Here is a 57,671-nt window from a genome sequence, read left to right as displayed (position 1 = left end):
CTGATCCACGAGAAATTGTTTGGACTTCCGGCGCGACAGAAGCTAATAACTTGGCTTTAAAAGGAATTGCGGAAAGCCACGGCAAAGGCCATATTGTTACTTCAGCAATTGAGCATAAAGCGGTACTTGATACTTGTGAGTATCTGGCCTCAATAGGGTTTGACATAACCTATGTAGCACCAAACAAGCAAGGTGAAGTAGAGGTCGCTGCTATTGAAGCTGCAATTAAGTCCAATACCATTCTAATATCGATTATGCATGTAAATAATGAAACGGGAGCAGTTCAAAATATTGTTAAAATCGGCGAGTTGGCTCACTCCAAACATATACCTTTTCATGTCGATGCGGCGCAAAGCATTGGCAAGCTTAACATTGATGTAACCGAAATGCCCATAGACATGATTTCAATGTGCGCGCATAAAGTTTATGGCCCTAAAGGCGTTGGCGCTTTATATGTAAAGCGCAACCTGCAGCCCAATATTAAAGCGCAAATTCATGGAGGCGGGCATGAGCGCGGACTTAGGTCCGGAACCCTAGCAACTCATCAACTGGTTGGAATGGGACGCGCGTTTGAGCTAGCGCTGCAACTCCAAGCACAAGAGAGCGCGAGAGTTTTAATGTTAAAACAGCGCTTTTGGCAAGGGGTAAAGCCGTTACAGGGCGTGCACATCAATGGCGACTTAGAAGCGAGCGTCGCCGGAATATTAAATTTACGCTTTGACTATGTTGATAGTGAAACTTTGCTCATGGCCTTTAAAGATATTGCGGTATCATCTGGCTCTGCTTGCACTAGCGCAAGTGTGGAGCCTTCGTATGTGTTAAAAGCCATGGGACTCAGTGATGAGCAAGCACATGCGTCATTGCGCTTTTCATTTGGACGCTATACCACTACAGAGGATATAGACAATGCGATTGAAGTTGTCGCAACTGGACTTGCCAAACTAAGGGCTCTTTCTCCAGAATGGCTAGCGCGCAGCTAAAGTTTATACTTTATTGCAGAGACAGCATTTGCAAGAGGCAAGAGGCAAGGTACAAGAAACACTCAATTATTATTCACTAATAATATTCGCAAACAAGAAAACAATCGTCTAAACTTTCTGTTAGCTATTTAATAGGGTAGTAGAGTGGTGTAAGAGCGCTATTTATTGCGGATATCTTTTGCCTATATCACACTGAAAATTTTAAATTTATAAATGTGAAAGGTTAAATTTAGCTTTATTTTAAAAAAGTACTTGTAATTTTTTTTCAAACCTTCATAATGCGCACCGCATCGGGTCGTTAGCTCAGCCGGTAGAGCAGTTGACTTTTAATCAATTGGTCGGGCGTTCGAATCGCCCACGACCCACCATATTGCAAAAAGGCGTATCTAAATGATACGCCTTTTTTGTTTGGGTGCTGCTTTTACCAGAAATCACCTCCTAATCTTACCAACTCAATCTTTATACATCGCTTTTATCGCTCCGCCGCAACCAGTGAGCGCAAGCTAAAGTATTGTCAGTGCAGTTATTTCAAGCATCATGAACTCTAGGAATTATGCTAATATCACTTAGTATTTAATTTTACTACTTAAAAGCGTATAAGGTTTTGCTATGTCAGTGTTGCAAATTAACTCATCCCCCAAAATTTGGCTGGTGGCTATTATAGGCATCGCAATTTTAATGTTGCATAGTCATACCTATTCTGGTGCTTATATTAGTATGGATAGTTTGTATTACTTTCATGGAGCCTATAACTGGGCTGCAGGGCATGGGGTTAGCATAACTGACTTTAATTCTGTTGATATTGCTAATAAAGCACTTACAGTGTGGCCGCCATTGTATTCTGGAATACTAGCGAGCTCGTGTTGGCTGAGTGAGTGCGTTAATTTGAACTTTGATGAGACCAGTTTAAAGATTAACTTAATCATGTTAGTCATAACTATTTATTTATTCTTTAGCATTTTAAAGAAAATTTTACCGGTTAATATTGCATTAATAACTTGTTTCTTGTTTGTCATTTTACCTAGCACTCAAATACTCTACACCTACGCTTGGTCAGAAGTTATATTTCTTGCGCTTATTTTATTATCTTTTCAAAATTTAACTGGGTTTTTAAATTCAAGAAAAACCTCGCATTTAATTGCTTCTATCGTTTTTATTGCGATAGCTACCTACACACGCTATGTGGGGGTGGCTTTTGCGTTAGCGCATGTCTTTTGTCTTTTTTGTCAGCCCAAGTACGCAATCATTCGAAATTTAAAAAGCGCACTAGGTGCAGGCACTCTATATGTGCTGCTTATTCTACCGTTGCTACTTTACAATTGGAGCATTACGGGGAGTTTGTCCGGTGGAAACCGGGGCATACCTGATATGCGTTTAGGATCAGATACCGTTTTATTGTTTGATTTATATAGCCGCGAGTGGTTTTCAGGCTTCTGGCTGTTGGCCTTGCTTAGTATCTTCGCGTTATTAACTATCGTAGTAATGTTAATTCGCTCAAAATCTAATTTAACCTTAGCCAGTATCTTTGAACGGCAAGGTACCTTAGCGATAATCTGGTTTGGTTTTTATTTAGTTTTTTTGGTGATATCAAGAAGCTTTCAAGTTGTAGATTTAGACGCAAGGATGTTGTCGATTAGCTGGCCATTTTTAATGCTTTTTTTAGTATCATTATTATGGGCAGCCTATCAAAAGCTAAATAGACCAATGGTTATAAGTGTTGCGGCATTCTTTGTAATGATGCTAGCTTTTTCTGGAATGAGAGTACATTCAGAAATAGTCGACAATAAATTGTCTATGCGCGGTGTAGGTAACATTAACGGGATTAGTTATCCTAACTTATTAAATTCTGGTTTTGATGTTTATCGACATATTGCGGATAAATATCAAGCCAATGAACGAGAGTTTGTGATAACTGATTTGAATCGACCTATATTACTAAAATATTTTTTTAGTCGAGCCAATGTTCAGTCTATCGCACCCTATTTATCATTAAGTGCCACAGATAGAAATAACCTTTTTGCAACACGTTCGGGCATACTGGTGCTAACTAGTCGCCAGGTACTACAACAAATTGTTCAGGCGTCGCCCTTTCAAATAAGTTATAAAGCTTATAGAGTAAGTAAAAACGCCGCGCCGGTTATTGTTATAGAATTGCCACTTAAATCTAAAGAGTCTTTTACAAAGGTCGAATAATGTTATCAATAATATGCCCTTGTTTTAATGAGTCATCTGCAATAGAAAGTTTTCACAGCAATTTAAGTTTGGCGTTATCGTCGCTGAGTATTACTTACGAGATTGTATTTATTGATGATGGCAGCGAAGATGATACGTTTGACAAAATGCTCGAACTAAAAGAGCAGCATAACGAGATTAGAATTTTAAAATTGTCGCGCAACTTTGGTAAAGAAGCGGCATTAACTGCTGGGCTAGAACATGCCAAAGGTGATGCAGTTATACCCATAGATGTTGATTTACAAGATCCGCCTGAGTTAATAGTTGATATGGTGGAGCTTTGGCAACAGGGGTTCGATGTGGTTTTAGCGAAGCGCCGTTTACGTAAAGAAGACAGCCTTAGAAAACGCAAAACAGCCGAGTGGTTTTATCGTATTCATAACAAAATAGCTGATCATCAGTTGCCCGAAAATGTCGGTGATTTTCGTCTTATGGATAAGCGTGTTGTCGATGTTGTAAAAAGAATGCCAGAAAGACAACGTTTTATGAAAGGGATATTGTCATGGGCAGGCTTTAAGACGACCACCTTAGATTATTCTCGCTCTAAGCGCACGCAAGGTACTACTAAGTTTGGCTGGTGGAAGCTTTGGAATCTCGCGTTAGATGGAATAACAAGTTTTAGCAATGCTCCGCTAAAAGTCTGGTGGTATTTAGGTGGAATTATTTCTTTTATTTCGTTTTTATATGGTGCCTTTATTATTTTTAAAACGCTTATTTTAGGCGTTGATGTGCCTGGTTATGCATCACTTCTTACCGTGGTACTATTTTTGGGTGGCATTCAGTTACTTGGTTTAGGAATTATTGCTGAGTATGTAGGGCGAATTTATATAGAAACCAAGCAGCGGCCTATTTATATTATTGATAAAGAGGTTTAATTAATGTCCAATCGGCTTAGCACACTGCAACAACTGTTTCGGTTTGCTTATTGCGGCGTAATTTCAACTTTAATTCACTTCTTAGTCGCTTTGAGCATTATTGAATTATTTATTGAGTCAGCCACTGTCGCTAATATTGGCGGCTTTAGTATTGCGCTTTTTGTTTCTTATGGGCTTAATTTTAAAGTGGTGTTTAGAACTAATAGTACAGCAACAACCTTTAAGCGTTTTTTAGTGGTGAACACTAGTCTATTTTTGTTAACAATTTTATTTTCTTTTTGGGCCGATCTAAATAACATAAAGCCGCTTTACACGCTGCTAGTAACAATTTCAATTATCCCCATTTTCAACTTTTTATTGCACAAAGTTTGGACATTTAGGTAGGTCAGACTCACTATTTTTCAAAATTTAGCTCATTTTATTAAAAAGGCTTGTAATTTTCTTAAAAATCTGGATAATTCGCGCTCCTGTTTGGGTCGTTAGCTCAGCCGGTAGAGCAGTTGACTTTTAATCAATTGGTCGGGCGTTCGAATCGCCCACGACCCACCAAACATTAAAAAGGCCATCATTTATGATGGCCTTTTTTTTTTTTATGCTTAGAGATTTATTCTGTTTAGCGCCCATTGACGCGAGGCTTTAATTTTGGTTCATCGCAACGAGTGTTTGTACAAGCTCTGTTTGGTTAGCAACCCCAATTAATTCACCATTTTCGTCTGTAATAGGTATATGTCGAATTTTACCGCCTTGAGCGATAATTACGGCTTCTAAAACATCAAGGTCGAAGCTTGCGGCAATCACGGGATAAGTCATTACGTGGCTAACGCTGAGCTCTTTCCAACAGACTCCTTCAAAGCTTTCGGCAAATAAAACAAGTGCATCACTTTCGGTAATGATACCCATAGGTTTATTATCTTCAACCACCATTACGCAAGAAACTTTTTGTTCACTCATTTGTTTAATTGCATCGCTAAGTAAGCAGTCAGGTGAAACGGCAAGGTAATGAGAAGAAATAATGTCGGCAATTAATGGGGTTTCCATAGGGTATCCGATTAGCGTAGTTCGATTAATTTAACAGAATAAATTAAGTTTAGTCGACAATTTCTGAGAAAACTGCTTTATTTTAGTCGAAGTTTAAATCGCTATTTACTTTGTTGACTATGTACCTTGATGAGCGTCATTTAATTGCTAACCTAAATGGGCATTAAAGTTAAAAAAGCTTGAATTTTATGGGCGCTTTTAGTTGCTCAATATAGAATCTTTTACGCTGCACTGTTAGCATAGTGAAACCTTTTAAACTCGACTGCTATTTTATGCCAAGCGCAAATCCTGTTTCTGTTCAGCTAGTTGTAGACTCTGCCTTTGGCCGGCTGGGCTTTCATTTAAGTGCCACCAAGGTCGTGCGTGTCGACTTAAATTCTGTTGATAAGCTGAATTTGCCTAATCATCCGCTAACAAACCTTATTGTGACTCAACTCGAGGCCTACCAACTTAACTCAAATAAAAAGTTTAATTTGCCGTTTGATTTTAATGGGTCGGACTTTCAATGTCGGGTTTGGCAGGCATTAACTCGAATTCCTCTTGGCAAGGTAAAGTCTTATGGAGAGTTAGCCAAAGAGTTGGATTCTAGTCCTCGAGCAGTAGGTAATGCCTGCCGAAGAAACCCTCTGCCGCTTTTAGTACCATGTCATCGGGTAGTCGCTAAAAATGGTTTAGGCGGTTTTGCGGGTGCTACCGACGGCAAATTGATGACAATAAAAGAAACGCTTCTCAGGCACGAAGGGGCATTAGAGTGACGACTAAATTAGGTAGGCCCCACAAAACCAACCAAATACCGATCGCTGAACAAGACGCCAACCAAATTGGCTTGTTTTTAGATAACCTCTGGATGCATGACGGTTTGAGCCAGCATACTTTAAACAGTTATAAAACGGATCTTTGTCAATACGCACGATACTTGACCCAGCAAGCAGCTGACTTGCTATCGGCAAATAACGTGACCTTGCAAAATTATTTAGCAAATCGAGCACAAAAAAAGCTTTCTGCTCGCTCAACCGCTCGTTTATTGTCCTGTTTGCGCCGCTTTTACGCCTATGCCATAGAAGTCGGTTTAATCGCTGACGATCCCACTGCTGGTATCGCATCGCCTAAGTTAGGTCGAGCTTTACCGCATACATTAACCGAAAGTGAAGTTGAGCTTTTGTTGCATGCACCCGATAGCGAAAGCGAACTTGGAATTAGAGACTTGGCCATGCTAGAGCTAATGTACGCTAGTGGCTTGAGGGTTTCTGAACTTATTTCGTTGGAGTTTTCTCAAGTTGATTTAAACCAAGGCGTACTGCGAGTTTTAGGCAAAGGGAGTAAAGAGCGCCTGGTTCCTTTTGGAGATAGTGCAAGTGACTGTTTACAAAGTTATTTGGTTAAAGCAAGGCCAGTACTTTTAGGCTCTAAAAAGTGCGATTTTTTATTTTTATCGCAGCGTGGGCAACAAATGAGTCGGCAAACATTTTGGTATCGAATAAAGCACTGGGCTAAAGTCGCTGGCATTAAGAAACATTTGTCTCCGCATACACTTCGGCACGCATTTGCCACCCATTTGTTGACCCATGGCGCAGATTTAAGAACACTGCAATTACTACTTGGGCATTCGGATCTCTCAACCACTCAAATTTATACTCACATTGCCAAAGAACGTTTAAAATCTGTCCATGCGCAACATCACCCACGCGGATAATTACAGCAGCTAGGGTAAAAATATTGCCATTTATCCCATAAACTTGTTACTTGATAGCAGAAATGATAAATAAATCAGCCATTAGGCTTTGAAATACTTTATTATGGCCGATAGTATTATTCACATATCATTAATTTTATTTAGAAGAATCTAACTATGTCACTTGTACAGAAACTCCTTTTCGTTTTTATTTTGGCTGTAGCGGTTGGTGCGCTATTTTTAGGCGTTCATTCGCAGCAGCTGTTAGCGACGTCGCAAGGCAATCAAAGCAATGTAACGCAAGTAAGCTCAGCGCAAAAGCCTATTGGCCAAGACTTAGGTCAACAAGCTTTAATTGCTAAATTAGAAGCCAAGTTACCCGGTTTAGAAATTGCAGATATGACTCAAAGTCCTGTCGAGGGATTTTACCAAGCTTACTATGCTGGCCAATTGCTGTACGTTTCTGCAGACGGTCAGTTTATTTTTACTGGGATATTAATGGAGTTAGCAGAAGACGCGCCAATTAATCACGGCCAAATTGCAATTGCTCAGTTTGAAGCGCGTAAAGCACCTATGCGTGCCGCTGAAATAAAAGCATTAAACGAACAAGATATGGTGGTATTTAAAGCAGAAAATGAGCAACACGTCATTACTGTGTTTACCGACGTAGACTGTGGATATTGCAGAAAATTTCATCGAGATATGCAAGCGCTTAATAGTCAAGGTGTGACAGTACGTTACTTAGCTTACCCAAGAGCAGGTATTGGTTCTTCTGCCTATGATAAGTTAGTGTCTGTGTGGTGTGCTGACGATAAAACGAGCGCCATGGACAATGCCAAATTAAGACGAGAGTTTACTGATAAAACCTGTACTAATCCTGTTGCATCACATTATGCGCTAACCCAAAAGCTAGCATTGTCTGGTACTCCGATGATAATTCTGGACGACGGTGAGCTAATTGGTGGCTATATGCCTGCAAATGATTTAGTCAAACATTTAAATCAAAAGCTGCAAAATAACCGCCAAGCCAATGGTACTGCTAGATAGTTAGCTAAGTTTTTAGGCGGTTAGGCTAATCCAAATCTTTGGCCCCTGGGTGCGAACTTAGCAAGTTATGTGCTCAGGAGATTCTGTCCTCAAGAAGCTCTGTCCTCAAGAAACACTGTCCTCAAGAAATTCAGCACTTAGCTAGCAAAAATAGCTAACATTTCTATATCTAGTCACTTTTATAAAACACACCACCGGTTTAGGCCTGCTGTTGCGCGTTATAGCTAAACAAAAAGTAGCGCACAGACCTTTCTTTTTTCGTGGGCGAGTACTTGAAACGTATGACATGCCGGGCGGGTGGCCATAGTTTCTATCGCAATGCGTCGCTGATAGAACTGCTCGGTTTGTTGAGGTGACAAAAAGCCGTGTGTAGCGCCAGTACCAATAATGACTACCTCGGTATCTTTAGCTAAGCTGGTTATAAATTTCTCACAATCTAGCTCACTAAAATTAGCGCATTGATTAAACAATGAAACTTGGGTAGGGGTTAGCTGCACTGGATTGGTAAAATTTTGCCCAGAAATCGATAGTTTGCCAGGTACATAAGACTTTATAACTACCGGCGTATCACTATTCTCTTTTTGAATTAACATTCTTTTTACCTAGTCATGGGTGAACCGTAAAAGCTACATTGGTTTAACTCTAAAGGTTTACATTTGCGTTTGTCTAGGGCATTCTTTTTAAAAACGTTAAATCACTTTATTTTTATCTTTGCTAAGTAGCTTCAAGGTATTATTAAAGTATCGTTAAACTCAATAATAAAAAATAATCGTAATTCTGGGTTTCATGTTTTATTTCAACAGCTTAATATCAATAATTAACTAGAAGTGCCTGCTTAGTTGGTTGATTATTGATGGCGACCAGTAAGCCGGTTTTAATAACTCTAATATTAACTGGTTTAATCAGGTTGTTTGTTGAAAAAATCGCTGCGAAATAATAACCGAACACACCCGCGCAATCGATTAGTTGACTAAGGAAATAGTATGACACACTTGTATTCAGTTAATCCGCAAAACGCCAAATCAGCGCATGCTAATGAGCAAACCTATCAGGCAATGTACGCTGAATCTATCAATGATCCCGAAACGTTTTGGCGACAACAAGGCCAGTGTCTCGACTGGATCAAACCTTTCACCGAAGTTAAAGATGTGTCATTTGCTAAGCAAGATTTACATATTCGCTGGTATGCCGACGGTACGCTAAATGTGGCAGCTAATTGTATTGATAGGCACTTACCAGAAAAAGCCGATCAAACGGCGATTATTTGGGAAGGCGATGATCCAAGCCAATCTATGCACATAAGCTACCAAACCTTACATGAAAAAGTGAGTAAATTTGGGAACGTGCTTAAGTCACTCAATGTAGCTAAAGGCGATAGAGTTACTATTTATATGCCGATGATCCCTGAAGCGGTGTATGCCATGTTAGCTTGTGCTCGCATTGGCGCCGTACATTCGGTTGTTTTTGGTGGGTTTTCCGCTGAAGCACTGGCTGGTCGAATTATTGATTGCCAGTCTAAGGTTGTAATTACCGCCGATTTTAGTAACCGTGGTGGTAAAGCGATTCCACTTAAAAAAAATGTAGATGATGCGGCTCAGCTAGACGGTGTGAGCGACTATTTAGAGTCGGTGTTAGTGATTAAAAATTCGCAACAAAATATCGATTACAAGCCGGGTTTAGATCATTCTTACGAAGCTTTGATAGAGCAAGTTTCAGCCGATTGTCCTGCAGAAGAAATGAATGCTGAAGATCCCTTATTTATTTTGTATACATCAGGCTCTACCGGAAAGCCTAAAGGGGTATTGCATACTACAGGAGGGTACTTAGTTTACGCTTCTATGACTCATAAATATGTTTTTGATTATCACCCAGGTGACATTTATTGGTGTACCGCAGATGTTGGCTGGATCACCGGACATAGCTATATTGTATACGGTCCGTTAGCCAATGGCGCTACCACTCTCATGTTTGAAGGCGTACCTAACTATCCTGACTCAAGCCGTTTTTGGCAAATTTGTGATAAACACCAAGTCAATATTTGCTACACAGCTCCAACTGCGATTCGTGCGTTAATGCGAGAAGGTGACGCCCCGGTAAAAAGTACTTCACGCCAGTCACTAAAGTTATTAGGCAGTGTAGGAGAGCCAATTAACCCAGAAGCTTGGGAATGGTATTACCATGTAGTAGGAGATGCCCGCTGTCCAATTGTGGATACTTGGTGGCAAACAGAGACAGGCGGAATCATGATAACGCCTTTACCTGGTGCTACTCCATTAAAGCCTGGCTCGGCGACCAGACCCTTTTTTGGCGTGCAGCCCGCCTTAGTCGATGCAGACAGCAATATACTAGAAGGTGCAGTGGAAGGTAATTTAGTTATTTGTGATAGCTGGCCTGGGCAAATGCGCACAGTTTATGGCGACCATCAGCGTTTTATTGAAACCTACTTTAGTACTTTTGAAAACTATTACTTTTCCGGAGACGGTGCAAAAAGAGATGAAGATGGTTATTTCTGGATAACCGGACGGGTTGATGATGTATTAAATATTTCTGGCCACCGAATGGGAACGGCAGAAATTGAAAGTGCGTTAGTGGCGCACCCTCAAGTTGCAGAAGCCGCTGTTGTGGGGTATCCGCATGAGATTAAGGGACAAGGAATATATGCGTTTGTAACGCTAAGTTTAGGAGCTGACTCCAATGAGGCATTAGAAAAAGAGTTAGTGCAATGGGTCCGTAAAGAAATAGGTCCAATTGCTTCGCCTGATTTTATTCAGTTTTCTCCCGGCTTACCAAAGACACGTTCGGGGAAAATTATGCGTCGAATTTTGCGCAAGATAGCAGAAAATGATTTCTCGAATTTAGGAGATACTTCAACTTTAGCTGAACCGGCAGTGGTCGATGATCTTATAACTAATAGAAAAAATAGCTAAGGTTGGATGCAACTGAACAACATGGCGTGTTTTGAGCAACAGTTTAACGAGGGAATTGCAATGCAAAAACAACAACGACATCAAGCTTATTGGCGAGCGAACTTACGCCTAGTTTGCCTTTGTTTAGTAGTTTGGTTCATGGTGTCTTTTGGTTTTGGTATTTTGTTAGTTGATGAGTTAAACCAGTTTCGTTTAGGTGGATTTAAACTCGGCTTTTGGTTTGCTCAACAAGGCGCTATTTATGCTTTCTTACTGATTATTTGTTTTTATATATTAAAAATGAATCAGTTAGACAAACAGTTTAACGTAAAGGACTAGTCGGGCTGTGGAACTTCAAACTTTAACTTTTCTTTTTGTTGGCCTTTCATTTGCGCTTTATATCGGCATTGCTATTTGGGCGAAAGCCGCGACTACTGGGGAGTTTTACATTGCCGGCGGTGGCGTAAACCCTGTACTTAACGGTATGGCCACAGCGGCAGACTGGATGTCTGCGGCATCTTTTATTTCTATGGCTGGTTTAATTGCTTTTTTAGGCTACGATGCTTCAGTGTACCTAATGGGCTGGACCGGTGGGTATGTGCTTTTGGCAATGTTATTAGCACCTTATTTAAGGAAGTATGGAAAGTTTACCGTACCCGAATTTATTGGAGAAAGATACTATTCTAAAACCGCGCGTATAGTTGCAGTGTTATGTCTTATCTTTATTTCGTTTACTTATATTGCCGGACAAATGCGTGGTGTAGGGATCGTTTTTTCACGTTTTTTAGAAGTTGATATAATTACTGGCTTGCTGATTGGTATGCTGGTGGTATTTGTTTACGCGGTCCTCGGTGGAATGAAAGGCATTACTTATACACAAGTGGCGCAATACTGTGTTCTCATATTTGCGTATACAGTGCCAGCGGTTTTTATTTCACTGCAGCTTACCGGCAGTCCAATTCCACAAATTGGTTTTGGTAGTAGTTTAGCGTCAGACCCAAGTGTTGCTATGCTCGATAAGCTCGATCGCGTTGTGATGGATTTAGGGTTTAGCGCTTATACTGAAGCAGCGACCAGTCAAGTGAATTTATTTTTTCTTACTTTAGCTTTAATGGCTGGAACTGCTGGCTTGCCTCATGTGATAGTGCGCTTTTTTACAGTACCTAAAGTGTCTGATGCGCGCCGCTCGGCAGGATACGCATTATTATTTATTGCCTTGCTTTATACATTAGCTCCAGCCGTTGGCTCAATGTCTCGTTTAAACTTAATTGAAACAATTAACGGACCTGATGCAACGGGTACGCAATATAAAGATATACCAAACTGGTTTAAAACGTGGGAAAAGTCAGGTCTACTCGCTTGGTACGATCATAATCTAGATGGCAAAATTCAATATGCAAAGGGTAATAGTATTGCCGGCAAATCACCAATTTTTGCGCAGCAAGCCGGACCTCACGGGCAAAGGTTAGTTACTAATCCGAGTGAAGGTTTAATTGCCAATGGGGCGCCATTTGCCAATGAGGTTTATGTTGATAGAGACATAATGGTATTAGCGAATCCTGAAATAGCGGGGCTGCCTGCCTGGGTGATCGCGCTAATCGCTGCGGGCGGTATTGCGGCTGCATTATCAACTGCAGCAGGGTTGTTGTTGGTTATCTCTAGTTCAATTTCGCATGACTTGCTGAAAAGTACTTTTGCTCCCCAATTAACCGAAAAACAAGAACTTTTTTATGGTCGAGTTGCTATCACTGTCGCCATTATTATTGCTGGTTATTTAGGGGCCAACCCGCCAGGTTGGGTTGCTGAAACTGTGGCTATGGCTTTTGGTTTGGCTGCTGCTTCATTATTTCCGGCAATTTTATTGGGTATTTTTAGTACTCGCATTAATAAGCCCGGTGCAATCGCCGGAATGTTAGCGGGGTTAATATTTACCTTTTGCTATATTATTTATTTTAAAGGGGTGTTTATTGAGCCCTTCGCAGCCAATGTTGAAGAAAACTGGCTGTTTGGAATTACTCCACAAGCAATTGGTGGTTTGGGTATGCTGATTAATTTTGGCGTAGCCTTTATTGTCAGCTACGCGACTACTGCACCGCCGCAGCCTATTCAAGATTTGGTATTAAGATTAAGAGTGCCTAACGATGCAAGTTAACTGTCTTTAAAATGAAACGTAGAAAGTTTTTAAAGGCTGGCTTTGCTTCCGGTGCGGCTGTCGCTGTTTCAGCTTATGCAGGATGGCATTATTATTTTGACGGTGAAATTAGTAACCCGTGTTTACTCGATGAGCTTCCAAAAAATTTACAAAATCATAAGTTAATGCAGCAAGCCTTTATGGGGCTTGATCCCAAGAAAATTTGGGATTGCCATTTTCACTTAGTGGGTAACGGTATTAGTCCAAGCATTGATCAGCAGCCCAGTGAAATTTATTTGAACCCTAAAATGTCTCAATGGGTTAGCCCATTACAAAGAATTCAGTATGGGTTTTACTTAAATGCCTCTTGTATTGGCCAAGCAGAGTTTGCCGATCGACTGTTTTTAGAAAGTGTCGCTAAAATAGCCGCTAGCTCACCGGCAGGTGTTAAGTTTATGCTGTTGGCATTTGACTATCAGCATGACGAACAAGGGCGTCAAGTTAAACAAGCTTCCACTTTTTATGTGCCTAATCAATACGCAGCACGAACTGCCAAACTACTTCCTTATTGTGAGTGGATTGGCTCAGTTCACCCTTATAAAGAAAATGCATTAGAAGAGTTACAGTGGTGTAAAGATCATGGAGCGAAAGCGATTAAGTGGCTACCTCCGGCAATGAACATTGATCCTTCTTCAAACCAATGTGAGTTATTTTATAAAAAACTTATTGAGCTCGATTTACCACTGCTAACACATGCCGGAGAAGAGAAGGCGGTGCATAGTGAAACTTTGCAACAGCTTGCTAACCCTTTGTTGCTAAGGCTGCCGCTTGAACTTGGTGTTAAAGTCATTGTCGCGCACTGTGCATCCTTAGGAAGTAGCCTCGATATTGAGGCGCAAACACCGCGAATGGTGGCAAACTTTGACTTATTTTCGCGACTAATGGATGAAGCTAAGTATCGCAAGCACTTATATGCAGATATTTCGGCGATTAACTTAATCAACAGGCAGGTTACAGATATTAAAAAGTTATTAAAAAATCAAAGCTGGCATTCACGTTTGTTGTATGCGTCAGACTACCCGTTGCCAGGCGTTATGCCAATTATATCGACAAAGCAAATGTTTAAGAACGCTTTATTAAATGAAGAGCAGGCTCTATTTTTAAGCTCTGTTAAAAAGCACAATGTTTGGTTATTTGATTTTTTACAAAAACGCTTCATGAGCTATGAGAATAACCGATTTTCAAACTCCGTATTTCAAACCAAAGATTTTTTTGTACCGAGTAATAGCTGATGCGCGAACTTATTTTATTCCTACCTGAACTTCCTTATGAGACCGCTGTTAGCCTTCTCGAAGATCACAGGCAGCAAGTGAACATTGACTTAGTTAAGTTAGAGCAAGACTGGCAAGCAACATTTTGTCAGTTTATTGGTGCGGAAAGTAAAAATTTACCTTGGACTAGGCTGCGAATAGAGCAATTTGAACTTGCAAATAATATTAAGACGGCTTGTTGTTGTGACCCTGTATTATTGCAGGTGACACATCGCGGTGCTTACATGCTGGGGCAAAATGGATTAATGCTTTCGCAAAATGATGCGATTCGCATAGTCGCACAAATTAATGAAAAGTTGATGCGAGACGGAGAGCACCTCTATTTAATTGATAAGCAAGCTTGGCTTTTTACCAGTGAAAAAGAATTATCTTTGGCTTCTATTGCGCACAATGACCTTGTTGGAAAGGATATGTTTAATTATCCGTACTTAGGTGATGATGCGCAATACTGGCAAAGATTAACCACTGAAATTCAAATGCTTATTAAGCAAATGATCGACTATCAAGATCTGCTTGCTGTGGAAGCAAGTGAAATGTTAAATGTTCATTTTTATGACTGTATTTCGCTGGACTCGATGCCAGATTTGCCCTTTATAAAAAATAGTAATTTAACCGTATTGAGTGATAATGAACTCATGATTAGCTACTGCGAAAAAAGCTTGTTAGCTCGTAAGCCACTTAGTTCACTTAGCCAAAATAAATCTAGAAGCTGTGCAGTTGTGGTGTTTGATAATGAGCGAGAGAATTATGAGCAAGTATTGTTTAGCGTTAAGTCAGCACATTACAACAAAGAATTTAGCAATGTACGCATTATTTGCCAAGATGCTGAAATTCGTTTTAAGCATAAAACACTGTGGAAAAAAATAAATTTTGCTGCCAACCAATTACTCAAAAAATCAAAGATATATTTTGACTTTAAAATTTAAAGATTTGGTTTTTAGCTTTTATCATGATTAAACTTTAATGTCTGAGAGAATCCTTTGAACACTAAAAAAATCATTCATCGTAAAGTCGATGATAAGTCGAGCCAACTTAAACAGCTACCATTAAAATTACAAGGGATCCTTGCGGCTCGAGGCGTAACATCACCAATTGATTTAGATTTTTCGTTAGCAAATCTTATTCCGCCAGATCAACTATTAAATAATATGCAGGCCGCGAGTCATCTTTTTAAGGCGGTAAAAGCAAATCAGTCAATATTAATTATCGGCGATTTTGATGCGGATGGTGCTACCAGCAGCAGTATTATGGTTAAGGGATTGAAAATGCTCGGTGCTAAGCGAGTTAATTTTTTAGTACCGGATAGGTTTAAATTTGGTTATGGCTTGTCGGTTGAGTTAGTGGATTTTGCCGCCACTTTAAAGCCCGATCTAATTATTACCGTAGATAATGGAATTTCAAATATAGACGGTGTTGCTAAAGCAAATCAATTAAACATTCCTGTCATTATCACTGATCATCACCTAGCTGCTGAACAACTTCCCGATGCATTATGTATAGTTAACCCAAACCAGCCCAACGATAAGTTTGCTAGTAAAAATTTAGCGGGAGTCGGCGTGGCTTTTTATTTGTTACTTGCCCTACGTGGCTGTATGCGCAATGAAAACTGGTTTGCTTCACAAAATATTGAAGAGCCCAATTTAGCTTGTTTGCTTGATATCGTTGCTTTAGGCACAGTAGCCGATGTCGTTATTTTAGATAAAAACAATCGCATACTTGTTGAGCAAGGGCTTAAACGTATTCGTAGTGGCTTAGCTTGTCCAGGGATTATGGCACTATTACAAATTGCCAATAGAGACTACCGTAGCTGTCAAGCTAGCGACTTGGGCTTTGCTATTGGTCCCAGGCTCAATGCCGCCGGTAGATTAGATGATATGAGTATTGGGATAAATTGTTTGTTGGCCAATAGTTTGCAAGAAGCACTTCCCATTGCGACGAGATTAGATACGCTGAATAGAAATCGTCAATCTATAGAAGGTGAGATGTTAGAGCAAGCCGAGGCTGACTTAGCAAGCTACTTTAAACATAATCAAACGACATTTGAGCAACAACGCGGGCAAGCTGCCAGTGAGCAACTTACCGAGCCTGTCAGTCCAACGGCAATGTGTTTGTTTGATCCTAATTGGCACCAGGGAGTGATTGGTATTTTAGCTTCAAGAGTAAAGGATAAGCTTAATCGACCAGTGATTGTTTTTGCAAAAGATGATGACTCAAATGAGCCTTCTATTAAGGGATCGGCTCGCTCGGTTAAAGGCGTGCATATTAGAGATGTTTTAGCCTTAATCGATGGGCAAAACCCAACGCTTATTGAAAAGTTTGGCGGGCATGCGATGGCTGCCGGATTATCAATTAAAGAAAAGGATTACTCGCTATTTAGTGAGAAATTTCATGATGGGGTGCTTGCGCATTTAAATGGAGATGATATTAAGGATGAATTAGTCACTGACGCTAGTTTGTCTGCGCAAGATTTAAGTTTAGACTTCGCTCAGCAACTGCGTGGTGTAGGTCCTTGGGGGCAGGGTTTTCCTGAGCCTTTATTTGATGATCAATTTACCGTTGTTTCTAGTCGTTTAGTGGGAGAAAAACACTTAAAACTGCAATTAGAAAAAGATAACCAAACGGTTGATGGCATTTATTTTCGTTGCCCAGAAGACCAGCGAGCCGAGACAGGCGATAAAATTCATGCTGTTTATAAGCTCGACATCAATGAATTTAGAGGTAATGTTTCATTGCAGTTAATGCTAGAGCAATTGGAAATTATTTAAAATTGCTACGAGACTATCATGCCTTAAAAATTCAACTATACTTGATACTGTTTTGATTTATATCAGCGTTTTAAGTTAAGTTGAATTATTTATAATAATTTGAAGGGTTTTAAATAGTGTTTAAAGGCAGTTGTTTGGTTAATCATGGTGCTGGCGTGAAAATATTACTCTCTGCATTTTTAGTGATAGGCGTTGGCATGCTCTCACTACAACCTTTAGCTGCCTCACAAAAACTCGATTTAGCCGCTTATAAAGCTCAGTTGTCGATTTCACCGCAAACGTTAATTGATGAGTTATCGCCTCTCTTACAAACAGAAAAAGAGCTCCAAAATGGTGAATATTGGTTAGAAGTTCACTATTTAATTGCTAATGCTCATTATTTTTTATCGCAGCCCAATAATGTGGCCGAAGTTTCTCAAGCGGGCTTTGAACTTGCAAGTAGTTTAAATAATGACGCTTATCAAGCAAGATTTCTCGCAATGCTAACAGTGGCATACACCTCACAGCAAAAGCAAACCTTGGCAAAGCAAAGTGCCGAACAAAGTTTAGCACTAGCTCGTAATATCGATCGTAATGGATTACTGATGGCCGAAGTTTTAATGCTCGTCGGCGGTGCCTTTTATGAAATGGGCGGAATGGAAAAGGCACTTAAATATTTAGTCCAAGCCAGTGAAATTTTTAGGCAGCGCGGAAGTGTTAAAGACCGCTCAGAGGCAATGGCCACCATTGCATTAATTTATGATGAATTAGGTCAGCCAGAACAGGCGATTGAGTATCATTTAAAGTCATTAAGTTTAATTGACTTAGAAGAAAACCTGATTGAAGCGTCAATTACTTACTATAACGTCGCTTTGGTATATCGCAATATGGGAGAAATAGAGAAAGCTAAGCCTTATGCTGAACTCTCGCTAAACTATGCCCAAAAAGCAGGAGACTTAATTGGGGTCGCTTACGCCACCTATGAGCTTGCTGCGTACCAAGAAGAAGTTGGCGAGTATGAAGCGGTGTTACAAAAGCTTGAGCAAATTATTCCTGTTTTTGAAAAGTCAGAAACTACTGGGCTGCTTATCTATTCGAGGCTATTAAGCGCAAGGGTTAAAGTGGCAATTGGAATGTCTGGTTGGCAACAAGATTTAGCTCAAGCGGAAAAATTAGTCACAAGTGACGCGGCTCTTAAGCGAAAGATTGCACTAGTGAGCACTCAAGCCAAAGTTTATGATATGGCTGGTTATAATCAAAGAGCGTTAAATGCCTATAGCCGTTGGGTCGAATTAAATAAAGCGCAGCTAGTAGCGGCGCAAAAACAGACAACTCGTCAGTATCAAGCAATGTACGAACTGAATGAAGCGGAAGCGGAAAATAAACTTTTGCAGGCACAAAAAAAGTTAGCAGAAGCTGAACTTCAGTCAAAAAAGGATAAAGAGAAAATTTGGCTTTTTGGCGGAGTACTTTTAATTATTTTTGTGGTTTCATTAGTTTATTTTTTGATTTTTCAAATTAAGAATAAAAAACGTTTTAAAGATCTGGCAATGATGGATGAGCTGACCAAAACGCGAAATCGGCGATCAATTAATGCCTTTTTAAATAAATCGATCGCTCAATCTCATGCTGATTGTTCAAGCCTATGTATAGGAATGCTAGATATTGATCACTTTAAGTCAATTAATGATACCTATGGACATGACGTAGGTGACATGGTTTTAAAAGAAGTGGCACAGGCAATGAGTCGCGTATTACGTTCTTGTGATGCTTTGGGTCGCTGGGGAGGCGAAGAGTGGTTGCTGGTATTGCCGGGTAATTCGTTAAAGCATGTTCATCGTGTTTTTGAAAGAATTCAAACAGAATTGAAGACCATTAATGTTTCCCAACTTAATCAAAGAACAGTCACTTTAAGTATGGGGGCAGCAGCGCTGCAACAAGAGGACAGTGTTGAGTCTTTGATAAAACGAGCTGATGAAGCACTCTATCGCGCTAAACAAAACGGCAGAGATCAGCTCGCATTATAAGTTTTTGGTCGCTTGGTTAAGCAAGCATTGCTTTAATATTGCGACTCTTCATCTTCCGGCAGTATTACGGGCTGGCCTGGTATAGCATGGCTTTCATTAGCCCATTCACCTAAATCAATCAATTGACAACGTTTTGAGCAAAATGGGCGGTGTTCTTCGCAATCTTGCCATCTAAGGCTTTTGCGGCAAGTGGGGCAAGCAATTATAAAATCTTTGTTCATGACAGTCTCAGGTAATTCGGTTAGATGGCTCGCTTAAGCCAAATAAAGTCTCAAAATGAGATATGCGCTATTCTTGCTAATAATAACTAGCGTAAAGCGCTATTTTATCATGAATAAATTGATTAATTACTTCTAAATTAATTTTCTCATCGTTATAATCTTACCCAAATTAAAACTAGCGTTTAAAAGTATTGGAGATATATCATGGCAACAGCAACCGCGAGACACATTTTGGTGTCATCTGAAGAAAAGTGTAATGACCTAAAAGCTCAAATTAATGAAGGTGCCGATTTTGCCGAATTAGCAAAGAAGCATTCAAGCTGTCCTTCTTCTAAAAGCGGTGGTGATTTAGGAGCCTTTGGACCAGGAATGATGGTGCCAGAATTTGATAAGGTTTGCTTTAATGAACCAGTAGGCGAAGTTCATGGGCCAGTAAAAACTCAGTTTGGTTATCACTTAGTTGAAGTGACAAGCCGTAGCTAAAACAAATTAAGCAAACAGCCATTTGGCTTTTTGTGTTGTTAACTGCGATTAATTAAAGGCTGACTTAATAAGTTGGCCTTTTTTATTGTTAGTCGCTAACTAAAAAGAGCACATAAAAAAAGCCTCTGTAGTAGAGGCTTTTTTTGTCGTTTCGATAAACCGCTAGTTTAAAGTTTTGGGCCTGCTTCAACTAGTGCTTTGCCTTCTTTAGTGTCAGTAAACTTAACAAAGTTTTCCACAAATAGAGTCGCAAGATCTTTTGCTTTTGCGTCCCACTCTGTTGGGTTAGCATAAGTTTTTCGTGGGTCTAAAATATCTTCAGATACCCCTTTAACTTGTGTTGGTACCGATAGACCGAAATAAGGTAGTTCGACAAACTCAGCGTTATCGATTGAGCCATCGAGTATTTCGTCAATAATAGCGCGAGTCGCTTTAATTGAGATGCGCTTGCCGGTGCCGTTCCAGCCTGTATTTACTAGGTAAGCTTCAGCACCAACGGCTTGCATTCGCTTTACTAAAACTTCTGCATAGGTTGTTGGATGAAGGCTTAAAAATGCAGCTCCAAAACAGCTAGAGAAAGTTGGGGTTGGTTCGGTAATGCCACGCTCTGTGCCTGCTAGTTTGGCAGTAAAGCCTGATAAGAAGTAGTACTCAGTTTGTTCTGGAGTTAATTTAGAAACCGGAGGTAAAACCCCAAAAGCGTCAGCAGTTAAAAAGATAACCTTTTTGGCGTGGCCAGCCATAGAAGCAGGCTTAACAATATTTTCAATGTGATAAATAGGGTAAGAAACACGCGTATTTTCAGTTTTAGAGCCATTGTCAAAATCAATTGTACCATTTTCGTCAACAGCGACATTCTCAAGTAGTGCGTCGCGACGTATCGCATTATAAATATCAGGCTCTTGTTCTTTACTTAAATTAATGGTTTTGGCGTAACAGCCACCTTCAAAGTTAAATACACCATTTTCGTCCCAGCCATGTTCATCATCTCCAATGAGCTGACGCTTTGGATCGGTCGATAAAGTTGTTTTACCAGTGCCTGAAAGACCAAAGAAAATCGCTACATCACCTTTTTCGCCAACGTTAGCGGAGCAATGCATTGACGCAATACCTTTTAATGGGAGCAGGTAGTTCATCATTGAGAACATACCTTTTTTCATTTCACCACCATACCAAGTACCGCCAATTAACTGGATTTTTTCAGTTAGATTAAATGCGACAAAGTTTTCTGAATTTAAGCCTTGCTCTTTCCAGTTAGGGTTGGTGGTTTTCGCACCGTTCATTACGATAAAGTCTGGTTCGAAGCCTTCTAGTTCGGCATCGGTTGGTCGAATAAACATATTTTTTACAAAATGAGCTTGCCAAGCGACTTCAGTAACAAAGCGGACTTTTAAGCGAGTTTTTTCATCTGCACCACAAAAGGTATCAACTACAAACAAGCGTTTGTCTGATAATTGATTAGTCACCAAAGACTTTAAACTGTTCCAAGTTTCTTGGTTCATTGGCTTATTATCGTTTTTGCCTTGATCAGACCACCAAACTGTATCACGCGTGGTATCGTCACGGACAATATACTTATCTTTAGGAGAGCGACCGGTAAATATACCGGTATCTACAGTTACTGCACCTAAGTTGGTCACTGTACCTTTGTCGAATCCTTCAAGTTCAGGGTTTGTTTCTTCAGCGAATAAAACTTCGTAAGAAGGATTGTAAACAATCTCGCTTGGGCTAGAGATTCCGTAACTTTCAAGTGATTGTTTGATGTGTTGAGTCCCTGTGTTGGTGACCATGTAATTCTATCCTCAGCTAACTTTTGGGTATTTGGGTAGTTCCACCTAGTCAGTTATATTTAATGCTGAGCTTGGGCATTAAAACTGAAAAAATGGCTGTATAAAATTTGCGCCGAATATTAACAAATTAAGCGCTTGTAAACTAGGTAATTCTAAAGTTTATTCGCGCTTTTTAAAATTGCCGCTCTACTGCTATATCGGCTAATTGATATAGCGCTTGGGTGAAAGGGTTGCTGGGCATCTTGTTGAGGCATTGTTTGGCGAGATCTATTTCTGCCTTTGCCTTATTGAGGGTGTACTCAATTGCACCGGTTTGTTGGATTATTTGTTGAATTGCGTGTAAGTGTTCGATACCGCCATTTTCAATACACTGCTTAATTAATTCGGCATTTTCACCTTCACTTTGCTGTTTAGCATAAATCAGCGGAAGCGTTGGTTTGCCTTCGGCTAAATCGTCACCAACGTTTTTTCCGAGCGTTTCGCCGTCAGAAATATAGTCGAGTGCGTCATCCATTAATTGAAATGCTAGCCCTAAATGAAGCCCAAACTGATGTAAATCTTTAGCTAACTCATCTCTATCACTTATTATTGCGCCTAGCTCGCAGGCCGCAGCAAATAATATAGCCGTTTTATTATGAATAACTTGAAAGTAGCTTGCTTCAGTGGCGTTGGGGTCATTGCAGTTCATCAATTGCAACACTTCGCCTTCGGCAATTTGGTTGGTGGTATTCGCTAAGATTTGCATAATTTGCATTTTGTCGAGCTGCACCATCATTTGAAATGAGCGTGAATACAGAAAGTCTCCTACTAATACGCTCGCCGCATTGCCAAATAGCGCATTTGCAGTTTCACGGCCGCGTCTTCTGTCGCTTTCGTCAACAACATCGTCATGTAGCAGGGTTGCGGTGTGAATAAACTCGATTATTGCCGCCGAAGTTTGATGAAGATTACCTTGATAGCCTAAAGCGTTGGCTACCATTAAAACCAATAAGGGCCTTAGTCGCTTACCACCTGCAGAAACTATGTAATGCCCTAATTGGTTGACTAACACAACGTCCGAGGCTAGCTGCTCCAATATAACTTGGTTAGTCGCTTTAAAGTCGTCTTCGATGAGTTGCGTAATTGTATTAATATCAGCCATGAAACTTTGCTATGCCATTGATTTTATTTTAAGTTTTAAGTTTTTGATTGATTCGCACCCAATAGTTTGTCAATCAATCTAATCGTTTATTTAGCGGTTGCAAGCGCAACTCAGATTAGGCAAGGGTAAATTACTCTAAAAAACCTTCTAAAATGATTTACATGGTTTATAATGCGCACGTTGCGAATGCTAGGGGTTGCATTCTTGTTGGTCAAGTGAAAACTGGTTAGGTAGTAAAAAAAGTCGCTTTGTTTGGCTTTCTAGCACCGAGTTGCTAAAAATCTACAATTTTCTCTGATTTAAGCTTGCGAGCCAGCGCCTAATGACTTAAAATGCGCGCCCTTATTTGCAGGAATGCCCAAAACATGGGGTGTCCTAAAAGAATTTAAAAACAATCCAGTATGCTTAAGTAACATGCATACTTCAAAGACGGAGAGAATGTCGCTATGTACGCGGTGATTCAAAGTGGTGGTAAACAACACCGAGTATCAGAAGGCCAAGTAGTTCGCCTTGAAAAAATTGACGCAGAAAAAGGCGCTTCAATTGATTTTGATAAGATCTTGATGGTTGGCGAAGGTGCGGACTTGGCACTTGGCGCTCCATATCTTGAAGGTGCAAAGGTATCTGGTGAAGTTGTTGAGCACGGTCGTGGTAAGAAAATCAAGATCGTTAAGTTTAGACGTCGTAAGCATCATCGTAAGCAGATGGGCCATCGTCAATGGTTTACAGAAGTTAAAATTACTGGCATTAGCAAGTAATTAACTTCCTCAAGATTTTTGGAGAGATAAAATGGCACATAAGAAAGCTGGTGGTAGTACCCGTAACGGTCGCGATTCCGAAAGTAAACGCCTTGGTGTTAAGCGCTTTGGCGGAGAAGTAGTTTCAGCTGGTAGCATTATTGTTCGTCAGCGTGGCACTCACTTCCACCCTGGAACTAACGTTGGAATTGGTAAAGACCACACTTTATTCGCTAAAGCAGAAGGCGAAGTTAAGTTTGAAGTCAAAGGTTTACGTAACCGTCGTACTGTGAGCATTGTTGCTAACTAATCGACCTACTAAGCTTTGAGTAAGTGCGAGCCACTTACTGTATAAGATAAAAGAAAGCTCCGATAAATTCGGGGCTTTTTTCGTTTTGGTTGTGCCATAATCTATATGGTATAGAAAAACTGAAGGCTAGAAATGAAATTTGTTGATGAAGTCACGATTAAAGTGAAAGCTGGTAACGGCGGAAGTGGATTATGTAGTTTCCGCAGGGAAAAATACATTCCCAAAGGCGGGCCAGATGGCGGTGACGGCGGCGACGGCGGCAGCGTTTATTTGGCCGCAGATGAAGAGCTTAATACCTTGGTCGATTATCGATACGTGCGCTTTTATGGTGCTCAAAATGGCGAAAAAGGTGCATCTAAAAACTGTACTGGGGCTAAAGGCGAAGATCTAATTTTACCTGTACCTGTAGGAACGCGTGTTAAAAATATTGAAACTGACGAGTTAATTGGTGACCTGCAACAGGCCGGTGATAGACTTTTAGTGGCTAAAGGCGGCTTTCATGGCTTAGGTAATACTCGATTTAAATCCAGTGTTAATCGTACGCCTCGACAAACTTCAAAGGGCAGTGAAGGCGATATGCGCGAACTGCGACTAGAGCTAAGAGTTTTGGCCGATGTAGGCTTACTTGGGCTGCCAAACGCCGGCAAGTCGACTTTTATACGCGCTGTATCGGCAGCACGGCCCAAAGTGGCAGATTATCCTTTCACTACTTTAATACCTAATCTGGGCGTTGTTGCTCCAGAGCCACACAGGAGTTTTGTGATTGCCGATATTCCAGGTGTGATTGAAGGTGCGGCAGAAGGTGCAGGACTTGGTGTTAGGTTTTTAAAGCATTTAGCTAGAACTCGTTTATTGTTGCACCTTGTCGACTTAAAGCCTTTTGACGAGTCAGATCCATTGACTAATATTAATGCCATTCACGCTGAATTAGCGCGTTATTCAGAAGAATACCAAAGCAATTTGGTTGATAAGGAGATTTGGTTAATTTTTAATAAAAGTGACCTGATTGATCCTGAAGAGCTGGAAGCGCAAAAAGCCAGCATATTGTCGGCGCTGCAATGGAAAGCACCCCATTATACGATTTCTGGGCTAGAAGGCAGCGGCACTAAGCAGCTTTGCTTTGATATTTTAGAACATATCGAAAATAAAAATGCAGCCACGCTAGAAACAATAGAGCCAATTGCTGATTCAGTTGAAGCTAAGCTAGGTGAATTAAGAAACACCAATGATATAGACGATATAGATGATATACATAGTGTAGATACTGAAGAACAGCCTCCAGAATCTAATGAATAGCTAAGCGAGGCTTGTCGTTTAGCTATTCTTACTGTGTGGTTTTTGTAGTGCTGATTTATTAAGCCATGTTAAGGCCAAAAAACTGCCGCATAACTGCCGCGCAACTTAATCAGACGACATAAAAAAACCCGCTTAAAGCGGGTTTTTTGTATTCTGGTAGAATTAACGCTAAATTAATTCATTGCCTTAATCTGAGCATTAAAACGACTCTTATGACGAGCAGCTTTGTTTGCGTGAATAAGACCTTTACCTGCGGCTACATCCATAACAGATACAGCTTTAGTGTATGCAGCTTCTGCTGCTGATTTGTCGCCAGATGCAATCGCAGCAACAACTTTCTTCATGTAGGTGCGCATCATAGAACGACGGCTAGCATTATGCTGGCGACGACCTTCAGCCTGACGTGCACGCTTTTTTGCGGATTTAATATTAGCCAAGGCTTTGCTCCTGAAATAATCGGCTTTAGATTTAAGGTGCGGCAATATACAGGGTTTCTGAGTTTATATCAAGCCTAATTAAGATAAAAGACTGATAATGATAGGACTTTGCCGTTGCTAAATTAACTAACCTTGAATTGAAGTTAATTTAAACCCAGCAATAACCCGATTGTATTGCATGATAATATAAAAATGCCACTTTTTAACTCGATTGATGTTTTATTATTGAGCTAATTAGATCCGCGAATAGTCGGGGCTCGCTTAATTTAATTGACGCTAGCATGCTAACTGGCTAATCTTAGCCGCCATTTGTAGTGCATTAGCCGTTTTGTACTCTGCTAAAATTAACTGATAATAATTAGAAATCTAGGACTGTTAATGTCGAAACAGCTGTTAAAATCTGGGATCGTGGTTAGCGCAATGACATTTTTGTCGCGTATTCTTGGTTTAGTTCGGGATATTGTTATGGCAAACTTGCTTGGCGCTAGCTGGGTAAGTGACGTTTTTTTAGTGGCGCAAAAAATCCCTAACTTTTTGCGACGTTTATTTGCTGAAGGTGCATTTTCTCAAGCCTTTATTCCAGTACTTTCAGAGTACCAAACGAGTCGAGAGCTACAAGAAGTAAAAAAGCTTATTTCTGAAACCGCAGGTACTCTCGCGTTAATATTAACCGGGGTTGCTATCGTCGGGGTCGTTGGATCGCCAATTTTAGTGTCAATGTTTGGTCCGGGCTTTTTAAAAGAATCACATGAGTTTGAACTAGCTAGCTTACTCTTAAAAATTACCTTCCCTTATATTTTATTTATTTCGCTTACCGCGTTTTGCGGCTCTGTATTGAATAGCGTGGGTCGATTCGCGGTTCCTGCGTTTACTCCGGTGCTATTAAATATTTCGATGATTTCAGCTGCAATTATTGTTAGTCCGGCACTTGAAGAGCCTACCGCGATGGCGTTAGCGTGGGGAATTTTTGTAGCGGGTGTTGCGCAACTTTTATTTCAATTACCTTTCTTGTGGAAAGAAGGGCTATTAGTTGCGCCTAAATGGGGATGGAAGTCAGATGGCGTAAGAAAAATTATGGTGTTAATGGGGCCCGCACTATTTGGCGTATCTGTAGCCCAGATCAATCTGTTGTTAGATACTATTATTGCCTCATTCTTAGAAGCTGATGGCAGTATTACATGGCTTTATTATTCTGATCGTATGCTTGAGTTTCCATTGGGCATTTTTGCAATTGCCATTTCAACGGTTATTTTACCTTCTTTGTCGCGTCAACATGCGGCTAAAAATGCGTTGGAGTTTAACCAAACTTTGAATTGGGGGCTGCGCTTGGTGTTCTTAATTGGGTTACCTGCGACAGTCGGTCTGTTTATTATGGCAGAGCCAATTATTCTAACCGTTTTTCAACATGGTGAATTTTCTTTAGAGTCAGCTCACTTTACCGCGTTAAGTCTTAAAGCATATATCGTAGGCTTACTCGGTTTTATGCTAGTGAAAGTGCTAGCTACGGGGTTTTATTCTCGTCAGGATACTAAAACACCTGTAAAAATAGGCATTATCGCGATGCTCACTAATATGTTGTTTAACTTGATACTATTTTCACCCTTGGCGCATGTCGGTTTAGCCTTAGCGACTGCAATTTCTGCGATTGTAAATTCGAGCCTTTTGTTTTACAACCTACGCAAGGTGGGTATGTTCACGCCAGACGGTCAATGGATAGCTTGGTTTAGTCGATTAGCAGGTGCAAACCTTGTTCTGATTGGGTTTATTGTGGCCTGTATGGGCGAGATAACAACTTGGCAAGCCATGGATTTGTTTGACAGAGCAAGCTTGTTAAGCTTTCTAGTATTTGGGTCGGTGTTTATTTATGCGCTTGCGCTAGTCATTTTTGGTGTTCGGCTTAAAGATATACGCCCTGCATAGTGAGGCTAAGTGAACTCAAGTCAAAAATTTAGTCGTTATTTTTGAGTAATCTGTTGTATGAGCAATTAGAAGCGAGCTTGAGTGAATTTATTGTTAAACTTAAACTATGATTTTGCTCGTGTGTATAAGGTGAGCAGGGCTCTATCGGCTGGCGTTAAGCTAGTATATAATCCGAGTTATCTCAATCGTTTGATTTTTGGAACACAATGAAGTTAATAAGAGGGTTAATAAACCTTCAACAGCAATCGCAATCTTGTGTAGCAACCATTGGTAATTTTGATGGAGTGCATTTAGGCCATCAAGCCATAGTTGCTAAAGTTATTGCTAAGGCAAAGGCATTAGGAATACCTTCTTGTGTACTAATTTTTGAGCCTCACCCTAAAGAATTTTTTATGGGAGATGCTTGCCCTCCAAGGTTAACCTGCTTTAAAGAAAAGTATCTGTATCTAAAGTCACTGGGCATTGATCAGTTAGTTGTGCTCCAATTTAATCAGTCGCTGCGTCAAATGGAAGCCCGTGAGTTTGTTTCTAATGTACTCATTGGAAGGTTGAAAATTGCACACTTAGTCGTAGGTGACGACTTTCATTTTGGTCATCAGCGTAAAGGAAACTTTCAGTTATTAGATGAAATGTCGCAAGGCCAATATACTCTAGAGCCAACTCCAAGTATTCTGGTTGATAAGCAGCGCGTTAGCAGTTCGTTAATCCGTGAAACTTTAAGCCAGCACAACTTGAGCAAAGCGAAGCGGCTTTTTGGCCGTCGCTATCGAATTTGTGGTCGAGTAGGTTATGGTAATCAAGTTGGGCGTACCATTGACTTTCCAACCGCTAATGTTTGTCTTAAGCGAATTCGCCCTGCGTTACATGGCGTTTATTTAGTTAAGTGCTATTGGCAATCGAATGGCAATACATGGCAAGCGTGGGGAGCAGCAAATTGCGGCTTAAATCCGACCCTAAAGAATAAGAAATATCGGCTAGAAGTCCACCTTTTGGGTGTAAGCCCAGCGCTATATGGGATAGAATTGGCGGTCGATTTTTACCAGCTGTTGCGAGAAGAGAAAAAATTTGCAGATCTGGACCAATTAAAACAGCAAATTAGCCAAGATATAAACTATGCAAAACAGCTAATTGCAGAAAAAAACATATAAAATTCAGAGCGTTAACCTAATTGTTGACATTTACTATTTGGAATAGAGAAGAATGACTGACTACAAACCAACTTTGAACTTGCCCGATACGGATTTTCCGATGCGAGGAAACTTAGCTCAAAATGAACCCAAAATTTTGGCGCAATGGACAAAAAGTGGTTTGTATCAAAAAATTAGAGAGGCCTGTGCGGGACGACCAAAGTTCACCTTGCATGATGGACCTCCCTACGCTAATGGCGATATTCATATTGGTCACGCGGTGAACAAAATACTTAAAGACTTTTGTGTCAAGAGCAAAACACTAAGTGGTTACGACGCGCCTTACATTCCAGGATGGGATTGCCATGGATTACCCATTGAGCACCGAGTAGAGAAAAAAATAGGCAAGGCGGGTGTTAAAGTACCTTTTGCCGAATTTAGACAAAAGTGCCGCGACTACGCAGAAAAGCAAGTTGAAGGGCAAAAGAAAGACTTTATTCGCTTAGGTGTTGTTGGTGATTGGGATAATCCTTACAAAACCATGAACTTTGAATTTGAAGCAGATATTGTTCGCTCCTTGTCTAAAATTGTTGAAAATGGACATTTGCACAAAGGTTTTAAGCCGGTTTATTGGAGTGTGGTTGGTGGCAGTGCTTTGGCTGAAGCCGAAGTGGAGTACCAAGATAAAACTTCCTATTCAATCGATGTTCGTTATTCACCTAAAGACGAAACCGAATTTTTAGCGCAATTTAATGCAGAAAATGGAGATAAAGGCCAAGGCCCTGTTGCTGTAGTCATTTGGACAACGACACCTTGGACGTTACCTTCAAGTCAGGCTGTTTCTGCCAGTGCCGACTTAGATTATGCTTTAGTTGAGCTTGACGCTTCAGTTGCCGCTGAAGGGCACAAAAACGTGGGCGTTGAGCGAGTGGTGATAGCTACAGAAATGGTCGACGACATTATGGCTCGTTGGGAAATAGCTGACTATAAAGTAGTTGCTACCGCTACAGGCAAAGCCTTAGAAAACCAACTACTTAATCATCCATTTACAGAGCGTGATATTCCAATTATTTTAGGTGACCATGTTACCACCGACGCAGGAACTGGCTTAGTGCATACCGCGCCTGATCATGGGGTAGAAGATTTTACTGTTGGAAAAACTTATGGCATAGGTACACTTAATTTAGTTGGGGCTAATGGTGTTTATTCTGAAGCGACACCACATTTTGCGGGCCAACACGTTTACAAAGTAGATGAACCTATTACGGCGTTGTTAGCTGAAACCGGCCGTTTAGTACGCCAAACAAAAATTAGACACAGTTACGCGCATTGTTGGAGAACGAAAACGCCATTAATTTATCGAGCGACCCCTCAATGGTTTATATCTATGCAGCAAAATGGCCTAAGAGATATGGCGATGAACGCAATAAAAGACGTCGATTGGGTACCTGGATGGGGGCAAGCTCGAATCGAAGGAATGATTGATGGTCGTCCAGACTGGTGTATTTCTCGGCAAAGAACTTGGGGAGTTCCATTGTGTTTAATTGTGCACAAAGAGACTGAAGAGTTGCACCCAAGAGCCATTGAGTTAATGCGAGAAGTGGCCGACAAAATTGAAAAGCAAGGAATGCAAGCCTGGTTCGATTTATCACTAGAAGAGCTGATTGGTGACGAAGCTGCCAATTATCAAAAAATTGAAGACACCCTAGACGTTTGGTTTGATTCAGGGGTTACTCATGCTTGTGTTTTAGGAAGACGTGAAGAACTGCAAGAGCCGGCCGACTTATACTTAGAAGGCTCGGACCAGCACCGTGGATGGTTTCAATCATCACTTCTCACTGGGTTGGCTATTAACGGGCACGCTCCTTATAAAACGGTACTTACTCACGGATTTACGGTTGATGCTAAAGGCGTCAAAATGTCTAAGTCTATTGGTAATGTTGTAGCGCCGTTAGACGTAATTAATAAATTGGGCGCCGATATTTTAAGATTGTGGGTAGGGTCAACTGATTACCGCTCTGAAATAACGGTGTCGGACGAAATTTTAAAACGTACCGCTGATAAATACCGCCGAATGAGAAATACTGCGCGTTTCTTTTTAGCAAACTTAAAAGGTTTTTCACCAGAGAGTGATCAATTAGCGCCACAAGATATGTTGCCTTTAGATCGTTGGGCGGTAGCGAAAACCTTAGCGGTACAAAATGAAATTAAACAAGCATTTGACGACTATAACTTTCTGGCTGCAACCAATGCGATGCATCACTTTTGCTCGTTTGAAATGGGTAGCTTTTATTTAGATATCATTAAAGATCGCCAATATACCGCAAAAGCGGGTTCGCGCGCGCACAAGTCATGCCAAACTGCTTTATACCATATAGTTCAAGCCGTGGTGCGCTGGTTTGCTCCGGTTTTATCCTTCACTGCATATGAAATATGGCAACAAATTCCGGGAGAAAAGGGCGACGGAATTTTTTGGGAGACTTGGTATGAAGGCCTGTTTGAAGCAGATAACAATGCGTTAATTAGTGAATCAGATTGGGATTTAATTGACGCGGTAAAAACCGAGTGTAACAAAGCAATAGAGTCACATCGAAAACAAAGCGTCGTGGGATCTTCGCTTGAAGCAGAGCTGATACTTTATGCGAATGATGAAATTGCTAAGGTTCTAGAAAAGCTACAAGATGAGCTGCGCTTTGTGTTAATTACTTCGCAAGCTAAAGTCGTTCGTGGCGAAGGCGGAGAAGCAACTGAGATTGACGGTTTAGGCATTGCACTTACGGCGTCTCCTCATGCTAAATGCGATCGCTGCTGGCACCGTAGAGAAGATGTAGGCTCGGTGGCTGAGCATCCGTTACTTTGTGGTCGCTGCGTTAGTAATGTAGACGGTGAAGGAGAGCAACGTCAATATGCTTAAACTTAAATTAGCAGACTCAGGCTTAAAATGGCTGTGGCTTACGCTGATATTTATTATTGCCGATCAGTACACTAAATATTTAGCAGTGACTCACATAGGACCCTATGAGGTCATTGAAGTCATGCCCTTTTTTAATTTAATTTTACGTTATAACCCCGGCGCGGCTTTTTCTTTTTTAGCTGACCAGCCAGGCTGGCAAGTGATCTTTTTTAGTGTGGTATCTTCTATCGTTAGCTTAGGCATAATTGCTTGGATGGCAACAACGCCCGCCAAAAACAAAATATTAAACGTTGGCTTAGCTTTAATTTTGGCTGGCGCCATTGGCAATTTATATGATCGTTTAACTTTAGGTAAAGTGGTCGATTTTATTGATTGGTATTATCAAAGCTATCACTGGCCCGCTTTTAATATAGCCGATAGCGTGATTTTATTGGGGGCTGTTCTTATGCTGATAGATGGTTTTAAGAATAATGAACAGGCCAAAAGTGACAAAAATTAATGAGTAAAAGTGATATTAAAATGACTCAACAAGTCACAGCAACTAGTCGTGTATTAGCCGACGTAACGGTAAAGTTAAAAGATGGCAGTATTGCCGATAGTACTAAGGTCAGCGGTAAACCCAGTTGGTTAGTTTTGGGCAATGGAAGTTTTAGTGAAGCTTTTGAAGGTTTTTTAATTGGTGCAGAAGTAGGTGCTTCATTGCAGTTTGAATTACCTGCTAAAGATGCTTTTGGCGAAAGCAATCCAGATAGTATTCACTTTATGGACTTGAGCCAGTTTCCGCAAGATATTAATTTAGAGAAAGGTGCGATTGTTTCATTTGCGCAGCCTGGTGGAGGCGAGCTTCCTGGGATAATTAGAGCGGTGCAAGCAGGTTCGGTTAAAGTAGACTTTAATCATCCTTTAGCGGGCGAAGACATAGTGTTCGAAATTGAAGTTAGGCAAATAGCAGATAACAGAGAAGGCTAGGAAAACAGATGAAAATTGTACTTGCAAACCCTAGAGGTTTTTGTGCTGGCGTTGATAGAGCGATAGAAATTGTGAATCGTGCTATCGACCTATTTGGCGCCCCAATTTATGTTAAGCATGAGGTAGTGCATAATAAATTTGTGGTCGACAAGCTTAAAAAGAAAGGCGCTGTTTTTATTGAAGATTTGGCCGACGTACCTGAAGGTAGTACTTTAATTTACAGCGCACATGGTGTTTCTAAAGCGGTCAAAGACGAAGCTAAAGAGCGTGGCTTTCGCGTTTTTGATGCAACTTGTCCGTTAGTGACGAAAGTGCATATGGAAGTCGTGCGTAAAAGCAAAAATAACGAAGAAGGAATTTTAATTGGTCATAAAGGGCACCCAGAAGTAGAAGGTACTATGGGGCAATACCAAAATGCCAATGCCGGAATGTATTTAGTAGAAGACGAAGCAGATATCGATGCATTAGAGGTAAAAAACGCTGACAAGTTATTTTATGTGTCGCAAACGACTTTATCGGTTGATGAAACTCGCGGCTTAATAGAAAAGCTGAAACAAAAATTTCCTAAGATTCAAGGCCCTAAAAAAGACGATATTTGTTATGCCACTCAAAACCGTCAAGACGCGGTTAAAACACTGTCAAAAGACTCGTCGCTTATTTTAGTTGTTGGTAGCCAAAATAGTTCTAATTCTAACCGCCTGAAAGAGCTTGCTGAGAAAGAAGGAAGTATTGCCTACCTCATCGATAATGCTACTGAAATTAAAGATGAATGGCTAAAAGGGATTGACAGTGTTGGAGTGACTGCCGGTGCATCAGCGCCTGAAGTGTTAGTAGATGAAGTTTTGGCCAAATTAAAGTCTATGGGAGGGGAGATGCAAGAATTTCCCACCGAAAACCCAGAAAACATGTACTTTCCTGTTCCTATAGAGCTGCGCTAGCACTGTCTGCATTTCAGCCAATGGCTCAAATTCTGTTGAGCCATTCAAGTATTTTAAAAGCCTGTTATATTAATCTCAGTTGCTCCACGATTACTTCTGTAGCCATTGATTTGTGAGCAATGTCTCAATTTCTATTGGGGCAGTCCCACTTATCCTTTAAACTCGTACAGCCATCGGTACAAGATTGCTATATTATACAATTTCATCAATAGTAAGCTTAACCAGATTTCAAGGAATCTTGTAAAATAGCGTCAAGCTAATACAAAACTCCGATGCTGATAAAGTTTGAAGTCTTAATAACTGGATTAATATATGAAATACCAATTTAAACGTGCCGAAGGAGTCACAATTATTGAGCTGATGATTGCTATTTTAATCATCGGTGTGATGATTTCCTACGCAATTCCAGCCTTCAAAAGCTCTATGGCGCGCTCTCGGGTGACATCTAATGTTAATACCATGGTGGGAGCGATTAATTATGCCCGCTCTGAAGCTGTAACTCGGCAGCAGCAAGTTGAAGTGAAAATAAGCTCAGCACAGTGGGAAGTCGTTGCTGATCCCTCCGGAACACCTGAAACTATCAGAGTCGTACCTTTATCAACGAGTAATTTAACAACAACCAGTGCACTGACTAGTGTTACCTTTGAGCCTTCTGGGTTTCGCCCATTAACCTCCTCTTCGGCAGAAAATATTTTAATTAAAGATACCGAAACAGGAATACAGCGCCGAATTTGTTTAACTAAAAGTGGCAACACTAAAACAACGACAGGAGCTTCATGTTGATTAATTTAAAATACCAGCGAGGGGTGTCGCTTGTTGAAATTTTGGTCACCACGTTAATTCTTGGGATTGGTTTACTCGGCGTTGCTGCATTACAGGTGTCGAGTTTGTCCAGCAATCAAGAAGGCTTTTATACCTCACAAGCCACATCAATCGCAGAAGATTTTGCTAGCAGAATTAGAAATGCCAAACTTGCTTCGGTGATACCTTCTGTTACTGATCCCAATGGTAAGTATATTCCTAGTACTAGCTACGCTGATTTACTTGGTACATACACCGTTGACGGCGCGCTCGAGTGCGACTCGGAACCGCAAGCGATGTGTGGCGGTTCAAGTGCGACTAACTGTGATTTCGCCGATATGGCAATTTATGAACGTTGGGAAGTTTGTCGTGCTGCAGAAACTCTACTTCCTGGAGGCCAAGTTCGTTTGACCAATACTGGCAGTAAAATGACGGTAGTGGTTGACTGGGATTCAATGTCTCAGCGTAGCGATATTGGTACTAAAAAGAATATTAATGCGAGCTGCAAGGCATTAACCGGCAGCGAAGAGCGAAACTGTATTATTATGGAAATTGTGCCATGAGAATTAAATATGATTTAAGCTCGCGTAAAAGCCAAGGCTTTTCAATTGTAGAGTTATTAATTGCTGGAACCCTAGGTTTGTTATTGCTTGGTGGTGTTATTCAATTATTTTTTGGCTCCAATCAAAACTTTAAGCTTCAAACAGAACTTTCAGGTATTCAGGAAGATGGCAGATTTGCTTTAACATTCCTTGAAAATGAAATTCAAATGGCAAGTTGGACAGAAGATTTCTTAGAAGTGCAACCTGCCATCGATTTTACTAATTCAGCCGATGGTGTCACGGACACAATCACGGTCACGCGTAAAATGAGTGTCGCAAGTGGTAATAATATTGATTGTAATGGCGCCACTGTAGCCAGTGGAGTCGTTCAAAATCGTTTTTACGTAGAAAATAATCAGCTAATGTGTCTTGGAAATGGTGGGGGAGCCGCTCAGCCTTTTATCGGTAATGTCGAAGGTTTTCAAGTTACTTATGGGGTTGAAACTGATGCATTTTGCCCGGATGGTGCTGTAAACCAGTTTATGAACAAAGAAACCTTACTTGCTAAAAGCTTTAATGCGGTGTATCAGCAGCGAGTTTTATCGGTAAGGGTTGGTCTTGTTTTAAGAAGTGAAAATGAAGTACTTCCTGAAGATAAAGAAGAAACGTTTAAATTATTAGACGTAGATTACAAGTCAGCCAAAGATCGCTTTGCGCGGCGCTTGTTTACTCAAACTATTTATATGCCTAATTCAGCCTTTGCTTTTACCAGTAGTCCAGATGCGATTATCTCATGCATGCAATCCAAAATTTAGTAGCAGGTGAAATTGTGAACTCAAATATAAGTCAACATAAATTTATAGCACAACAATCGGGCGCTGCTCTTTTTGTTAGCTTAGTACTGCTCTTAATTTTAACCGTGATAGGACTCTCGTCGGCACAACGCAGTAATATGCAAGAGCAAATGGCAGCTAATACTCATGTGCAACACAAAACGTTTAATGCTTCTGAAAGTGCACTTGGTGCATTTTTTGCAGAAGCCAACACCGGTAATAAAACCGACACAGATCATATTTTGTATAAGTTAAGGGTGAATGGAAAGCTTGAAGATCTTTGCATCAATAAAGATGGTCAAAGTGAGACGTGTGATAGTTCTCATCTTGACGGTGACAAAGGTAGTGTGGTGGTTGCGCAGCTAGATGCTGAAGTGACTAACGAATGTAATACCCTAATGTGCAGTGGTTATAGTTTAGGCCGAAGTGGTTCAAAAATTGGCTGTCGAATATTTGAAGTCAATGGTCGAGGAGCTGTTAATAGTAGTTCAACTTCAACGACCTTATGGGCTTATGAAGTTACCGCATGTGCAAATTAATTTTTTGTGAAAGTAGCGATAATGCAAAACAAACAAAATTCTCATTCAATGCTGGAGGTTAAGGCAATGAAAAATATTAAGTCGAAACTGGTTGTTAGTCTAATTGCCTTTTTGTATAGCTGTTTAACTCTGCAATCTGTGGTTGCGGATGACACTGAAGTTTTTTTTGGAGGGGGCTCAGCTTCGAGTAAATCCAACCCTAATATACTCTTTGTGTTTGATACCTCTGGCTCTATGAATAGTAACCAAAGTTTTACCGATCCTAATGGTAATAAAGTAACTCAAAGTCGAATTGGTATATTGCAAGATGTAATGGGAGAAATTGTTTCCGGTCAGCAGGGTGTGAATATGGGGCTTGCGCGTTTTAGCGTTCCTGGCGGGCCAATACTTTATCCTGTGGTCGATCCCGATGAGCCTGCTGAGCCAATTGTGTTAAGAGGAATCGAGTCAGAGAATGATGATGCTATGCAAAGTGGGGCAACGGTTGACTTAAATGGCGACTATTTAAATTCCTCTGTGGTCGGTGATGTAGTTGCGTTTCGCTTTAGAAATGTTTCTGTTCCGCAAGGTGCGAAAATCACTAACGCTAATTTGATTTTTGCGACAGATATAGACTCGTCTGACTTAGCTAGCTATAAAATATACGCAGAGGTGGACGCACAACCTGAAGAATTTAAAACAGTCGGAAATGATTTATCTAAGCGTATTGATCGTACTTCTGTTGCAGTTGACTGGACTCCAGAAGCTTGGGATGCTGAACCGATTGCTTCCACTGACGATCCTTTAACTACATTTAATTCGCCGAATATTAGTAGTGTTTTACAGCAAGTAGTGGATTTAAAAGGTGCTACTATGACCGACGCAGCTGGTTGGTGTGGTGGTAAAGATTTAGTGATTCTAATGGAAAAAACTTCTATTGAAGGACGCCCCATTGTTGCTTATGACAAAAATAAAGATTTTGCGCCAAAAATCCGTATCGATTTTGATAAAAATATTCCTGCTAGCGAGTTTGGATGCTATGAAAATACGGTTGTATCGGTTGTTAATCGCTATGACAATGATTCTGAAAAGGATTCCAATGGTAATATTTACGAAAACTACTGGAACCTTATTTTTAGCCGCTCAGGCAACTATAAAACCCAATCTGTCGCTTTCTCGTTTGAAGATGTTAAAGTTCCTAAAGATGCTCAAATTACCGATGCACGAATTAAATTAGTAGCTTCTAGAAGTAATAGTGGCAATGCAGAATCTACGATTAAGGCGGTAAAGTCTGCAAACCCTACTGTTGGTACTGGTGTTCATAATCTATCTTCGGGTTTTACCTCGGGAATTACTTGGTCTATTGATACTTGGGACTATGGGGTGCAGTATCAAACCGCTGATTTATCTAGCATAGTCAACGAAATTGTGACATTAGGTTCGTGGAAAAGCGGCAACAAAATGTCATTTTTATTTACGGTTAACTCTGGCTACCGAGAAGCCTACTCTTTAAATGGCTCTGGTTCACGCGCTGCTGCTTTAGAAGTTAAGTACATTGGACGTTTTACTAGTGATGCAGCAACTAAGCGGCAAGAATTAATAGCTACTATTGAAGACTTTAAAGCCACGGGAAATACGCCTATTAGTGACTCAATTGCTGAAGCTGGTCTTTATTTTAAAGGTGAACCTGTTGCCTACGGACTAAAACGAGGTAGTCCTACTAAGCGTGACAACAGAGTAAGTCATGTTGATGCTCTGTCATCAGGTAGTTTAATTCGGCCTTCCGGTTGCACTGAGTCAAATTTAAGTGCAACAGGCTGTAAAGGAGAAAAGTTAACTGATGGTTCGGTTTATAAAACGCCGATTAAAAATGCTTGCCAAGCTAACCATATTGTATTGTTAACCGATGGCGCGCCAACTTCGCATGACTCAATAACTAATACGCTTTACTCAAAGTGGTCGAAGGAAATAACCGGTACAGCAGGTACTTGTAATACTAATGACAACGGTAAAGACTGTACGATTAAAATGGCGGGTCTATTTAACAAAAATGATATGATTCCTAGCACGCCTGGTGCGGAAAAAGTTACTACCCACACTATTGGTTTCTATTCTGATCAAGAATTTTTACAAAGCGTGGCTGATGCGGGCGGCGGTAAGTATGTCACTGCATTTAGTAAGCAAGAATTAATTGATGCGGTGACTGATATCGTTGACTCTATCTTGGATGTTAATACGACATTCGTATCTGCGGGTGTTACGGTTAACCAGTACAACCGATTGACTCACAATGATGAGTTGTATTTCTCTCTGTTCGCGCCTTCATCTGAAACAGTATGGCCTGGAAATCTAAAACGTTATCGTTTGTTAGATGGCGAGTTAGTCGATGTGGATACAAAGCCGGCAGTTAATATTGGGGGTGAATTTGATGAAACTTCTAAAAGCTGGTGGTCAAGTTCGGTTGACGGTAACGAAGTTGAAGAAGGTGGTGCTGCGGAATTTTTAAGCGCATCTCGTAAAGTTTATTCAAACTTACAAGGCGATAGCGATGTTACGCTCACGGCTTCAGATAATCGAGTGCACAAAGATAATTCAAATATCAATAATGCCATGGTTGGCGCAACTGACGCGTCTGATAGAGAGAAAATTTTAAATTGGGCTAATGGTCAGGATGTCAACAATAAAGACAACCCAACGGGGCCCCGCAAGCAAATGGGTGATCCTTTGCATTCTCAACCAACGGTATTAATTTATAAAACCGGCGCTAATAGTTTCCGCTCATCTGTATATGTTGGTACCAATGAAGGTTTTGTTCATTCATTTAATACCAGTAACGGAAACGAAAACTGGGCATTTATTCCAAAAGAGTTATTGCCTCGCCTATCTAGCATTCAAAAAGATGCAGAAGGTCAACATACCTATGGTATGGATGGCTCAGTTACTTTGCACATTGATGAAAAGCCAGGAGTTGGAATGCCTGGAGTAGTTGATGCTGGCGAAAAAGCTTACTTATATATTGGTATGCGTCGTGGAGGTAGTACTTATTATGCACTAGATATTAGTGACCCTGATGCGCCTAAAATGATGTTTAAAATTGATGCTACAACACTAGGGACTTCTGGTGGACGCGCATTAGGTCAAACTTGGTCGCAACCAGTGATTAAGAAAACTAAATTTGAAGGCCATGAGACTGTGCTGTTGTTTGGTGGTGGCTATAGCGTGTTGCAAGATGTTGCTGACACCATATCGGTTGTCGATGGAGTTGGACGTAATGTGTTTATGGTTAATGCTAAAACTGGTGAATTAGTTTGGGATGTAAGTCAGGCCATCGATGCCTCTACGATTCCAGGCAGTAAAGCGGGCTCGTTATCCTCAATGAACGCCATACCTGATCAAATTACAGCGTTTGATTTAACCGGTGACGATTATATCGACCATTTTTATGCGGCAGATACCAAAGCACAAGTGTTTCGGTTTGATATAAACTACACTACCGGCAAGATAACTGGCGGACGTATTGCTCGACTAAACCAAGGTGGTTTAACTGCGGCTAATAACCGACGGTTTTATAATACACCCGATGTTTCGCTGGTTCGATTAACTTCAGGTAGCTTTGTGTCAGTTTCAATTGGAAGTGGTTATCGTGCTCACCCCTTAAACGAAACAGTTGTCGATCATTTTTATATGGTGAAAGACAAAGGCATACTTAATGGAAACTTTGATATGGATGTTGAACTCGGGGACTTAGCAGATGTTACTGACGTTATTGGTGATGCTGATGCTGACGGTATTTCCGATGCCGTAGAGCTTATTGAAGATGAAAGTTCACCGAAGAAGGGCTGGTATATTACTTTCCCTCGCTCTGGCGAAAAAGTTATTACTTCATCTATCACGTTTAATAACTCGGTGATTTTCACGACTTATACGCCGCCTAATGCTAGCGGCTCACTTTGTGATGCAGTTGCTGGTACCTCTCGGCTTTATCTAATGCGTGTGACTGACGGTAACCCTTTCTTAGATAATAACTCTGATGCAGTGTTGACTAAAGAAGATCGCAGTGTTGAATTAAAAATTCCTGGAATTGCGCCTCCTCCACAGGTATTGTTAGAAAAGACTGATTCTGGGGTAGTTCCACGGCTATGTGTGGGTAACCGTTGTGATTATGACTTGCCACCACCTCCTGAAGGTATTATGGGCATTCGTTGGAGAAAAAACTAAATGAGTAAGGTCAATTTAATCCAAAAAATGAAAGGCTATACATTAATCGAGTTGATGATTGTGATTGCAATTATCGGGGTCGTGGCGTCATTTGCTTACCCTTCGTACACTAATTATGTTATTCGAGCTAAGCGAAGTGACGCTATGGCAGCATTAATGAATGCGGCTCAAGCCATGGAACGTTTTAAAACAAATAACTTTAATTACAATGTTGGTGATGACATTACCACTGTTTTTGCAGATCAAGTACCTGTAGATGGTGGTGAAGCATATTACACTCTATCGGTGGACAACAACGATGCCGGTACTCAATATACTTTAACAGCAACACCAACTGGTAGCTTGGCGGGTAAAGATAGCCCTTTAACCTTAACTCATACAGGGCAAAGAGGTTGGGGAGCTAAGACTTGTTGGCCTGCAAAAAATAGTTCCTGCTAGACTTTAAAAAATCTTTTGAAGTTGAGATCAAATTAATAAGGCGCTTAATGCGCCTTATTAATTTAAATGATTAAGTTAGATTAACGTCTGTATTTAGGGTTTTCTTCTTGTTCTGAGCCAAATGAGCCAACTTCAAACATCATTTGCCCGTTCCACTGGTAAGCTTGCGATATGCCATCAATTTTGTTTTCAATAAGCAAAAACTTAGGTGTGTCCTTTAAGTTTCTTTGGTGCTCTGCTTTTAATTTGAATTCAGTGACTGTCATAAAGCTTAAGTACATCATTTCTGGAAAATTGTTATAGCGCTTTATTTCTAAAAATTGGCTTTTTCCGAAGTTGGAGAAATGGCCAACTAAGTAATACACACCATCCTTAATCGTTAATGCCGCCCAATCAGTACGTCTATCGCCGTCAAAGTCGAATTGTATTGCCCAAGGGCAGGTTATCTCAAACTCTCTTGAATGCTCAGCTAAAGGAGTTGAAGGGGTTTGTCGTGCTAATTGGAATGTTGATTGGTTAACCTGCTTTAATTTTTTGGTGATTTCTGCACTACACTCAACACTATTCGCACTCGCGTTAAAGGTAAATAATCCAGCAATAACTAAAGGTGAAAGTTTTAACATAGGTTTTATCTCACTTATTCAAGAGTCAATTTGTTTAGCATACGCTATAAATTAGCCTAATTTCTATGAAGTTTATAACACAAATGATTACCTCGATACGCAAATCTGGTAGAATCCGCTAAATTTTTAAAGTTGCCACTTATCAGTAGCCAATTTATGCGTAAACAAGACTTCCAGTTTCATTTGCCAGAGTCACAAATAGCTAGCGAACCCTGTGAAAACCGTTCAGATAGCCGTTTGATGCTGGTTGATCCTGCAAAACAGAGCCTTGCGGACGCCCATTTTTATCAACTGGTTGACTATTTAAAGCCTAACGATTGTTTAATTTTTAATAATACTAAGGTTATTCCCGCAAGGTTGCATGGTAAACGTGACTCTGGCGGCAAAGTAGAAATATTAGTAGAGCGAGTATTAAGTGAGAACGGCCGAGAAGAGTGTGTCGCACAAATTAGAGCCAGTAATAAGCTTCAAGCGGGTACATTAATTCATATTACAGCTGATTTTACCTTAGAAGTATTGTCCAAGTGTGAACGTTTCTATCGACTCAAAGCAGCAAACGATGAAGCACTTTTGTTAAAAATTGAACAATATGGTCATATGCCGCTGCCGCCTTATATTAAGCGTGAAGCGAATAGTGAAGATTCGCAGCGTTATCAAACCGTTTTTGCTGAAAAGCATGGGGCTGTCGCAGCTCCTACTGCAGGCCTACATTTTGATGATCGTTTAATTAGCGCGATTAAAGAAAAAGGCGTTGCCACAGGGTTTGTAACTTTACATGTGGGGGCTGGAACTTTTACTCCGGTTAAAGTTGATGATATTAAACAACACAGCATGCATTCAGAGTGGTTTGAAGTTCCTCAATCGGTGGTTGATTTGGTTAATTCGACCAGAGAGAAGGGCGGTCGAGTGATTGCGGTAGGCACTACTTCTGTGCGCTGCCTTGAGTCGGCATCTACATCAGGGAAAATAGTCGCCACTCAAGGCGAAACTGACATATTTATATACCCTGGTTACCAATTTAAGTCGGTAGATGGACTGGTGACTAATTTTCACCTGTCTGAATCAACTTTATTAATGTTGGTGAGTGCTTTTGCTGGCAAAGACTTTATTTTATCTGCTTATCGCCAAGCAGTAGCGTCGAAATACCGCTTTTTTAGTTATGGTGATGCGATGTTTATCCAAAACCGACTTTTAAATAATTGAGTGCACCATGAAATTTGAATTAATAACAACTGACGGTAAAGCGCGTCGTGGTCGTTTGCAGTTTGAACGAGGCGAGGTTAATACGCCCGCTTTTATGCCAGTGGGAACATACGGTACCGTAAAAGGCATGTCGCCAGAGCGTGTAGCTGACACAGGGGCGGAAATAATCTTAGGTAACACTTTTCATTTAATGTTACGCCCCGGAACTGAGATAGTTAATCTCCATGGTGATCTCCATGATTTTATGGGCTGGCAAGGTCCTATTTTAACTGATTCTGGCGGCTTCCAGGTATTTAGCTTGGGTGAATTGAGAAAAATTACAGAACAAGGAGTAACTTTCCGCTCTCCGGTTAATGGCGATAAAGTATTTCTGGGGCCGGAAGAGTCCATGCAGGTTCAAAAAGACCTAGGCTCAGATATTGTAATGATTTTCGATGAATGCACTCCTTACCCAGCTACCGAAAAACAAGCTAAAGACTCAATGGAAATGAGCTTGCGGTGGGCTAAGCGTTCTAAAGATGCCCATGGTGAGAGCAACGCGGCACTATTTGGAATTGTGCAAGGCGGAATGTACCCAGAATTAAGAAGCGTATCTTTACAGGGCTTAACTGCTATCGGTTTTGACGGCTACGCCATTGGTGGTTTATCGGTTGGAGAGACCAAAGAAGAAATGAAAATGGTGCTTGATAACCTATTACCAGATATGCCTGAAGATAAGCCTAGATATTTAATGGGCGTCGGCAAACCTGAAGATATCGTAGAGGCAGTTCGTCGCGGTGTGGATATGTTCGATTGTGTTATGCCAACAAGAAATGCAAGAAACGGCCATCTTTTTACCAGTACGGGAGTTGTAAGATTGCGAAACAGTCCCAATAAAAGAGATTCTGGGCCGGTTGATGCAAGTTGTGACTGCTATACCTGTAAAAATTATAGTCGTGCTTATTTACATCATTTAGACAAGTGCGGCGAAATGTTTGGTGCAGAACTAGCGACCATACACAACTTACATTATTACCAGACCTTAATGAAAGGTTTGCGAAAAGCAATTGAAACAGGTAGTTTGAACGAATTTGTTGAGCGTTTTTATCAGCAACGTGGGATGGAAGTTCCCACGATTTAGGTAACAATAAATCGAAAATTAACTTCGCGTTAGCGAGCTATAAAAAAGAGAAGTAGGGGAAATAATTATGTTTATTAGTAATGCAATGGCAGCCGCTCCAGGTGGTGCAGCTGCAGGTGGCTACAGCGGCTTAATCATGATGGTTTTGTTCGGTATCGTATTTTACTTTCTGTTGATTCGTCCGCAAAGTAAACGCGCTAAAGAGCACAAGAATATGCTAGAAGCTATCCAAAAAGGTGACGAAGTGGTTACCAGCGGTGGAATATTAGGCAAAGTGAGTAAAATTACAGACAATTTTATTGTTTTAAATGTTGCTCAAGGTGTAGAGATGAACTTTCAAAAGCACTCTATTACTGCAACCTTGCCAAAAGGCACGATTAAAGCCGTAAACGAATAAAAAACAAGCTCGCTTAGGCGAGCTTTTTCGTTTTACCAAAAATTAGATAAAATTATTAGAGCTTTTAAATTATGTTTTCAGATCAACCTCAATTGAGACCGATTAATACTTTCCCTGCTTGGAAGTATGTGATGTTAGCGGTCATATTAGCCTTAGGCATTTTATATGCGTTACCTAACATGTATGGTGAAAACTTTGCTGTTCAAGTCAGTGGAGAGAAAGGCGCCGCAGTACCACAACAAGTGTTTTTAGAAATTGAAAATGTTTTAAAAGAAAAAAACATTTCACTTTTAAAGTCGAGTAACGAGCAAGGTAAAGCATTATATCGTTTTGAAGATTCTGAAATTCAATTAAAAGCTAAAGATGTTATTGATGAGTATGTAAAAGGCAAGTCTGAAGAATATGGCGTCGCTTTAAACCTGGTTGCAGCTACACCTGAATGGTTAAAGAACTTAGGTGGCTCGGCAATGAAACTGGGCTTAGATTTGCGCGGCGGTGTGCACTTTTTAATGGAAGTTGACATGAAGTCAGCTATTGCTAAAAAAGAAACACAATATTTAACTGACTTTAAAACCACGTTTAGAGAAAATAAACTTCGCTATAGCTCGGTTGTTAAAGTCAATGATGTCGGTATGGTGGCTCGTTTTCGCGATGAAGAAACTCGCGATAAAGCTGAAGTTGTGGTTCGTCAAAACTTTGCCGAACTTAACACGCGGAGCCGAGAAACCGGCAACATGTATGAAGTTGTTATCACTATCCCAGACATCAAAATAAAAGAAATTAAAGACTACGCAGTAAAGCAAAACATTGCGACTTTACGTAATCGAATTAACCAATTAGGCGTTGCCGAGCCGCTAATACAGCAGCAAGGTGCTGAGCGTATTTTAATTCAATTGCCTGGAGTACAAGACTCTGCCCAAGCGAAACGTATTTTAGGATCTACAGCTACGGTTGAGTTTAGGCTCGTTAGTCAAGCTTCTGGTTATAACCCGAGTAGTGCTGGCCCTGGTGCAGAAATTATTGAAGGTGAAGGCGACATTAATTACGCAATTCGAAAGTCGGTAATCGTCGATGGAACTCACTTGACTGACGCAACCGTTGGCTATGACGAAAATGCCATGCCGCAGATTAATGTAACTTTGGATGGCGAAGGGGGCAATAAAATGCTCGCAGTGACCTCTAAAAATATTAATAAACCCATGGCTATCATTATGATTGAAAGTCGTGGGGTTTATGAAGTCATTGATGGCGAAAACAAGCTAGTTTCTACCAAAGAAGTCAAGTCAGTAGTCAGTGCGCCAAACATTGGAAGTGCGTTAGGTAGTAAATTTAGAATTACCGGACAATTTACGCCAACCGAGGCTCATGAACTTGCATTAGTTCTTCGCTCTGGCTCCATGATAGCGCCTGTTTATTTTGTAGAAGAAAGAACCGTTGGACCAAGTTTAGGTAAACAGAATATTGAACTAGGTAAAAAGTCAATTATGGTTGGTTTTTTCGCAGTATTAATTTTTATGGCTTTGTATTACCGCGTATTTGGTTTGATCGCCAATGTTGCTTTAATGAGTAATTTAGTCTTTATTTTTGCAATCATGTCGCTTGTTCCTGGCGCTACATTGACTTTACCTGGTATCGCTGGAATCGTTTTAACCGTTGGTATGGCGGTTGATGCCAATGTTCTTATATTTGAACGAATAAGGGAGGAGCTGAGTGAAGGAACCAACCCAGCCCAAGCTATTCATAATGGTTACGACAAAGCTTTTTCAACTATAGCCGATGCCAACGTCACCACGTTAATTGCGGCATTAGTTTTGTTTAGTGTTGGAACAGGACCTGTCGCAGGATTTGCTGTCACATTGTTAATCGGAATTATGACTTCAATGTTTACTGCGATTATTGGTAGTCGAGCGTTAGTTAACTTAGTTTACGGCGGAAAAGCCTTAAAGAAAATTTCTATATAAGGCTAGGAAAAAACATGAAAATTTTAAAATCTAAACTCAATATAGACTTTTTAAAGTACAAATTAATAGCGACTATTTTTTCAGCTATTTTAATTATTGCTTCAATTACCGCATTAGTTATCAGTGGCTTAAATTTCGGCCTCGACTTTACCGGTGGAACCTTAGTTCAAGTTCAGTATCAACAAGATGCTGATTTTGCCGGTATTAGAGAAACGCTAAAAAATGATGGCTTTGAAAAGGTTGTCGTTCAGCCTTTTGGTACAACTAAAGATGTCATGATTCGATTAGCGCCGGTAAAAGATAAGAAAGCCGATGAAGTTGGAGCAGAAGTCTTATTAAGCTTAAAAAGAGCTTCTGAAACGCCGGTTGAAATGCAAAAAATTGATTATGTTAGCTCTAGTGTCGGCGAAGAGTTGACCGAGCAAGGCGGCTTAGCAATTATTGTCGCGCTTATTTGTATTTTGATTTATGTATCGATGCGCTTTGAGTGGAAGTTTGCATTAGGCTCTGTCGCTGCATTAGCTCACGATGTAATCATAACTTTAGGCTTTTTCGCTTTAATTCAAATGGAATTTGACTTAACTGTGCTTGCAGCTATTTTGGCGGTCATAGGGTATTCCTTGAACGATACCATCGTTGTATTTGACCGAATTCGAGAGAATTTTCTGAAACTACGTAAACAAGACTCAGTTAAAGTTATTAATACTTCACTCAACCAAACTATGTCGCGTACGATTATGACCTCTATTACCACCATGTTAGTGTTGCTTGCCTTGTTCTTTTTAGGCGGGCAGACAATTCACGGCTTTGCAACGGCATTAATTGTCGGAGTATTAATTGGTACTTACTCGTCAGTGTACGTCGCTAGTAATGTCGCTCTTGCTTTAGGCGTTACTAAAGAGGACTTGATGCCACCAGAAGTAGATAAAGAAGGCGCAGATCAAGAAGCTTTAATGTAAATTAAAGTGGCCATATCCGTAAACTCTCGCTGATTCAGCGGGAGTTTTTTTATTTTTAGATTATACTTACATATTATTCGTGCTTCATATTCAGATATAGCATTCTTTGTTGCAGCATTATGCTTTTAAATTCAAAAGCTTACCTTAAAAAATATCAGGAAAACCTACATGCCTCAATCAGGTACTAATTCGTCAAATGAAGAATTGACGTTCAAATCTCTCGCTTTGCCAGATACTTTAGTTAAAACTTTAACCGATATTGGCTATGAAAAGCCATCACCTATTCAAATTGCCAGTATTCCAGTATTGCTTCAAGGTGCTGACATTATCGGCCAAGCGCAAACCGGAACCGGTAAAACTGCTGCATTTGCACTGCCCTTACTCACAAAAATCGATTTAAAGAACAGAAAGCCGCAAGCGCTCGTATTAGCGCCAACACGTGAGCTAGCCATTCAAGTGGCCGAAGCCTTTAAAACTTACAGTAAAAACTTTCCGGGCTTTCAAGTACTGCCTATTTACGGCGGACAATCAATGTCTCAACAATTACGGCAACTAGAGCGAGGCGCGCACGTTATTGTGGGCACGCCAGGCCGCGTAATGGATCATATGCGTCGCGGTAAACTCGTTTGGGATGCAATGCACACATTGGTATTAGATGAAGCCGATGAAATGCTCAGAATGGGCTTTTTAGAAGATGTAGAGTGGGTATTAGAGAAAACCCCAGCTGACCGTCAAATCGCGCTATTTTCGGCAACTATGCCAAAAGAAATTAAGCGGGTTGCAGATAAATTCTTAAATAACCCGCAAGAAATAAAAATAAAAACTAAAACGACTACCGCTGCAACCGTCACTCAGCAGTATTTAGCCGTGTCGAATAATCATAAACTTGACGCTTTAACGCGCATTTTAGAGGTTGAAGAGACAGACGCGGTGATTATTTTTGTGCGCACTAAAACTGCCACTGTTGAGCTAGCTGACAAGCTAAATGCTCGTGGCTATACCGCCGCTGCGATTAATGGCGATATTCAACAGTCAATGCGTGAGCAAACAATTGAAAAGTTAAAGCGAGGTCGGTTTGATATTTTAATTGCTACAGACGTTGCTGCACGAGGACTTGATGTACCCCGTATTTCTCACGTTATTAACTATGATATTACGCAAGATGTCGAGTCTTATATTCATCGTATTGGTCGAACTGGTCGCGCGGGCAGAGAAGGTAAAGCAATATTGTTTGTGACCCCGCGAGAGAAACGTATGTTGTCGTTAATTGAAAGAGTTACTAGCAAGAAAGTAGACAGAATTGCGTTGCCAACTACAGAGACAATAAACGATCAAAGAATAGAGCGCTTCAAACATAAGATTACTGAAAAAATCGACTCTGGAGAGTTAGCGCCCTATTTAGAAATTTTAGAAGCCTACCAGTATGAAACTAACCAAACTGGGATACATATTGCCGCGGCGCTAGCTAGCTTAGCGCATGAAAACTCACCGCTGTTAGTTGAAGACATGCCAACGCCAAAAGAATCTACTCGACGTTCGCGTCATGAAGACTCTGACAATTATGGGCGTGAACGTAAGCGACCGAGAAAAGGACGCGAAGATGAGTCTCGCAGTGGTAAAGATTTTCCGCGTAATCCTGAAAAGTTAGATGCATTTCCTGATATACCGATGCAGCGTTACACCATGATGGTTGGTTTTCAAGATGGCATTAAGCCAGGCAATATCGTTGGCGCGATTGCTAACGAAGTTGAAATTGAAAGTAAGTATATTGGCCATATTAAGATTTATGACGATTTTACCACGGTTGATTTACCCGGTAACATGCCAAAAGAAGCCTATGCTCATTTGAAAAAAGTAAGAGTGTGTGGCAAAGCAATGAACTTAACAGTGGCTAAAGAGTTTGATTTTGATAAGTTAAAATCTCGCGGTGGAGACAGCAAACCAAGTGGAAAACCAAAACGAAAGTTTGCTGGAAAAGGACGCAAGTCTGGTAGCGGAAAAAAACATCGCAAAGGCAATAGTAGTGAATAAATGGTAGCGAAACAACAGCAGTTTGATTAGCGCGTTAGCTGTAACTTTGCCAAGTAGTAAAGTGTAGGCCTAGTAAGCTACTATCGTCCGACAATATGATGTAAAAAAACGGTAAGCCTTGGCTTCCCGTTTTTTATGGCTGGTATATTTTTTACCAGATTTTAACTCTATCTTCTGGTTTGCGGTACATTGCATCGCCAGGTTTTACATTATAAGCATCCATAAACTCTGGCATGTTCATTAATGTCCCGTTGCCGCGATAAGGCGCTGGTGAATGTGGGTCAGTCTTTAGACGCATGCTTAAAGCTTCATCTCTAAACTTATATGCCCAAACCTGAGCCCAGCCCATAAAGAAGCGCTGCTCACCGGTAAAGCCGTCAATTACTGGTGCTTCGTTACCTTCTAACGACAGCATATAAGCTTTGTGTGCAATCGTTAGACCGCCTAAGTCGCCAATGTTTTCGCCAAGAGTTAACTCTCCGTCAATATGCTCACCAGGCAGGGGTTCAAACTCGCTATATTGTGCCGCAAGCTTTCCTGTTCGTAGCTTAAATTCGGCCAAGTCTTTCTCGGTCCACCAGTTTCTTAAAACGCCGTCGCCGTCTGATTTAGCACCTTGATCGTCAAACCCATGTCCCATTTCATGTCCAATAACACCACCAATACCGCCGTAGTTTACTGCGTCGTCAGCTTGCATGTTAAAGAAAGGGGGTTGCAAAATTGCTGCAGGAAATACAATTTCGTTCATCACTGGGTTGTAATAAGCGTTAACCGTTTGCGGTGACATAAACCACTCGGTTTTATCAATGGGTTTACCTAGTTTATTTACTTCGTTGTCGTGGTTGAACTTAGCTGCTCGCTTATAGTTTCCAACCAGATCATCTGCACTAATTGATAAGCCGCTATAGTCTTTCCATTTGTCTGGGTAACCTATTTTAGGCGTAAATTTTGCGAGCTTGTCTAACGCTTGTTGCTTGGTTTCTTCGCTCATCCAGTCGAGCTCTATGATTGCTTGACGGTAAGCTTCACGTAAATTTTCAACTAAGTTAACCATGCGTTGTTTAGCTTCTGGTTTGAAATGCTTTTTCACGTAGATTTTACCAACTACTTCGCCAAGTAACCGGTTTACAGAGCCTACTGCGCGCTTCCAACGAGCTTCTTGCTCTGGCGTGCCGCTTAAGGTTTTGCTATAAAAGTCAAAGTTTGCTTTATCAAAGTCAGCACTTAATAAACTAGCGGATGAATTAATTAAAGTCCAACGCAGGTAATTTTTCCAAGACTCAATATCGGTCGACTTAAACAACTTAGCAAAGTTTTCAAAGTAAGTAGGCTGTCTAATGATGACGCTGTTTTCGCTATTGATGCCGGTTTTTTCTAAGTATAAAGACCAGTTAAACCCAGGCATCATTTCGCTTAGTTTGGCAGTATCTACTTTGTTATAAGTTTTATCGCGGTTACGGCTTTCTTTTCTTGTCCAATGCAGTTTTGCTACTTCAGTTTCAAGCGCCATAATTGCCTGAGCAGTTTTAGCTGGTTCCGCTATTTTCGCCAATGACAGCATAGTTTCAATATGCGCCACATAGGCTTGACGAATCTCGGCTGACTTTTCATCTTCTTTTAAATAGTATTCTCTATCCGGTAAACCTAAACCAGATTGAGTAAAATAAGTAATATAGCTAGTAGGGTTTTTAGAATCATTGTTCACCCAAAAGCCAAACGGCGCTTTACCAGAATAAACTTGAGCTTTAGCAAAGTGGGCAACGACATCGTCGTGAGTTTTTATCGCTTCAATTTCTGCTAAGTCAGCTTCAATTGGTTTAATGCCGAGTTGGTTCAGCTTATCGGTATTCATGTAGCTCTTATAAAGATCGCCAACACGTTGCGCATCAGAGCCAGCTTCAACATTTTCTAGTTGTGCTGTTTCTTCAATAATTGCTTTAACGTCTTCTCTTGACTTATCTCGTAACGCAGTGAATGAGCCATAGGTCGATTTATCTGAAGGAATTGGCGTGTTTTTTAACCAAGTGCCGTTAACATACTGGTAGAAATCATCTTGTGGTCTAACTGAGGTGTCCATGTTTGCAAGCTCAATACCAGAGGTTAACTCGGCTTTTTTTGCTGAAGCGGTTTGAGTTTGTTTCGCTGAGTTAGCATTTTGATTTGATGGTGATTCTGCTTCCTGTTGGCTGCAACCTGCTAATAAGGCTAAGCTCACAGCGCTAGCAATGAGAGTTTTATTCATGGAGAGTTCCTATTTGATTATCAAAATATTGTTTACTGTATTATTAAGGCTGCTAATAAGCTAAATGGTTTTTAGTCTTGGTTATAATTTAGCTTTGCAGCTTTTCAAAGGCTTAAAGCTTTTGAATAAGCCGCTAATAAAAGCATATAGGGTAGGTGAGTGCAAGAGTTTAAATGAGTGATATCGTTACTTAATATGACAAAGGCTACAAAAAAACGCTAACTATTTGAATTTAATATATTTTATGTTTGGCTTTCTAAGCAGAAAAGCGCTAGTAAAGGGGGATTCGGTAGCAGTTTAACTGGCTACTGCTTGTTGAATCACAAAGTGCCGTAAAAAGCGCTCTGAGAGCGCTTTTAGTAAGGATCTATTGAATGGTGACTTCACTTGCATTTGCGTTATTGGGAGAGACTGGAAGCGCCTGCTTAGTAAAGATTGTCCGAACCGAAGGAGGAGCTGATATGGATATTTCGATGCCATGAAGGTCTAACTCTGTTTCCGCCAAGAGAACACTCATACGACTCGACTTGAACAAAGATTGCATAATAAATGCCAACAGCTTTTGTTGTTCAAGCTGTTTTAACAATGCGGCTTCTGTTTCCGTAGAGATGGTTTTTAGTTGTTTGAATCGAGGAAGAATTTTAGGGACCAAGCCTATTTCTATCTCTAATTGGATTAGCTCAAAACCTGCTTGGTCAAACAATGGTTTGGCTTGGTTAATTTCAGCCACAATGGCTTTGATTTTGTCTGTGGTCAGCTGCCCGATTGGGGAATTGGTGTCGACCGAAGGTGGCTCATCACGTCGCTCAGAATCGAGCGTTTTCTTTAAGTTTTTAAATAAATTTTTAATCATTAGGGACTCTTTTGAATTTTTAACGAGGCGGTCAACTAGTTCGAGTTGAGTGTAACATATTGATTTATAAGCGCAACTTATGCATGAGAGCGAGCTAAACTACTGAAAAGTATAAACATATAACTAGTTGATATTAAATTTGATATTAATTCTGAATTAACAGGAGTAGGATTGTTGCAACACATCGGATGAGTTATGCTTGAGTAATCAATGGGTCTATGCGCTGTTTAACTTAGGATGCTGAAAATTTAATTTGGCACTATAAATTGATAGATAGCTCAACCGGTTGCTAACACAGACTTTGTGCCAGTTACTTAATTTTAATATGAGGTAATTATGACGCTCTATCATCATTCTCAAGGGAAAGACAGCTGTGGCTTTGGGCTAATCGCGCAGTTAGATGGTGAACAAAGTCATAGCTTAATCAAGACGGCTATAACAGCACTGACTAGAATGACTCATCGTGGTGCTGTTCATAGTGACGGAAAAACCGGTGACGGTTGCGGTTTATCTATACAACTTAATCAAAATTATTTTAGACAAGTAGGTGAGCAGCTAGGGTTTAAGTTGGGTAAGCGCTTTGCCGTAGGACAAGTGTTTTTTAGCCAAAATAAAGCCCAAGAAAAAGCCGCCAAGGCTATTTTAGAAGAGGAGCTTGCCAAAGAAACCTTAACTTTTTGCGGTTATCGCTCGGTTCCCATCAACACCAAATTGTGCGGTGAAGTTGCGCTGCACTCACTACCTAACATACAACAGATTTTTGTTACTGCGCCACCAGGCTGGGGGAAATACGACCTAGAACGCCGTCTTTTTATGGCAAGACGCCGTGCTGCGGATAGAATTAAGTGCAATGATTATTACGTTGTTTCTTTGTCCAATTTAATGATCGTCTATAAAGGGCTAGTCCTTCCTGAAAACCTTGCTCAATTTTATTTAGACTTAAGCGACCCCTTAATGAAAAGCGCTATTTGTCTATTTCATCAACGTTTTTCGACCAACACGGCGCCTTTGTGGAAATTTGCTCAACCATTCCGATTTTTAGCTCATAACGGTGAAATTAATACCATTTCCGCTAATCGACGTTGGGCTCATGCTCGGCGCAAAAAACTATTTACACCGCTACTATCAGATTTAGGACAGCTGCAACACTTGGTCAATCAGTCAGGCTCTGATTCGTCTTCGCTGGACAATATGTTAGAAATTTTACTTGCTGGTGGAATGGATGTTTTTCGGGCACTAAGGTTACTAATTCCGCCTGCTTGGGCAAACCGTTCGAATATGGATCCCGATCTTAAAGCATTTTATGAATTTAATTCAATGCATAGCGAGCCTTGGGATGGTCCTGCGGGCATTGTTATGTCAAATGGTCAACAAATAGCTTGTACGCTCGATAGAAATGGGTTGCGACCAGCACGTTATGTTATTACTAAAGATCGAATTCTTACGGTCGCTTCAGAAGTAGGTGTTTGGGATTATAAAGAAGAAGATGTAATAGAAAAAGATCGTGTTGGACCAGGCGAAATGTTAGCCGCTGATATATCAACCGGACAGGTTTGGCGTACAAATGAAATTGATGACATGCTAAAAACGCGTCACCCTTATTTAGAGTGGTTACGGGAAAATACGATTCGATTGCGTAGTGATGTGAGTGTCGAACAGCAAGGTGCACAAAAGTATATTGATGAAAATATTCAAAACCTTCCTCGATTCGAAAAATTTTTTGGGGTGAGCCAGGAAGAAAAAGAAAATGTTATTCAAGTGATGGCCAACCAAAGTCAAGAGCCTTCGGGATCAATGGGGGACGATACACCGATTGCAGTATTGTCTTTGAAATATAGAAGCTTATTTGATTATTTTCGGCAGCAATTTGCGCAAGTAACTAATCCTCCAATCGATCCACTTCGCGAACGCTCGGTGATGTCATTAGAAACTTGTTTTGGGAAAGAGCATAACGTATTTCAGGAAACCAACGGATTGGCATCGCGTGCCATTATAGGTAAACCTATTTTAAACTATGCTAAGTTACAGCAGCTTGCAGAACTTGACCAAACTGATTATCGCCAAGAGAGCTTGAGTTTAATGTATCAAGAAGGAGAATCATTACAAGGCGCGATTGAAAAGCTGTGTGATAAAGCGGTTGAATTAGTTGAAAGTGGTTGCGTTATTTTAAAGTTGACCGACCGTGATATTCAGCCAGGATACTTAGCTGTTCATGCAGTTCTGGCCACCGGCGCTATTCATAACCGGCTGGTGGATCTTGGTCTCCGCTGCGATACAAATATTATTGTAGAAACCGGCACTACGCGCGACCCGCACCATTTCGCTGTACTTATTGGTGTTGGGGCTACAGCGATTTACCCTTACCTTGCATTGCAAATTATCAGTCAGTTGTCGGAGCGCGGCTTATTAGCCACTGATTTAATTAATGCTCGTAAAAACTACTTTGTTGGCATTAATAAAGGACTGCTTAAAATAATGTCTAAAATGGGGATTTCTACAATTGCAAGTTATCGTGGCGCCCAATTATTCGAAGCCATGGGAATTAGTCAGCAAGTGGTAGATTATTGTTTTCCGGGAATGGTTTCTAACATTGGTGGAGCGACCTTCAAAGATATTCAACGGGACGATCAATTAAACGTAAAAAATGCTTGGCGAGATAGTGTTAAAACGGTGCGCTCGGGTCAGTTTAAATATGTACACGGAGGCGAGTACCATTGTTATAACCCGGATGTTGTCACCTACTTACAAAAAGCCGTTGAGTCTGGAGACTACCAAGACTATCTAAGCTATGCCAATAAAGTTAACCATCGGCAAGTTGCCACTTTAAGAGATCTACTCGCGTTACAAACGCTAAAGCAACCTCTCGATATAAAAAATATTGAATCAACAGAGTCAATTCTTACTCGTTTTGACTCGGCAGGCATGTCAATTGGAGCGCTTAGCCCAGAGGCCCATGAAGCTTTAGCGGTCGCCATGAATAGCATAGGCGGGCGCTCTAACAGTGGTGAAGGAGGCGAAGATAAAACGCGCTATAACAGCATTAAAAACTCGAAGATAAAGCAAGTGGCATCCGGGAGATTTGGAGTAACTGCAGATTATTTAGTGAGTGCTGAGGTCATTCAAATTAAGGTTGCCCAAGGTGCAAAGCCTGGTGAAGGTGGCCAGCTGCCAGGTGCTAAAGTGACTCTTGATATTGCTAAGTTGCGCCATGCAACGCCAGGGATTACCTTGATTTCACCACCACCACATCATGATATTTATTCAATAGAAGATCTTGCCCAATTAATTTTTGATTTAAAACAAGTTAACCCTACGGCATTAGTCTCAGTTAAGTTAGTTTCCGGGCCAGGAGTCGGTACCATTGCCGCTGGAGTGGCTAAAGCCTACGCTGATATGATTACCATTGCTGGGCATGATGGCGGTACTGGGGCTAGTCCTTTAACTTCAGTTAAATATGCTGGGACGCCTTGGGAAATAGGTTTAGCTGAAGCTCACCAAGCATTAATTGAAAACGGCTTACGAGACAAAGTTTGTTTACAGGTAGACGGCGGTTTAAAAACTGGCCTTGATGTCATTAAAGGCGCAATTTTAGGCGCGGATAGTTTTGGTTTTGGGACTGGACCTATGGTGGCATTAGGCTGCAAGTTTTTAAGAATTTGTCATTTAAATAATTGTGCAACCGGCGTTGCGACTCAGAACAAAATATTGCGAGAAAAGCACTTTCATGGACTACCACAAAAAGTGATTAACTTCTTTCAGTTTATCGCTCAAGAAACTCAATATTGGTTAGCGCAAATCGGCGTAGCATCGCTTAATGACCTAATTGGTCGTACTGATTTACTTAAAGTTTTAAAAGGCGTTACCGCAAAACAAAGTCATTTAAATCTTCAAGTGATTTTAGACTCAGCTAAAAGGCCCAATAATCATTTGGCACATTATCAAAAATTGGCTAATCAACCTTTTGATAAGGGAGAACTCAATCAACGTATTTTAAAACGAGTGCAGGGCTTGCTAGAACAAAAAAGTGTGATTGAATTAGAGTTTCCAATTAAAAATTTTGATCGCTCTGTTGGTGCTGGTTTAGCAGGCTACCTTGCAAAGCAGCGCCTCGATAAGGTGTCAGTTAAATTACAGTTTAAGGGAACTGCTGGGCAGAGCTTTGCGGTTTGGAATAGAAAAGGCATGCATGTAAGTTTAGTTGGTGATGCTAATGACTATGTTGGCAAAGGAATGTCGGGAGGAAGTATTAGTGTATTTCCGCCAGATAATGTGAGTTATATTTCTAGTCGTGGTGCCATTATCGGTAATACATGTTTATACGGTGCTACAGGCGGAAAATTATTTGCTGCTGGCCAAGCTGGTGAGAGATTTGCAGTGAGAAACTCGGGGGCGAGTGCGGTGATAGAAGGGGTTGGCGATCATGGCTGCGAATACATGACTGGTGGTAGTGTCGTTGTGCTTGGTCCAGTGGGCGAAAATTTTGCTGCTGGAATGACCGGTGGTATTGCCTACGTTTTAGATTTAAGGGAAACATTACCTAAAAAAATGAACTTTGAGCATGTTGAGTTAATGCGTTTAATTGAACCTGAATGCGAAAGTTACATTAACCTATTACAGAATTTGCTGACCCTGCATGTAGAAAAAACGCAAAGTAGTTTAGCCCAAAAAATCCTAAAAAACTGGCCGCACTATTTACAACACTTTATGTTAGTTTTACCCAAAGTAATAGGGCAAGCTGCGGCTGGCGTTAACATTTTAAGGGTGGTTAAATGAGCAAGGCAGATATCAAAAAATTTGACCCGCTAACTTTTTTAAAGCAAGCGCGCAGCGAGCAACTAAAGCGCGATTTAACCCAGCGAAAAATTGATTTTAAAGAGATATATCAGGCCAAAGAAGCGTCGCAACTTTGTAAGCAAGCTGAACGTTGTTTAGACTGTGGTAATCCTTATTGTGAATGGAAATGCCCATTACATAACTATATTCCAAACTGGTTAGAACTTGTAAAGCAGGAGCATTTTGAGCAAGCTGCCGAGTTAATGCACGAGACCAACCCGCTACCTGAAATTTGTGGACGCGTTTGTCCACAGGATCGTTTGTGTGAACAAGCTTGTACATTAAATACAGGCTTTGGTGCGGTCACTATAGGCGAAATAGAGAAGAGTATTAGCGACCGCGCTTTAGCCAATAACTGGCGGCCGGATTTGACTGGCCGAGTAAAGTCGAATAAAAAAGTTGCCGTTATTGGCGCTGGACCCGCAGGTTTAGGTTGCGCAGAATATTTACAGCGCAATGGCGTTGACGCAGTTGTTTTTGACCGTTACCCAGAAATTGGCGGGTTACTTACTTTTGGTATACCTGGTTTTAAACTTGAAAAAAATGTCATAAGAAAGCGTCGTCAGTTTTTAGAAGATATTGGCATTGAGTTTAGATTAAATACCGAAGTCGGCAAAGACGTGTCTATCGATTCGTTACAGTCACAATTTGATGCCATGTTTTTAGGTGTTGGCTGCTATACCAGTGTCGATGGCAAGTTGCCCGGTCAAAAGCATAGTGCAGTAATTAAAGCTTTGGATTTTTTAATTGGAAATGTTAATTACCATGAAGCCTTCGCCATGAAGCAATTTCCTTATTACAATGTCAGTGATAAAAATGTTGTGGTATTAGGC

Annotated in this window: 47 protein-coding genes and 2 tRNA genes (2 of these 49 cut by a window edge); 40 read left to right on the top strand and 9 right to left on the bottom strand. The window is 40.7% G+C overall.

The window, feature by feature from the left end; genetic code table 11:
* The 6 genes from ACUR5C_RS10565 to ACUR5C_RS10540 all read left to right on the top strand — a co-directional run.
* A protein-coding gene (locus tag ACUR5C_RS10565; protein ID WP_454465087.1) for an IscS subfamily cysteine desulfurase crosses the window boundary here: on the top strand, nucleotides 1-980 show its 3' portion. It extends 190 nt beyond the left edge of the window; 980 of the gene's 1,170 nt are visible here — the last part of the coding sequence; its start codon lies beyond the left edge, outside the window; the stop codon is at nucleotides 978-980.
* Nucleotides 981-1,272: 292 nt separating this feature from the next.
* Nucleotides 1,273-1,348: transfer RNA gene (locus ACUR5C_RS10560), tRNA-Lys, on the top strand.
* Nucleotides 1,349-1,589: 241 nt separating this feature from the next.
* Nucleotides 1,590-3,173 carry a glycosyltransferase family 39 protein gene (locus ACUR5C_RS10555; protein ID WP_454465086.1) on the top strand — a complete coding sequence of 528 codons (1,584 nt, stop codon included), beginning with the start codon at nucleotides 1,590-1,592 and terminating at the stop codon, nucleotides 3,171-3,173.
* The gene (locus ACUR5C_RS10550) at nucleotides 3,173-4,087 is read left to right on the top strand and encodes a glycosyltransferase family 2 protein (RefSeq protein ID WP_454465085.1); all 915 of its coding nucleotides are present in this window, start codon (nucleotides 3,173-3,175) and stop codon (nucleotides 4,085-4,087) included. The genes ACUR5C_RS10555 and ACUR5C_RS10550 overlap by 1 nt, the downstream gene beginning before the upstream one ends.
* Before the next feature lie 3 nt (nucleotides 4,088-4,090).
* A complete protein-coding gene (locus tag ACUR5C_RS10545; protein WP_454465084.1) occupies nucleotides 4,091-4,471 on the top strand; it encodes a GtrA family protein in 381 nt (126 codons plus the stop codon).
* 89 nt (nucleotides 4,472-4,560) lie between these two features.
* Nucleotides 4,561-4,636 (top strand) — tRNA-Lys (locus tag ACUR5C_RS10540).
* Between the two features lie 87 nt (nucleotides 4,637-4,723).
* Here ACUR5C_RS10540 and ACUR5C_RS10535 read toward each other — a convergent pair.
* Entirely contained in the window at nucleotides 4,724-5,125 is a 402-nt protein-coding gene (locus ACUR5C_RS10535) for a CBS domain-containing protein (RefSeq protein ID WP_454465083.1), read from the bottom strand.
* 272 nt (nucleotides 5,126-5,397) lie between these two features.
* Here ACUR5C_RS10535 and ACUR5C_RS10530 point away from each other — a divergent pair, with 272 nt between their 5' ends.
* The 3 genes from ACUR5C_RS10530 to ACUR5C_RS10520 all read left to right on the top strand — a co-directional run bounded on the left by ACUR5C_RS10530 (nucleotide 5,398) and on the right by ACUR5C_RS10520 (nucleotide 7,844).
* The gene (locus ACUR5C_RS10530; protein WP_454465082.1) at nucleotides 5,398-5,880 is read left to right on the top strand and encodes a methylated-DNA--[protein]-cysteine S-methyltransferase; all 483 of its coding nucleotides are present in this window, start codon (nucleotides 5,398-5,400) and stop codon (nucleotides 5,878-5,880) included.
* Entirely contained in the window at nucleotides 5,877-6,818 is a 942-nt protein-coding gene (xerD, locus tag ACUR5C_RS10525) for a site-specific tyrosine recombinase XerD (protein ID WP_454465081.1), read from the top strand. The genes ACUR5C_RS10530 and xerD overlap by 4 nt, the downstream gene beginning before the upstream one ends.
* 156 nt (nucleotides 6,819-6,974) lie before the next feature.
* Nucleotides 6,975-7,844 carry a DsbC family protein gene (locus ACUR5C_RS10520; protein ID WP_454465080.1) on the top strand — a complete coding sequence of 290 codons (870 nt, stop codon included), beginning with the start codon at nucleotides 6,975-6,977 and terminating at the stop codon, nucleotides 7,842-7,844.
* A gap of 224 nt (nucleotides 7,845-8,068) precedes the next feature.
* On the opposite strand, the gene ACUR5C_RS10515 is transcribed toward ACUR5C_RS10520, so the two are convergent.
* Nucleotides 8,069-8,437 carry an Mth938-like domain-containing protein gene (locus tag ACUR5C_RS10515; protein WP_454465079.1) on the bottom strand — a complete coding sequence of 123 codons (369 nt, stop codon included), beginning with the start codon at nucleotides 8,435-8,437 and terminating at the stop codon, nucleotides 8,069-8,071.
* A 390-nt stretch (nucleotides 8,438-8,827) separates the two neighbouring features.
* On the opposite strand from ACUR5C_RS10515, the gene acs reads away from it, so the two are divergent.
* From acs to ACUR5C_RS10480, 7 genes are all read left to right on the top strand, one after another.
* Nucleotides 8,828-10,771 (top strand): acetate--CoA ligase, encoded by a 1,944-nt coding sequence (gene acs, locus ACUR5C_RS10510; RefSeq protein ID WP_454465078.1) that lies wholly within the window; start codon nucleotides 8,828-8,830, stop codon nucleotides 10,769-10,771.
* A 60-nt stretch (nucleotides 10,772-10,831) separates the two neighbouring features.
* Nucleotides 10,832-11,089 carry a DUF4212 domain-containing protein gene (locus ACUR5C_RS10505; protein ID WP_454465077.1) on the top strand — a complete coding sequence of 86 codons (258 nt, stop codon included), beginning with the start codon at nucleotides 10,832-10,834 and terminating at the stop codon, nucleotides 11,087-11,089.
* 7 nt (nucleotides 11,090-11,096) lie between these two features.
* Complete coding sequence (locus ACUR5C_RS10500; protein WP_454465076.1) at nucleotides 11,097-12,902, top strand: sodium:solute symporter family protein; 1,806 nt, start codon at nucleotides 11,097-11,099, stop codon at nucleotides 12,900-12,902.
* Between the two features lie 11 nt (nucleotides 12,903-12,913).
* On the top strand, nucleotides 12,914-14,173 hold the full coding sequence (locus tag ACUR5C_RS10495; RefSeq protein WP_454465075.1) for an amidohydrolase family protein: 1,260 nt from the start codon (nucleotides 12,914-12,916) through the stop codon (nucleotides 14,171-14,173).
* Nucleotides 14,173-15,138, top strand: coding sequence for a hypothetical protein (locus ACUR5C_RS10490; RefSeq protein ID WP_454465074.1), 966 nt, complete (start codon nucleotides 14,173-14,175; stop codon nucleotides 15,136-15,138). The genes ACUR5C_RS10495 and ACUR5C_RS10490 overlap by 1 nt, the downstream gene beginning before the upstream one ends.
* A 54-nt stretch (nucleotides 15,139-15,192) precedes the next feature.
* The gene (recJ, locus tag ACUR5C_RS10485; protein WP_454465073.1) at nucleotides 15,193-16,977 is read left to right on the top strand and encodes a single-stranded-DNA-specific exonuclease RecJ; all 1,785 of its coding nucleotides are present in this window, start codon (nucleotides 15,193-15,195) and stop codon (nucleotides 16,975-16,977) included.
* 116 nt (nucleotides 16,978-17,093) lie between these two features.
* Complete coding sequence (locus tag ACUR5C_RS10480) at nucleotides 17,094-18,983, top strand: diguanylate cyclase (protein WP_454465072.1); 1,890 nt, start codon at nucleotides 17,094-17,096, stop codon at nucleotides 18,981-18,983.
* Nucleotides 18,984-19,015: 32 nt separating this feature from the next.
* Here ACUR5C_RS10480 and yacG read toward each other — a convergent pair whose 3' ends face one another.
* The gene (gene yacG, locus ACUR5C_RS10475; protein ID WP_454465071.1) at nucleotides 19,016-19,204 is read right to left on the bottom strand and encodes a DNA gyrase inhibitor YacG; all 189 of its coding nucleotides are present in this window, start codon (nucleotides 19,202-19,204) and stop codon (nucleotides 19,016-19,018) included.
* 204 nt (nucleotides 19,205-19,408) lie between these two features.
* On the opposite strand from yacG, the gene ACUR5C_RS10470 reads away from it, so the two are divergent.
* Complete coding sequence (locus tag ACUR5C_RS10470) at nucleotides 19,409-19,687, top strand: peptidylprolyl isomerase (RefSeq protein WP_454465070.1); 279 nt, start codon at nucleotides 19,409-19,411, stop codon at nucleotides 19,685-19,687.
* A 167-nt stretch (nucleotides 19,688-19,854) separates the two neighbouring features.
* On the opposite strand, the gene pckA is transcribed toward ACUR5C_RS10470, so the two are convergent.
* Nucleotides 19,855-21,477 (bottom strand): phosphoenolpyruvate carboxykinase (ATP), encoded by a 1,623-nt coding sequence (gene pckA / locus ACUR5C_RS10465; protein WP_454465069.1) that lies wholly within the window; start codon nucleotides 21,475-21,477, stop codon nucleotides 19,855-19,857.
* Nucleotides 21,478-21,649: 172 nt separating this feature from the next.
* A complete protein-coding gene (gene ispB, locus ACUR5C_RS10460; RefSeq protein ID WP_454465068.1) occupies nucleotides 21,650-22,618 on the bottom strand; it encodes an octaprenyl diphosphate synthase in 969 nt (322 codons plus the stop codon).
* A gap of 446 nt (nucleotides 22,619-23,064) precedes the next feature.
* On the opposite strand from ispB, the gene rplU reads away from it, so the two are divergent.
* The 3 genes from rplU (at nucleotide 23,065) to cgtA (ending at nucleotide 24,961) form a co-directional block, all read left to right on the top strand.
* Nucleotides 23,065-23,376 carry a 50S ribosomal protein L21 gene (gene rplU, locus ACUR5C_RS10455; RefSeq protein WP_454465067.1) on the top strand — a complete coding sequence of 104 codons (312 nt, stop codon included), beginning with the start codon at nucleotides 23,065-23,067 and terminating at the stop codon, nucleotides 23,374-23,376.
* 31 nt (nucleotides 23,377-23,407) lie between these two features.
* A complete protein-coding gene (gene rpmA / locus ACUR5C_RS10450) occupies nucleotides 23,408-23,665 on the top strand; it encodes a 50S ribosomal protein L27 (protein WP_454465066.1) in 258 nt (85 codons plus the stop codon).
* Nucleotides 23,666-23,797: 132 nt separating this feature from the next.
* Nucleotides 23,798-24,961, top strand: a complete 1,164-nt coding sequence (cgtA, locus tag ACUR5C_RS10445; RefSeq protein WP_454465065.1) for an Obg family GTPase CgtA — start codon at nucleotides 23,798-23,800, stop codon at nucleotides 24,959-24,961.
* A 173-nt stretch (nucleotides 24,962-25,134) separates the two neighbouring features.
* Here cgtA and rpsT read toward each other — a convergent pair whose 3' ends face one another.
* Nucleotides 25,135-25,398: a 30S ribosomal protein S20 gene (gene rpsT / locus ACUR5C_RS10440; protein ID WP_454465064.1), complete on the bottom strand. Its 264-nt coding sequence runs from the start codon at nucleotides 25,396-25,398 to the stop codon at nucleotides 25,135-25,137.
* Between the two features lie 378 nt (nucleotides 25,399-25,776).
* Here rpsT and murJ point away from each other — a divergent pair, with 378 nt between their 5' ends.
* The 12 genes from murJ (at nucleotide 25,777) to ACUR5C_RS10380 (ending at nucleotide 40,616) form a co-directional block, all read left to right on the top strand.
* Nucleotides 25,777-27,318 (top strand): murein biosynthesis integral membrane protein MurJ, encoded by a 1,542-nt coding sequence (gene murJ / locus ACUR5C_RS10435; RefSeq protein WP_454465063.1) that lies wholly within the window; start codon nucleotides 25,777-25,779, stop codon nucleotides 27,316-27,318.
* 206 nt (nucleotides 27,319-27,524) lie between these two features.
* Nucleotides 27,525-28,466: a bifunctional riboflavin kinase/FAD synthetase gene (gene ribF, locus ACUR5C_RS10430; RefSeq protein WP_454465062.1), complete on the top strand. Its 942-nt coding sequence runs from the start codon at nucleotides 27,525-27,527 to the stop codon at nucleotides 28,464-28,466.
* A 52-nt stretch (nucleotides 28,467-28,518) separates the two neighbouring features.
* Nucleotides 28,519-31,359: an isoleucine--tRNA ligase gene (ileS, locus tag ACUR5C_RS10425; protein WP_454465061.1), complete on the top strand. Its 2,841-nt coding sequence runs from the start codon at nucleotides 28,519-28,521 to the stop codon at nucleotides 31,357-31,359.
* Complete coding sequence (gene lspA, locus ACUR5C_RS10420; RefSeq protein WP_454465060.1) at nucleotides 31,352-31,858, top strand: signal peptidase II; 507 nt, start codon at nucleotides 31,352-31,354, stop codon at nucleotides 31,856-31,858. Before ileS ends, lspA begins: the two co-directional genes overlap by 8 nt.
* The gene (gene fkpB / locus ACUR5C_RS10415; protein ID WP_454465059.1) at nucleotides 31,858-32,328 is read left to right on the top strand and encodes an FKBP-type peptidyl-prolyl cis-trans isomerase; all 471 of its coding nucleotides are present in this window, start codon (nucleotides 31,858-31,860) and stop codon (nucleotides 32,326-32,328) included. Before lspA ends, fkpB begins: the two co-directional genes overlap by 1 nt.
* An 8-nt stretch (nucleotides 32,329-32,336) precedes the next feature.
* The gene (gene ispH, locus ACUR5C_RS10410) at nucleotides 32,337-33,266 is read left to right on the top strand and encodes a 4-hydroxy-3-methylbut-2-enyl diphosphate reductase (RefSeq protein ID WP_454465058.1); all 930 of its coding nucleotides are present in this window, start codon (nucleotides 32,337-32,339) and stop codon (nucleotides 33,264-33,266) included.
* 312 nt (nucleotides 33,267-33,578) lie between these two features.
* Nucleotides 33,579-34,049, top strand: coding sequence for a GspH/FimT family pseudopilin (locus tag ACUR5C_RS10405; RefSeq protein WP_454465057.1), 471 nt, complete (start codon nucleotides 33,579-33,581; stop codon nucleotides 34,047-34,049).
* Complete coding sequence (gene pilV, locus ACUR5C_RS10400; RefSeq protein WP_454465056.1) at nucleotides 34,043-34,630, top strand: type IV pilus modification protein PilV; 588 nt, start codon at nucleotides 34,043-34,045, stop codon at nucleotides 34,628-34,630. The genes ACUR5C_RS10405 and pilV overlap by 7 nt, the downstream gene beginning before the upstream one ends.
* Nucleotides 34,627-35,424 (top strand): PilW family protein, encoded by a 798-nt coding sequence (locus tag ACUR5C_RS10395; protein WP_454465055.1) that lies wholly within the window; start codon nucleotides 34,627-34,629, stop codon nucleotides 35,422-35,424. The genes pilV and ACUR5C_RS10395 overlap by 4 nt, the downstream gene beginning before the upstream one ends.
* 14 nt (nucleotides 35,425-35,438) lie before the next feature.
* A complete protein-coding gene (locus tag ACUR5C_RS10390; protein WP_454465054.1) occupies nucleotides 35,439-35,981 on the top strand; it encodes a PilX N-terminal domain-containing pilus assembly protein in 543 nt (180 codons plus the stop codon).
* 66 nt (nucleotides 35,982-36,047) lie between these two features.
* A complete protein-coding gene (locus tag ACUR5C_RS10385; protein WP_454465053.1) occupies nucleotides 36,048-40,178 on the top strand; it encodes a pilus assembly protein in 4,131 nt (1,376 codons plus the stop codon).
* On the top strand, nucleotides 40,179-40,616 hold the full coding sequence (locus ACUR5C_RS10380; RefSeq protein ID WP_454465052.1) for a type IV pilin protein: 438 nt from the start codon (nucleotides 40,179-40,181) through the stop codon (nucleotides 40,614-40,616).
* 80 nt (nucleotides 40,617-40,696) lie between these two features.
* Here ACUR5C_RS10380 and ACUR5C_RS10375 read toward each other — a convergent pair whose 3' ends face one another.
* Nucleotides 40,697-41,239, bottom strand: a complete 543-nt coding sequence (locus ACUR5C_RS10375; protein WP_454465051.1) for a hypothetical protein — start codon at nucleotides 41,237-41,239, stop codon at nucleotides 40,697-40,699.
* A 156-nt stretch (nucleotides 41,240-41,395) separates the two neighbouring features.
* Between ACUR5C_RS10375 and queA the strand changes: the two genes are divergently transcribed.
* The 6 genes from queA (at nucleotide 41,396) to ACUR5C_RS10345 (ending at nucleotide 48,910) form a co-directional block, all read left to right on the top strand.
* The gene (gene queA, locus ACUR5C_RS10370; RefSeq protein ID WP_454465050.1) at nucleotides 41,396-42,442 is read left to right on the top strand and encodes a tRNA preQ1(34) S-adenosylmethionine ribosyltransferase-isomerase QueA; all 1,047 of its coding nucleotides are present in this window, start codon (nucleotides 41,396-41,398) and stop codon (nucleotides 42,440-42,442) included.
* 7 nt (nucleotides 42,443-42,449) lie between these two features.
* A complete protein-coding gene (gene tgt, locus ACUR5C_RS10365; protein WP_454465049.1) occupies nucleotides 42,450-43,562 on the top strand; it encodes a tRNA guanosine(34) transglycosylase Tgt in 1,113 nt (370 codons plus the stop codon).
* Between the two features lie 67 nt (nucleotides 43,563-43,629).
* On the top strand, nucleotides 43,630-43,959 hold the full coding sequence (yajC, locus tag ACUR5C_RS10360; RefSeq protein ID WP_454465048.1) for a preprotein translocase subunit YajC: 330 nt from the start codon (nucleotides 43,630-43,632) through the stop codon (nucleotides 43,957-43,959).
* A gap of 71 nt (nucleotides 43,960-44,030) precedes the next feature.
* On the top strand, nucleotides 44,031-45,920 hold the full coding sequence (secD, locus tag ACUR5C_RS10355) for a protein translocase subunit SecD (protein ID WP_454465047.1): 1,890 nt from the start codon (nucleotides 44,031-44,033) through the stop codon (nucleotides 45,918-45,920).
* A gap of 14 nt (nucleotides 45,921-45,934) precedes the next feature.
* Complete coding sequence (secF, locus tag ACUR5C_RS10350) at nucleotides 45,935-46,879, top strand: protein translocase subunit SecF (RefSeq protein ID WP_454465046.1); 945 nt, start codon at nucleotides 45,935-45,937, stop codon at nucleotides 46,877-46,879.
* Nucleotides 46,880-47,047: 168 nt separating this feature from the next.
* Nucleotides 47,048-48,910, top strand: a complete 1,863-nt coding sequence (locus tag ACUR5C_RS10345) for a DEAD/DEAH box helicase (RefSeq protein WP_454465045.1) — start codon at nucleotides 47,048-47,050, stop codon at nucleotides 48,908-48,910.
* A 151-nt stretch (nucleotides 48,911-49,061) separates the two neighbouring features.
* Here ACUR5C_RS10345 and ACUR5C_RS10340 read toward each other — a convergent pair whose 3' ends face one another.
* A complete protein-coding gene (locus ACUR5C_RS10340; protein ID WP_454465044.1) occupies nucleotides 49,062-51,152 on the bottom strand; it encodes a M13 family metallopeptidase in 2,091 nt (696 codons plus the stop codon).
* Nucleotides 51,153-51,519: 367 nt separating this feature from the next.
* Nucleotides 51,520-52,005, bottom strand: coding sequence for a hypothetical protein (locus ACUR5C_RS10335; RefSeq protein ID WP_454465043.1), 486 nt, complete (start codon nucleotides 52,003-52,005; stop codon nucleotides 51,520-51,522).
* Nucleotides 52,006-52,341: 336 nt separating this feature from the next.
* Here ACUR5C_RS10335 and gltB point away from each other — a divergent pair, with 336 nt between their 5' ends.
* Both gltB and ACUR5C_RS10325 read left to right on the top strand, forming a co-directional pair.
* Entirely contained in the window at nucleotides 52,342-56,778 is a 4,437-nt protein-coding gene (gene gltB, locus ACUR5C_RS10330; protein WP_454465042.1) for a glutamate synthase large subunit, read from the top strand.
* Nucleotides 56,775-57,671: the 5' portion of a glutamate synthase subunit beta gene (locus tag ACUR5C_RS10325; RefSeq protein ID WP_454465041.1), read on the top strand. 549 nt of this gene lie beyond the right edge of the window; only the first 897 of its 1,446 coding nucleotides appear in the window; it begins with the start codon at nucleotides 56,775-56,777; the stop codon falls past the right edge of the window. Before gltB ends, ACUR5C_RS10325 begins: the two co-directional genes overlap by 4 nt.

Source organism: Aliikangiella aequoris (assembly GCF_053709105.1).
Note: the sequence above shows the minus strand (reverse complement) of the source record. Positions and strands in the feature narration are given on the sequence as shown.

What these genes read in the sequence shown, in the direction of transcription:
- ACUR5C_RS10555 (WP_454465086.1), top strand. Translation starts at nt 1,590, where the DNA reads ATGTCAGTGTTGCAAATTAACTCATCCCCCAAAATTTGGCTGGTGGCT.
- ACUR5C_RS10550 (WP_454465085.1), top strand. Translation starts at nt 3,173, where the DNA reads ATGTTATCAATAATATGCCCTTGTTTTAATGAGTCATCTGCAATAGAA.
- ACUR5C_RS10545 (WP_454465084.1), top strand. Translation starts at nt 4,091, where the DNA reads ATGTCCAATCGGCTTAGCACACTGCAACAACTGTTTCGGTTTGCTTAT.
- ACUR5C_RS10535 (WP_454465083.1), bottom strand. Translation starts at nt 5,125, where the DNA reads ATGGAAACCCCATTAATTGCCGACATTATTTCTTCTCATTACCTTGCC.
- ACUR5C_RS10530 (WP_454465082.1), top strand. Translation starts at nt 5,398, where the DNA reads ATGCCAAGCGCAAATCCTGTTTCTGTTCAGCTAGTTGTAGACTCTGCC.
- ACUR5C_RS10520 (WP_454465080.1), top strand. Translation starts at nt 6,975, where the DNA reads ATGTCACTTGTACAGAAACTCCTTTTCGTTTTTATTTTGGCTGTAGCG.
- ACUR5C_RS10515 (WP_454465079.1), bottom strand. Translation starts at nt 8,437, where the DNA reads ATGTTAATTCAAAAAGAGAATAGTGATACGCCGGTAGTTATAAAGTCT.
- acs (WP_454465078.1), top strand. Translation starts at nt 8,828, where the DNA reads ATGACACACTTGTATTCAGTTAATCCGCAAAACGCCAAATCAGCGCAT.
- ACUR5C_RS10505 (WP_454465077.1), top strand. Translation starts at nt 10,832, where the DNA reads ATGCAAAAACAACAACGACATCAAGCTTATTGGCGAGCGAACTTACGC.
- ACUR5C_RS10495 (WP_454465075.1), top strand. Translation starts at nt 12,914, where the DNA reads ATGAAACGTAGAAAGTTTTTAAAGGCTGGCTTTGCTTCCGGTGCGGCT.
- ACUR5C_RS10490 (WP_454465074.1), top strand. Translation starts at nt 14,173, where the DNA reads ATGCGCGAACTTATTTTATTCCTACCTGAACTTCCTTATGAGACCGCT.
- yacG (WP_454465071.1), bottom strand. Translation starts at nt 19,204, where the DNA reads ATGAACAAAGATTTTATAATTGCTTGCCCCACTTGCCGCAAAAGCCTT.
- ACUR5C_RS10470 (WP_454465070.1), top strand. Translation starts at nt 19,409, where the DNA reads ATGGCAACAGCAACCGCGAGACACATTTTGGTGTCATCTGAAGAAAAG.
- pckA (WP_454465069.1), bottom strand. Translation starts at nt 21,477, where the DNA reads ATGGTCACCAACACAGGGACTCAACACATCAAACAATCACTTGAAAGT.
- ispB (WP_454465068.1), bottom strand. Translation starts at nt 22,618, where the DNA reads ATGGCTGATATTAATACAATTACGCAACTCATCGAAGACGACTTTAAA.
- rplU (WP_454465067.1), top strand. Translation starts at nt 23,065, where the DNA reads ATGTACGCGGTGATTCAAAGTGGTGGTAAACAACACCGAGTATCAGAA.
- rpmA (WP_454465066.1), top strand. Translation starts at nt 23,408, where the DNA reads ATGGCACATAAGAAAGCTGGTGGTAGTACCCGTAACGGTCGCGATTCC.
- cgtA (WP_454465065.1), top strand. Translation starts at nt 23,798, where the DNA reads ATGAAATTTGTTGATGAAGTCACGATTAAAGTGAAAGCTGGTAACGGC.
- murJ (WP_454465063.1), top strand. Translation starts at nt 25,777, where the DNA reads ATGTCGAAACAGCTGTTAAAATCTGGGATCGTGGTTAGCGCAATGACA.
- ribF (WP_454465062.1), top strand. Translation starts at nt 27,525, where the DNA reads ATGAAGTTAATAAGAGGGTTAATAAACCTTCAACAGCAATCGCAATCT.
- ileS (WP_454465061.1), top strand. Translation starts at nt 28,519, where the DNA reads ATGACTGACTACAAACCAACTTTGAACTTGCCCGATACGGATTTTCCG.
- lspA (WP_454465060.1), top strand. Translation starts at nt 31,352, where the DNA reads ATGCTTAAACTTAAATTAGCAGACTCAGGCTTAAAATGGCTGTGGCTT.
- fkpB (WP_454465059.1), top strand. Translation starts at nt 31,858, where the DNA reads ATGAGTAAAAGTGATATTAAAATGACTCAACAAGTCACAGCAACTAGT.
- ispH (WP_454465058.1), top strand. Translation starts at nt 32,337, where the DNA reads ATGAAAATTGTACTTGCAAACCCTAGAGGTTTTTGTGCTGGCGTTGAT.
- ACUR5C_RS10405 (WP_454465057.1), top strand. Translation starts at nt 33,579, where the DNA reads ATGAAATACCAATTTAAACGTGCCGAAGGAGTCACAATTATTGAGCTG.
- pilV (WP_454465056.1), top strand. Translation starts at nt 34,043, where the DNA reads ATGTTGATTAATTTAAAATACCAGCGAGGGGTGTCGCTTGTTGAAATT.
- ACUR5C_RS10395 (WP_454465055.1), top strand. Translation starts at nt 34,627, where the DNA reads ATGAGAATTAAATATGATTTAAGCTCGCGTAAAAGCCAAGGCTTTTCA.
- ACUR5C_RS10385 (WP_454465053.1), top strand. Translation starts at nt 36,048, where the DNA reads ATGAAAAATATTAAGTCGAAACTGGTTGTTAGTCTAATTGCCTTTTTG.
- ACUR5C_RS10380 (WP_454465052.1), top strand. Translation starts at nt 40,179, where the DNA reads ATGAGTAAGGTCAATTTAATCCAAAAAATGAAAGGCTATACATTAATC.
- ACUR5C_RS10375 (WP_454465051.1), bottom strand. Translation starts at nt 41,239, where the DNA reads ATGTTAAAACTTTCACCTTTAGTTATTGCTGGATTATTTACCTTTAAC.
- queA (WP_454465050.1), top strand. Translation starts at nt 41,396, where the DNA reads ATGCGTAAACAAGACTTCCAGTTTCATTTGCCAGAGTCACAAATAGCT.
- tgt (WP_454465049.1), top strand. Translation starts at nt 42,450, where the DNA reads ATGAAATTTGAATTAATAACAACTGACGGTAAAGCGCGTCGTGGTCGT.
- yajC (WP_454465048.1), top strand. Translation starts at nt 43,630, where the DNA reads ATGTTTATTAGTAATGCAATGGCAGCCGCTCCAGGTGGTGCAGCTGCA.
- secD (WP_454465047.1), top strand. Translation starts at nt 44,031, where the DNA reads ATGTTTTCAGATCAACCTCAATTGAGACCGATTAATACTTTCCCTGCT.
- secF (WP_454465046.1), top strand. Translation starts at nt 45,935, where the DNA reads ATGAAAATTTTAAAATCTAAACTCAATATAGACTTTTTAAAGTACAAA.
- ACUR5C_RS10345 (WP_454465045.1), top strand. Translation starts at nt 47,048, where the DNA reads ATGCCTCAATCAGGTACTAATTCGTCAAATGAAGAATTGACGTTCAAA.
- ACUR5C_RS10340 (WP_454465044.1), bottom strand. Translation starts at nt 51,152, where the DNA reads ATGAATAAAACTCTCATTGCTAGCGCTGTGAGCTTAGCCTTATTAGCA.
- ACUR5C_RS10335 (WP_454465043.1), bottom strand. Translation starts at nt 52,005, where the DNA reads ATGATTAAAAATTTATTTAAAAACTTAAAGAAAACGCTCGATTCTGAG.
- gltB (WP_454465042.1), top strand. Translation starts at nt 52,342, where the DNA reads ATGACGCTCTATCATCATTCTCAAGGGAAAGACAGCTGTGGCTTTGGG.